Genomic DNA, 55,543 nt, shown 5'->3' with positions numbered 1-55,543 from the left:
AGAGCCGGCCGGCCTCGTCGCCCAGCAGGCTCGCCATCAGGAAGCCTTCCGGGTCGCGCACCGCCGCGTCGTCCACCAGTGTCTGGTAGCGGCGCACATAGACCTGCGCCTGGCGGCGGATCGCCTCGTTGGTGACGAGGCGCCGGCCGATGCGGCGGGTGGCGGCGGGCGCCAGGCGTTTGACCACCTCGCGGGCGCCATCGACATCGCCGGTCTGCACCGCCGCGGCGATCTCGTCGATGCGGGCCTTGGGCAGGAGCCGCGCCGGTTCGACGCCCATCTGGGTCAGCTCCGCGCCCAGGACGTCGGCCAGCCGCTCGCCCTCGGCGTCGGCGCCGTCGATGGAGGCCAGGAGATCCTTCCAGGTCCAGGACTCGCCCTCGTGCGCCGGTTCCGGCGGCTCGGCGGCGGCCCCGCCGGCGGCTTCGAACAGGGCCGAGAACTCCTCGTCCGTAGCGGTGGGCGTCAGCTTCAGGCGCGGCCGCAAGCCGGGATCCTCGACCGGCGCGGCGGGCTCCATCAGGTCCTCGAGCTCCAGGTCGTCCTCGTCGGCCGCCGTGAGGGCGAGCGGCGTGGGCTCGGGCTCAAGCGGCGGCGCGGGCCGGGCGCGGACGGGGCGCGGCGGCGCTGCCGGGCGCGGCAAAGGCGCGGTCGCCGCGGGCGCCGGCGGCAGGGTTGCCGAAACGCCCATCAGCCGCACCGCCTCGCTCATCATCTCGAAGTTGCGCCGGGCGCGGTCCTGGAAGGCCGCGTCGATCGCCTGCGCCTCCTCGGCGGTGCGCCGCGCCTGGAGGGTCAGCTCCTCTAGACCGCTGGCCACCGCCGCGCGGACCAGGTCGATCTGGTCCTGGGCGTTGGCCGGCAGCTGGGTGGCGCGGCGGTCGACCTCGGCCATCATCGCCTGCAAGGCGGCCAGCGAGGCGCGCGCCGCGGCGGCGCCCTCCTCCAGCCGCTGGGCGGTGGCCGCCCCGGCCTGATCGACCATCTCCGAGGACTGTTCGACGAGCGCGCGGGCCTCCGACAGCCTCGCTTCGAACACCTGGTTGGCCTTCTGGCCGGCGGCGAAAGCGGCTTCGGACAGCTGGTCGACCTGGTCGCGCGCCGCGGCGGCGTGGCTGGCGGCGGCGGCCCGGGTCTCCTCGGCGGCGGCGGCGAGCGCCTCGATGGCCGAGCGCGTCTGGGCCTCCAGCTGGGCGCGCTGCTGGGCGGCGGCCTCGGAGACGGTCTCCAGAGACTGCAGCGTCGACTGGCCGAACTCCTCGCGCTCGGCCCGGGCGGTCTCAGTCAGGTCGCGGAACTGGTCGGCGGCGTCGGCCATCAGGGCGCGCAGGCTCTCGCCGCCCTTCAGGGCCTGACCGCTGAGTTCGGCGGAGGAGACCCGCGCCGCGTCGATGAACTCCGAAAGCTTGGCCGCGTGCGCCTCGGCCTGGTCGGCGAAGCCTTCGTGATCGGCCCTAAGGGTCTGGGCCAGGGTGATCAACGCCGCGCGCTGCTCGGTGAGGCCGGTCTCCACGGCCCGCACCTGATCGGTGACGCCCGCGCCGGCGGTCTCCAGCCGGGCGATGTGGCGGGTGAGGTCCTCGCCGGCGGTGCGCGCCGCATCGCTGGCCTCGCCCGCCGCGGCCGCCAGGTCGGCGGCGCGGGCCGAAAGCACCGCCTCGGCCTCGCGAAGCTGGGTCTGAGCGAGCTCGGTGGCCTCGGCGACCATCTTGGCCTGCTGGGTGATGCTGTCGGTGACCCGGCTCGCCTGGGCGTCCAGGCTGTGGGCCAGCGCCCCCATCTCCGAGCGCTCGCGGCCCAGGGTGGTGGTGAGCTCGCGCGTGGTGCGCACCGAGTGGTCGGCGCTCTCCACCAGCCGCTCGCTTTCCAGCGCCAGGGCTTCGCGGAGCGCCATCAGGGTTTCGCGGGCCTCGTCGGCGGCGTGGGCGGCGCGGACGATCTCCTCGCGCACTTCCAGGACCACGTCGCGGGCCCCGCCGGCGGCGGCGATCGCCGGTCCCAGCATCTCCTCGGCGGCGGCCTTGGCGCGGCGCGCCTCGGCGCCCAGCTTCTGACCCTGGCGGATCATGTAGGCGCAGGCGAAGACAAAGACCGACGGCCCGATCGCCAGCAGGGCGAAGACCGCCAGGGCGAAGTCGTCGTTCCTAAGCGGAGCAACGGCGTTGCGGTAGCCGAGGGCGAAGGCGATCGGGGCCAGGGCCCACAGCGCGGCGACCGCGAAGGCCACGAGATAGATCGGCCAGGCGGACGGCGGACGGTAGGCGTCGACGGCGGGCGGACGCTCGGGGGCGGCCTCCTCCGGCCGCCGCGCCAGGCTCTGCGGCTGTCCAGCCGCCACCGCGGTCTGCCGCGACGGCGGCCGCAGGGACGCGTAAGGCGCGATCGGCGGCCCCGGGTCGGCGAGGTCGTGGCCGGGCGCGTCCCAATCGGCGGCGCCCTCAGGCTCGGCCAGGTCCGGGCGCGGCGAAGCGCCGAAGTCCGTGGGCCGGGTCCGCTTCTTGATCCTCATACGCCTCTTCCGTCGTAGCGGGCCGCCCATCGTCCCCGGAAAAGGACCAAGCCCGCCGCCGGCGAAGGATTACCCGCGAAGGCCCGCCGCGCAAACAGGCGCGCGCGTCGCGGATGACGAATGCGGTGGGTGAAGCGCTTCTAGACCTTCACCGCGTGGGGGCGATGGCGCCCCTGGGGGCAGGCGGTCAGCTTCATCACCTTGCGCGCCTGGGCGGTGGTGGGCGTGCGGGCGATCACCCGCTCAGCCGACGGCGGCGCCTTGTCGATCTGGACGGGCTCCTGCATCACGCCGAAATGCGACAGCGCGAAGGCCGAGGAATGCACGACCACCGTGGCGACAAGTTCGGTGAATGTCGTCATCGCGAACCCCGGCTGCGAAGCGATTCCGTCGAGCGACGTTATACGTTAAGCCAAGCCTTAGGGCGACGGCGGCCGAGGTGAATTTTGCGTAATGTTCCGCTTATAAGGGGCCAAAGATCCGGGCGGTTGGCCCTTTTAAGCCGCCCTGCCCCAACGGTGCGCCACATAGCCGAACACCTGACCCATGGGCGCGCACCAGACATCGAGGGCGGCGATGTGCTCGAGGATGCGGTTGTGGGTCGCGACGCTGACATCACCCTCGTGCAGCCATTGGGGCGCCACCTCGTGGAACACCAGGATCGCCCAGCCGCCGCGGGCGACGGTCTCGGTGAGGTAGCGCAGGGCGGGCGCGACGGTGTCGCCCTCGTAGGTCGGCTCGAAGGCGTGCAGGTGCAGCGGGTCGGCGGCGGCCATCTCAGGCCGGTTCGGCCCGCCGGCGGTGGTGCGCGCCGCCACCACGCCGTCGCGCTCCAGCACCCGCCGGTAGCGAGCGTAGCGGGCATGCCGCCGGCCGTGGCCGAGCCCTAGATAGCCGCACGGATAGGCGAAGGTCCGCTCGCGGTCGGAACCGAAGTGGGCGTCGAGATAGCCCTCCATGCGGTGGACCTCGGCGGCCGCGAAACGCGTGGTGCTGTAGCCCGACAGGGCGCAGGGGTGGCTCATGGTGTGGTTGGCGACCTCGTTGCCGTCCCGCGCCAGGGCCTCCCAGTCGCTGAGGCGCCAGTGGGCGTTGTCCTCGGTCAGGAAGAAGGTGGCCTTCAGACCCAGCCGCTTCAGCTCGGGGACCGCGTTGTCGAGCTGGCTGTTCAGCCCATCGTCGTAGGTCAGGCTGACCGCGCCGCGCGCGCCGTCCGGCCAGCCCTGGGGCTGAGCCGCCGCAGACCCCGCGCCGGCCAGGCCGGCCATGGCCGCGAACAACGTCCGTCTTGAAATGTGAGTCTCGCCCATCGACGCCCCAGGCCTACGCTGGCGGCGGTTACGCTGCAACGAACCTCGCGGCTCAGTTGATCTCGGCAGGCGTTTCCGCAAGGAGCTTGCGCCGGCGCAACAGATAGCGGACCGCCCAGATCACCAGCACGATCACCACCACCGCCCCGGCCGCCGCCAGGGTCCAGCGGCCGGCGTGACGGCCATGGCCCAGGAAGTTGTGCACCGCCTCGCCGAAGATGAAGCCGGAGAGGGTGAAGGCCGTCGCCCAGATCACCGCGCCCAGGATGTTCAACAGGGTGAAGCGCCAGGTCGGGATCTTGGAGACGCCGACGGCGATGGGGCTGGCGACCCGCAGGCCGAAGATGAAGCGGAAGGCCAGGATGTAGCTGATCGGATAGCGCTCGATGAAGCTCAGCGCCTTGGCGAAAGCCGCCTGCTGTGTCGCGCGCACCACCCAGCGGTGGTGCCGGAACCGGCGTCCCGCCACGAACAGCATATGGTCGACCAGGCCCGACCCCGCGGTGGCGCAGGCCAGCACGACCCACAGGTTCAGGATGTGCTGGCGCGCCAATAGGCCGCCGACGATCAACGCCGTTTGGCCTTCGAAGCCGGCGCCCAGGAAGATCCCGATCGGCCCGTACTGTCGCAGGAACTCTTCCATAGCCTCGCCGGCTGTCGCTGGGGAGTGCGCTCATAGCACGGCGCACGCCCAGGTCAGCCCCGCTGCGACGGAACGGCTCAGGCGGCGCGCTGGCCGCCGGCCTGCACGCCCTCGAGCTCCAGGAGCCAGCGCTTGCGCGGCAGGCTGCCGCCGTAGCCGGTCAGCGAGCCGTCGGTCCCGATCACCCGGTGGCAAGGCACGACCACGGCCACCGGATTGGCGCCGTTGGCGTGGCCCACCGCGCGCACCGCGGTCGGGCGGCCGATACGCGACGCCAGGCCGGCGTAGCTCAGGGTTTCGCCGGCCGGGATGGAGCAGAGCGCCTCCCAGACCTGCAGCTGGAAGGGCGTGCCCGAGGCCTTCCACGGCACGCTCTCCAACGCCCGGGCGTCGCCGCGGAAATAGGCCTCGAAAGCGCCCCGCACCGACGGCGGGACGCGGCCCTCCACGACCTGCGCCTTTGGATAGTGGCGGGCGAGCCAGGTCCGCATCGCCGGCTCGTAGTCGGTCCAGTTGAAGGCGCGCAGGACGCCCGCCTCGTCGGTGACCAGCAGGGCCACGCCGATTGGCGTCGGCAGGCGGTCGAGGGTCAGGGTCTCAGGCTGCGAATTGCTGCTCGGCATCGGTCCGGGCCTTTCCGTTTGAGGTCTTCTTGGAGGGTTGGATCTGTTCGGCGTCGGCGGCCCACAGGTGCTGGGCGGCGTAGGCGCGCCAGGGCCGCCAGGCCTCGGCGCGGGCCAGGAGCTCCGCGGGGGTCGGCCGCGCGCCGGTCTCGTCGGCCATGCCGCGCAAGAGGCCGATGTCGGCCTGCGGGAAGGCGTCCGGCTCGCGCAGTTCGCGTAGCGCGATGTATTGCGCGGTCCATTCGCCGACGCCCGGCAGGGCCTTGAGCGCGGCGATGGCGCTCTCCAGATCGCCACGCGGGGTGAAGATCGTCGGATCGGCGGCCACCGTTCGGGCCAGGGCCTCCAGCGCAGCGCCGCGCGCGCGGGGCATGCCCAGGGCGGCGATATCCTGGCCCACCAGCTGTTCCGGCGCCGGGAAGGCGCGGGTCAGGCCCAGCGAGGCGGCGAAGGGATCGTCGATCCGCGCGCCATGGGCCTCCGTCAGCTTGGCGGCCAGGCCGCGGGCGGCGGTGACGGTGATCTGCTGCCCCAGGATGGCGCGCACCGCCAGCTCGAAGCCGTCCCAGGCGCCGGGCGCGCGCAAGCCGGGCCTGGCGGCGACCAGGGGCGCTAGCGCGGCGTCCTGCGACAGATGCGCGCCGATCAGGCTGGGATCGGCGGTCAGGTCGAAGACCCGGCGGATGCGGGCGATCACCGCGGGCAGGGCCTGCACCTTCGGGAAGCGGATCTCCGCCACCAGGAAATTGCCGGCGCCCGGCGAGACCGTCACCACGCCCAGCTCGCCCTCGACCGCCAGGGTGCGGGCGTAGCGCTTTGGCGTCACGCTCTCGACGCCTGGGATGGCGCGGGCCGCCAGGAAGCCGATCATCGCGGTCCAGTCGTAGGGCGGCTTGTACGGCAGCTTGACGGTGATGCCGCCCGCCGCGGCGTTGGCCTCCTCGGCGCGGCTGCGGCGCAGCGCGCCCGGCGGGCGGCCGAACAGCTGCTGGAAGGTCTCGTTGAAGCGCCGCACGCTGCCGAAGCCCGACGCCAGGGCCACCTCGCCCATCGGCAACAGGGTCTCCTGGATCAGCTGCTTGGCCAGGAGGACACGCCGGGTCTGGGCCACCGCCACCGGCGATGCGCCGAGGTGCTGCTTGAACAGCCGGCGCAGTTGCCGCTCGCCGACGCCGAGCCGTCCGGCCAGGCCGTCGACGTCGCCGTTGTCCAAGGCGCCGGCCTCGATCAAGGCCAGGGCGCGGCTGACGGTGTTCGAGGTGCCGCGCCAGGCGCCCAGGTCCGGCGAGGACTCGGGCCGGCAGCGCAGGCAGGGGCGATAACCGGCCTCCTGACAGGCCGCCGCCGTCGGATAGAAGGTCATGTTCTCCGCCTTCGGCGTACGCGCCGGACAGATCGGGCGGCAGTAGATGCCGGTGGAGCTGACGGCGCCGAAGATGCGCCCGTCGAACCGCGGATCGCGGGTCAGGAAAGCACGGCGGCAGGCTTCGAAATCCATGTCCATGACCGGAAGATGGGGACACGAGTGGCCAATGTCTCGCGGTTTTCGGACATCGATAGGCATGACGTAGCGGTTTTCGGACACCGAAGACTGCGCGGCCCGAACGGCTCGCGCGAGACGCGCGCCGGCTTGCGCCGCCCGGATTCTCTTCGTACCACCGAGCCAGTGCGGCGTCGGGGGCGGTCGTGCTTGCGACTGGATTGACCTCCGAGGCAGTAAGCCAGATATGCGACCGCCGCGGTCCTCTTCAAACGCCTATGTCAGGCTCTATCTCCTGATCGCGGCCCCCTTGCTGCTCGCCTTCTGTTTCGTCACCGCGCCGTTCCAGGTGCCGGACGAGCCCGCGCACATGTTCCGCGCCACCCAGCTCTCGCACCTGAGCGTCCTGCCGCAGATGTCTGCGGCCGGTGACCAGGCCGGCGGGCCGGTGGAGCGCGGGGCGGTGACGCTCACCACCCGCTTCCGCACCCTGAACGTGCCGTTCACGCCCGATCAGAAGCGCTCACCGGGCGAGGTGGCGGCCATGACAAGCCAGCCGGCGGGGCCGGCCGGCTTCACCGACTTCAGCAATACGGTGATCTATTTCCCCCTCGCCCACGCCATACCGGCCCTGGTGGTGGGCGCCGCCCGGGCGCTGCATGCGCCGCCGCTGGACTGGCTCTACGCCGGACGGCTGGTCAACGCCCTCATCGCCCTGCTGGTCTCCGCCGTCGGCATCGCCCTCTTCCGCGAGAAGGGCCTGCTGCCGCTGGTCCTCGCCCTCCTGCCGATCACCCTCTTCGAAGAGGCTTCGCTGGCCGGCGACGCCCTGGTGATCCCGTTCTCCATCGTGCTCGCCGCCATCGTGAGCCGCATCGCCGCCGCGGGCCGCAGCGAACCGCGCCTGGACCTGCTGCTCTTCCTGGCGTTGCTCTATGTCTGCGTGAACAAGTTCGCCTACATCCCGCTGGTGGTGCTGCCGCCGGCCGCGGTGCTACTGGGCGGCGGCAAGCGGTCGGAGGCCATGCGGCTAGCCGCGATCAGCGCCGTCGCCGTGGCCCTGTGGTTCGGCTGGACGGCGATGGTGCGCCACGATGTGCTCAGCAACAGGCCAGGCGTGCCGGTGAGCTTCGAGGACCAGACCGCCTTCGTGCTGCACCACCCGCTGCTGACCGCCAAGGTCCTGCTGTCGTCCATCGCCCTCGACGCGCCGAAGATGGCCGGACAGTTCGTGGGATCGGCCCTGGGTTGGCTGGACCTGATGACGCCGCGGGTGATCGTGGTGGCGCTGCTGGGCGTGGTCGCGGCCGCGGTCGCGCTCACCCGGCCGACACCGGGCGTCCGCCCGATCTTCCGCATCCTGACGATCCTCTGCGTCGTGGCGAGCATCCTGGCGGTCTATGGCCTGCTCTACCTGCAATACACGCCCGTGGGCGCGGCGCGGGTGGACGGCGTGCAGGGGCGCTATTTCATCCCGCTCGCGCCCTTCATCCCGCTGATGTGGCCAGGCCTTGGCGGGCTGCAGAGCCTGCGCGCCCGCGGCGACGTCGTCCTGGCGGGCGCCGCCGGCCTCGGGGCGCTCGCCGTCCTGGTCGTCGCCCTGCTGTTCTACTGGCGGCTCTGAACCGGATCGCGGTGAGCGACCAGCAGGAGGTTGCTGGGCCACCCCGCCAGGTCGGCGGTGGCGATCTTGAAGCGGTAGCCGCGCGGGCCCAACGCCGCCGCGGCCGCCCGGCGCAGGTCAGCGGCGCCCATCAGGTTCAGGTTGGATTCCTCGGCGAAGAAGCCGCGGCCGGTCTTGCGCATCAGGCTGCGGAACGTGGACTTCGGCAGCCAGTGGACCAGCGGCAGGACGGTGTGGAATTCGATGGGGAACCAGCGGTTGGGCGTCGTCAGGTAGACTGACTTGGCCGCCACCCGCGCGCATTCGGCGATGAAGGTCACCTGCTGGTCGAAGGAGCCCACGTGCTCCAGCACAGCCGAGGAATGCACCACGTCAAACTCGCCGTCCTGGAAGGGCAGCTCGCGGCCGTCGCCCTTCACGAAGCGGACGCCGGGATATTCCTCCTCGAGGAACGAGGCGTCGTCGATGCCGAGCGCGGTGATCTTGGCCTTATGCGGATACCAGGCCTCGACGTAGTTCGACGCCTCATAGGTCCGCTCCGACGTGGCGCCCACGTCCAGCAGGGTGTCGTCCGGCGATATGCCGGTGGCCGACAGGAAATGGTCGAACATGCGCCGGCGCTGGTAGGCGGCGATCTTGACCGGCAGGCTGTCGCTCTTGGCGACGTTATACTGGGTGTTCGGCGTCGCCATCGGGAAAGACCCACAAGAGGGAGGCGACGTAGCTGGCGCCGCCGGCGATGATCGTCGCTACGAGCGACAGGGCTAGCTTCGGTATCTGCAGGTGAGGTGTTGCGATCTCGGTAACGCCGCTGGTCAGGAGCGCGCAACAGACCTGGACGATGGCGTAGCGCGGCAGCGCGCTCTGGTGGCGATGGCGCCCGCCGAACGTCCAGCTGCGCTGCAGGAGATAGCCGGCGGAGAACGCGAGCGCGTAAGCGATGAGGTTGGCGGCGAAGGGCCGCACGCCCAGCGAGACGCCGGCATAGTAGAGACAGAAGAACAGGAAGGCGCAGCCGCCGCCGGAGACCACAAAACGCACGAACTTCGCATGACGCCGGATCAGGTCAGCGGCGGTGCGGAGGGCGTTCATCGACAGTCATCCATACGCGATTTCCAAACTGAGCGAAGTTCGATAACCCGGGGCGGCGAAAGGTGCGAGCGGCTTGAGCCTACGCGCCCCAAGGCAAGAGGTTGTGAACGCGTCCCATGGCAAGGGTCTTGCTAGCGAGGGGCGCCCGGCGACGTCGGCGGCGGCCTGGGTTCGTCTTGCGGCCGGACCGTCCCGAAACGGGTCGGCCATTGAAGGATAGCGGGGGTTTTGGTTCATGTCCGGTGATGCAGGCTCGGCCCTTGAGCTGACGATCCTGATGCCCTGCCTCAACGAGGCGGAGACCCTGGCGGTCTGCATCGAAAAGGCCCAGGGCTTCCTGAAGCGCACCGGCATCTCCGGCGAGGTGCTGATCGCCGACAACGGCAGCACCGACGGCTCGCAGGCGATCGCGGCCGGCCTGGGCGCGCGGGTGGTGGCCATCCCGCGCCGCGGCTATGGCGCGGCCCTCATCGGCGGCATCGAGGCGGCGCTCGGCCGCTACGTGATCTTCGGCGACGCCGACGACTCCTACGACTTCGAACGCCTCGACCCCTTCGTCGAACGCCTGCGCGCGGGCAAGGACGTGGTCATGGGCAACCGCTTCAAGGGCGGCATCGCCCCCGGCGCCATGCCCTTCCTGCACAAGTACCTCGGCAACCCGGTGCTGACCGCGATCGGGCGCCTGTTGTTCAAGGTGCCGGCCGGTGACTTCCACTGCGGCCTGCGCGGCTTCAACACCGCGCGCATCCGCGAGCTGCACCTGAACGCCACCGGCATGGAGTTCGCCAGCGAGTTCGTGGTCCGCGCGGCGCTGGCCTCCTATTCTATCGACGAGGTGCCGACGACGCTGAAGCCGGATGGCCGCTCGCGCCCGCCGCACCTGCGCACCTGGCGCGACGGCTGGCGCCACCTGCGCTTCCTGCTGCTCTACAGTCCGAGCTGGCTGTTCCTGTTCCCGGGCCTGGTGCTGATCGCCATCGGCGTGCTGGGCGGCCTCGTCCTCCTGCCCGGGCCGGTTCGCGTGGCGCGGCACGTGACCCTCGACACCCACACCCTCTTGGCCACCAGCATCAGCGTGATCGTCGGCATCCAGTTCGTGACCGCCTCGGTCCTGGCCCGCCGTTACGGCATCCTGAACGGCCTGCTCCCCGACCAGACCCAGGGGCTGAAGCTCGGGGCGCGGGCCTCACTGGAGTCCCTGTTGCTGATCGGCGGCGCTCTCTTCGTGCTGGGCGGCATCGGCGTGCTCTACGGGGTGATCTCCTGGGCCCTGATCGGCTTCGGCCGGCTGGAGGGTGAGTTCCTGATGCGGGTGATGATCATTTCCATGACCCTGGCGGCGGCCGGCCTGCAGCTTGCCACCCTCGCCTTCCTCACCGGCTTGATCGAGATCCCGGTCGCCCGCCGGCCGGTGACGCCCGACGCCTGAGTATCCGAGGCTTCCTGGTGACATGATCTCACAAGCCCAGAGCGCCGGCGAGCCGCTTCCCGTCCCCTCGGCGCCTCATGGCTATGTGCCAGAGCTGGACGGCCTGCGGGCGCTGAGCGCCTTTGCGGTCCTGCTCTGCCACACCGACCTGTCGCCCAACGCCGGCCTCGGCGTCGATGTGTTCTTCGTTATCAGCGGCTATCTGATCACCTCGATCTTGGCCCGCGCCCGGGACGCTGGGCGTCCACTGCGCTATTGGACGTTTCAGGCCTCCCGGATTGTGCGCCTGGGGCCCGCACTCTTCACCGTGCTTGCGACCTATCTGGCCTTCGTCCTGGTCGTGAAGCACGGCGCCGCACGGTCCGTGGCCCTGCTGAACATCCTAGCCGCAGCGACCTACACAATGAACTGGGTGCGGGCGTTCAACCTGTTCCAGGACCAGGCCATGAGCCACACTTGGTCGCTGGGGATCGAGCTGCAGTTTTATCTGATCTGGCCGTTCGCTGTGGTGCTGCTGGGCGCCTTGAAGCCGCAACACCCCGAGCGGTGGCTGCTCGGCCTGGCGGCCGCGGACATGGCCTGGCGCCTCGCCCTCGCCGCCTCCGGCGCGAGCGTCTCACGCATCTATAACGGCCTCGACACCCATTTCGACGGCCTGCTTCTCGGCGCGGCCATCGCCGTCGCGCCGCGGCCGGCGGCCGGGGGATCGGTGGCGGCCCGCACCTGGTGGATCCCCGCGCTACTGCTGGGCGTGGAGATGCTGTTGCCGCCTGCGACCACCCCTGCACCCTACGCCGTCCAGATGACTGGCCAGAGCGTCCTGTCCGCCTGGCTCATTATTGGCGTGGTCCGGGCCCAGCCGGCCGCCCTGCGCGCCTCCTGGCTGGTCTGGCTAGGAACGATCTCTTACGAGATCTACCTTTGGCACTTTCCGCTGATCTACGAGATGCGCTGGCACGAACACCTCCCGCACATCGTCGAGTTTGCCGTGCTGTCCGTGGCATGTGTGGCCTTGGCGGCGGTCACCCACAAGTTCGTTGGCGAGCCCCTGAGGATCACCTTCAAGCGCAGGATCGCGCGTCTCGCCTTAAAACCCGCCTGACGCGACGCCGGCTACGGCTGCGACACGGCCTTCGCCCGCCCTGGACGCAGCGACGAGGCCAACCCGATGATCGTCCGGTACATGGCCCGGCCGCCCGGCAGCAGAAAAGCCACGGCGCCGAAGATCAGGTAGCAAAGCCCCAGGGCGATCGCCAAGCGCCAGGACTGCCAGAAACCCAGGCTCAGATAGAGCGCCCCGCCCGCCGCGGCGGCGGCCACGATCAGCGGCCAGACCGCGCCCGCCATGTCGGCGAACCGCACCGCGCAGTCCCGTGTGCTGCCCCAGACGACCAGCGGGGTCTGCAGGAAGGTGAACGACAGGGCCGACGCCTCCGCGACGCCGACCGCGCCCCAGTGCACGCCGATGGCGAAGGACGCGATGCTGAGCGCCGCCGTCACCAGGGTGACCCGCAGTTGCTGATCGGTGCGGCCCCGCGTGGCGAAGACCCAACCCGACGTCGTCGTCAGCGGCGCGACCAGGCCGCCGAATGAGATCCAGGCCAGGATCGGGCCCGCGGCCTGCCATTTCGGGCCCAGCAGGAAGTGGACCATGGGCGCGGCGAGCACCATGCAGGCCACCATCAGCGGCATGGTGAAGCTGAGCCCGATGCGCACCATGTTGAGGTAGGTGTCGCGGTAGAGCTGGGGATCCTCCCTCAGCCGCGAGAGCAGCGGCAGCGCGACCCGGCTCACCGGCGCCATGAGCTGGTTGATCGGTTGGACGACGAGGTTGAAGCTGCGGTCATAGAGGCCGAGGGGCGTCTTACCGGCCACCGCGCCGATGATCATGTTGTCGGCGGTGGAGCTGAAATAGCCGGCGATATTCACCCCGGTCAGGTTGGCCCCGAACCGGACCACGTGTCCGATCTCGACGCCGCGCCTCGGCCACTGCGGGCGCCAACGGGTCAGGATGGCCAGCAGGATCAGGTTGGTGACCGCGTTGGCGATCTGGCCGATCACGATGGACCAGTAGCTGAACCCCATCATCGCTGCGGCGATGGTCACGGCGATGCTGACGGTCACGCCGACCAGGTCGACGGAGACCTGCTGGTTGAACCGCATGTCGCGCAACAGCAGGGCCGAGGGGATCATCGAGAGCGTGCCCAGGATCACCAGGCTCGCCATGGTCAGCAGGAGCGGCGGAAGGCGCGGCTCGTGATAGATCCACCCCACGAGCGGCGAGGCGATCACCAGGACCGCCGCCAGGCCGACGCTCATCAAGAGGTTGATCCAGAACAGGCTGGAGATCTGCGCCTTGCTCAGGTCGCGGTGCTGGATGATGGCCTGGGTGTAGCCCAGGTCGTTGAGCGTTGTCACGAAGGCCAGGATCGGAGCGACCATGGCGACGATGCCGAATTCCGGCGGGCTGAGCAGCCGGGCCAGGACCAGGGTCGACCCGAATTTCAGCCCGAACTTGACGCCCTGGGAGGCGACCGTCGCGATCCCGCCCCTCAGGGACCGCCGTTTGAGATCCTGTTTGTCGAAGGTGGAGTGGATCTGAGGGGCTGGCTCGTCAGCCATGCGGACCGGTCTCGGACCGCGCCGCCTCGGCTGCAGCCGTCGCCGCGCCGGGCAGCACGGCCTTGCGGATGGCGTCGAGGAAGCCGTGGCCGTGGATCGCGTCGGGTTCGACGATGTTGCCCTCGGCCCATTCGTTCCAGGCCTTCAGGAAGACGATCCGCTGTTCCTTCGGATGGCCGGCCAGCCGCGCGACCGCCTTTTCCATATAACGCTCGAAGAGCTCCGGCGTGGAGTTCTCGTAGACCACGCCCCGCTGCGATGACCTCGGCGTATTGTCCCAGCCGGACAGCACCGCCGGCAGGAAGCGGTCGCCGTCGGGCATGTCCTCGAAGGCGTGGTCGACGACCTCGGCGAAGTCGATCCGCGTGGGATAGGCCCAGGTCTTCGGCCGGAGGCGGTTGAAGCGGCCCAGGTTGCGTTCCCGCAGACGCCGCTTCAGGCCCCACTTCTCGCGCGCCCCATGGGTGGCGATGTAGTCCTGCGGCCCCAGGATGGTCACCGCGTCGAAGGGATCCAGCATCGGCAGGCGATAGCGTTCGGTATTCTGGTCGTAGGCGTCGGAGACCCCCACGAAATACATGCCCGGATAACCCGCCTTGTGGGCGAGCTCCCGCCAGTGGTCCACGAACTCGGCCGTCGAGGGCATGTGGCTGGGCGAGAAGACGACGAAGATCGGCTTGCCGTCGACGCGGCTGTAGCGCGGGTCCTCGAAGGCGCGCCGCGCCCAGTTGAAGTGCGCCTCACGGTCGGCGGCGCCCGGGTAGGTCTGCTCGATCAGGGTCCGGCCGGCCGCGCCGTGCCAGATGCCGGTCCAGGTCTGGTTGGCCCAGGCCAGGCAGAACGGGAAATCGGGCTGGCCGCTGGCGACCACCTCCTCGAACGGGCGCTCCAGGATGCGCCGGCCGTCGCCGAACCAGTAGTGCCAGTAGCAGAAGGACTCGACGCCGGCCGCGCGGGCGAGCTCGGCCTGGCGCTCGCGCACCTCCGGCACCCGCAGGTCGTAGAAGCCCAGGTCGGCCGGCAGGCGCGGCTGGACGTGGCCGGGGTACAGCGGCTTGGCCTTGGCGACGTTGGTCCACTCGGTGAAGCCCTTGCCCCACCACAGGTCGTTCTCCGGCGTCGGATGGAACTGCGGCAGGTAGAAGGCCAGGACACGGGCGAGCGGAGATGTCATCGGCGCCGGGGGTTCCACGGGGCGGACCATCGCAAGTTCGGCCGAGCTGTTCAACGCTGCGCTCACTGGAGATTCCGTCCCGCCCAAGTATGCAGCCCCTTATGACGACCGTTTGTTGCTTCGCGCCTAACGGCCTGCGCGCGAAGGCCTTTTTCGAGGCGCCGGCGTCTCGCTTGGCCCGGCGGAAGATGCTAGGCCGGGCTCCGGGGCGCGGTGGAGAGGGTCTCCCGCGAGCATGAGGACGCTTCAGGATTGGCCGCCGAACAGCTTGATGTGACGGTCTGCGTCTGCACCCGCAACCGGGCTCCGGAGCTGGCCACGCTCCTGGGATCCTTCGCGCGCATGGACGTGCCCGCCGGCCTCGCCTGGGAGGTGCTGGTCGTCGACAACGGCAGCACCGACAACACCCGCGAGACCGCGATGGGCTTCGCCGATCGGCTGCCGATCCGCTATGTGGTCGAACCCCAGGCCGGCGTCGCCAACGCGCGCAACCGGGTGTTCGACGAAACGCGCGGCGTCTACACCTGCTGGGTCGACGACGATGTGGAGGTGAGCCCCGACTGGCTGACGGCCTATCTCGACGCCTTCAAGCGCCATCCCGAGGCTTCGCTGTTCGGCGGCGTGGTCGAGCCTCTGCTGGAGCCGCCGACCCCGGCCTGGTTCGCGCGCCTGGCGCCACTCTGGCCGTTAGCCGACGTGGTGGCGCGGCGCGACCTCGGCCCGGTGGAGATTCCGCTCTCGTTCGAGGGGGACCGCATGCCCTTCGGCGCCAACATGGCGATCCGCACCGCGGCGCAGAAGGCGGTCCGGTTCGACAACAACCTCGGCCCCTCGCCGAATTTCCGGCGCACCGGCGAAGAGACCGAGATGCTGTTCCACCTCATGAACACCGGGATCATCGGCTGGTGGGTCCCGGGCGCCAGGGTCCGGCACCACATCGTCTCGAAACGGCAGTCCCGGCAGTATGTGTTCAACTATTACTACGCCATCGGCGAGACCATGGCCTATTTGGACAGCGTGAAGAGCGTCCATTACATGAACCGCGATGGGAAGACCCCGTCCTTGGTGCGCGCGGGCCCCGCAGTTCTCAATCTCACGGCGGCCGTCCAGTGGCTGCTGTTCGTGGGCTTCACCGCCATCGGGCTCACCCGGCGCGGCCTCTATCATCTGCGGCGCCAGGCGATCGCCCGCGGCGCGGCGAAGTTCAAGGCGCAGGCCGCCTGAGCCCTACCGTCCGGCCAGCCGCTTGAGGCCGCTCCAGAGCCCCGGGTTCATCAGGCGCAGGCGAAGCTTCAGATAGTCGAGCCCCAGGCCGCGCACCGCCGGGAAGGCCTTCACCAGCCAGGCCGCCTTGTCCGCATCGCCTCGCGCCAGCTGCATGAAGGCCGTGCGCGCCGCCTGCTGGGCGAACCAAAGTTCGAGCACGCCGCGCAGGTCCGGCGGGCAGACCGCGCGGATCGGCCCCGGATCGGTGAGGGCCGGCTCCAGCGGCAGGTTCCGGCCCCGCGCGCCGATGCCCAGCTCGGAATCCTCCATGTGATAGCGCCCGAGCGGCGTCATGTGCCGGTAGATTGGGTCGTTCAGCAGGATCTGGATCCAGAGGTAGGAATCCTCGCCCAGGGTGCAGCGGTCCTTGGCGTAGAAGCCGCCGTAGCGGGCGACCGTCTCACGCCGGTACACCGCTGTGCAGGCATGGAAGGCGGCGACGCAATCCAGGAGTTCGGCCGGCGGGATCGCCGGCAGAAGCCGCCAGGGCCCTTCGGCGAACCCGCGGGCGTACAGCTCGGCCCAACGGTCCACGCCCTCGGGTTCGCGCAGGTAGGCGGCGGTGAAGACCGCGCACTCGGGGTGGGCGGCAAGTTCGGCCACGGCGGTCTCGAGCAGGACCGGCCGCCAGTCGTCGTCGGCGTCGAGGAAGGTGATGAAGGGTCCGCGGCTCAGGGTCAGACCGGCGTTGCGCGCCGCGCCGGGCCCGGCGTTGGCCTGCCGGTGCAGACGCACCCGCGGGTCGGCAAACTGCGCCGCGACGTAGTCCGCCCCGTCATCCTGCGAGCCATCGTCGACCACGATGACCTCGAAGTCGCCGAAGGTCTGGGCGAGCACGGAGGCCAGTGAACGCCCGATGGTGGATCGCTTGTTGTAGAGCGGGATCACGACCGACACCGTCGGAGGGTTCGCCACGTCGGAATGCTCGCTTTGGCTGGACGCGAGAGCGCACGCGACCGTGGCGTCCGCCGTCCCTGATGACCCGGGCTCTATACCGAGTTGCCGGCTCACGCCACCGGCGCAAACGTCGCGAGGTTAACCGGATACTCAGGCGCGGCTGCTAGAGGGTTGCGCCATGGCGATTGAACCCGAACCGGCCCCACAGAACCGCAGGGGCCCTCTTCGCCCTGAGCGGCTGGCGAGCGCCCGCTCGCGGTTGCGGGGCGGCGCCCTCGCCCGCCTTGTGCAGGCCTGCGACCTGCTGCTGCTGCTGGGCCTGTTCCAGATCAAATGCCGGGGCGACGCCCTGCTCGACCCGAACCTGCTGCTGATCGCCGCCTCCGTGCTGGTCGCCATCGGCCTGAAGGGCGTGGAGGCCTACCAGCTGACCGCCCGCGAACGCCTGGGGGCGCACCTCTACCGCGTGCTGGGCGCGGTGGGCGGATCGGGGCTGGCGATGCTGGCCTTCGTCGCCCTGACGTCCAGCGGGGCGGCCAAGGCCGAAAGCACCCTCGGCATCGTCGACTGGTGCCTGACGGCGACGCCGCTGCTCTGCGCCTCGCACGTCTTCTGGTTCGTCTATGTGGCGAGACTGCGCCGGCGCGGCGTGCTGACCCCGAACCTCCTGATCGTGGGCGCCACGGCGGCCGCCCAGCGGCTGGTGGCCCTGGCGCTGGCCAAGGGCGACGTCAACATCCTGGGCGTCTTCGACGACCGCGGCGAGCGCGCGCCCAAGCACATCTTCGGCGTGCCCGTGCTGGGCCGCACCGCCGATGTGAAGTCGCACCGCCTGCTGCCCTTTATCGACCGCATCGTGGTCGCCGTGCCGTCCAACGCCACGGCGCGCATCGCCGAGCTGATCGCCGAACTGGCGCCCTGCCCCAATGAGATCAGCCTCCTGATGGACGGTTTCGACCCCGCACGCGAACACGCCGCACAGGAGCGGCTGCTGGACATGCCGCTCGCGCACCTCTCCGCCGTGCGCCGGGGCGTGGTGCAGGGCGCGCTGAAGCGGGCGGTGGACATCGCCTTCAGCGTCGGCGCCCTGATCGTGCTGGCTCCCGCGCTGGTGGCGATCGCCGTCGCCATCCGCCTGGACAGCCCAGGACCGATCTTGTTCAAGCAGCGCCGTCACGGCTACATGAACGAAGAGGTGCTGGTCTGGAAGTTCCGCTCCATGCGCACCGAGGCGAGCGACTACGCCGCCGCCCGGCAGGTCACCGCCAACGATGACCGGGTCACCAAGGTGGGCGGTTTCCTGCGCCGCACAAGCCTCGACGAGTTGCCCCAACTGTGGAACGTGATCCGCGGCGAGATGTCCCTGGTCGGCCCGCGGCCCCACGCCATCGGCATGCTGACCGGGGGGGCGGAGGCCTCGAAGTTAGTGGAAAGCTATGCCCACCGCCATCGCATGAAGCCCGGCCTGACCGGCTGGGCCGCGGTGAACGGGTCGCGCGGGCCGGTGGATACGCCTGAGGCGGTGCGCCGGCGGGTGTCGCTGGACCTCGAATATGTCGAGCGTCAGTCCCTGTGGTTGGATCTGACGATCATGGCGCGCACCCTGCCTTGCGTCCTCGGCGACACCCAGGCGGTCCGCTAGGCGCGCGCTCGGGCCGCAGCGCCGGGCGCTTGCACGCTTCTTGCAACCTGCGTACGAGAACGTTGGGTGCTGACAGGATAAAGGGGGATCGTCCTTGGAAACCGTCTACGACTGGATCACCGTGGCGATCTTCGGCGGACTGGTTGTGCTGTTCCTGCAGCGGTCGGTGGCCGAGGGCGAGCCGCAGGACACCATCTTCCACTACCTGCCGCCGGCGATCGGCTGCGCCCTCGCCAACTATGTGGGCAATCATGGCCAGGGGCCGCTGTCCGCGGCCATCGTGGTCGCGGTGCTGATCTACATTGTGCTCGTGCTGAAGCCCTTCGGCTTCAAGCTCTAGCCCCATTCCCGCGACGGGCCGGGCGAAGGTCGGGCCGGCAAACGAAAACCGCCGCTCCTTTGGGGAACGGCGGCTTCCAGGATCAGGTCCGGGACGTTTGACTCAGACGGCCACGGCCGCCATGCGCCGGCGGTTGCGCAGCAGCGCGCCCGCGCCGCCGAAGCCCATGATCATCAGAGCCCAGGTCGCCGGCTCCGGAACCGCGTTGCCAAGCACGAAGCTGACGGTGCCGCCGAAGGTCGCCGCCGAACCGCCGTTGCCGGTGATCACCAGCTCCTGTTCGCCACCCTGGGTGATTTTCTGGAAGTCGACGTGCGCCGTAGCCTGGCCGCCGCCGGACGTCGTGCTGCCGGTGGCGCCGTTGAAGGTGATGTTGCTGAAGGTCAGGTCGTTGACCGCCTGGCCTGACAGGGTGGTGATCACCGAGGCTCCGGCCAATCCCGTCGGCAGGAAAAAGTCGAAGGTGTCGGTGAAGGCGCCGGTCGAGGCGTTGAAGGTATGCGCCGAGTTGCCGTTCACCGGGTCGGTGCTGCCGCCCATGACGCCCAGCCCGTTGTCGCCGATGGTCACCGAGATGCTGCCGGACGGCGAGACCGTCCAGGGTTGAATGAAGGTGGCGGCGCTCGCCGCGCCCGCCCCCGCAAGGGCCGCGGCCGCAACGGTTGCGGCGAGAAGTTTGTAACGAGGTGTCATTGGGCCCAGCCCTTTTTCTGAGGTCACGCGATCTGCACCGACACCACCTGGCGCGGTCAGCAGGCTCAAAACTCAGTTAAGTGGTCCCAGTTCCGCTCAAGTTGAAAAAACGATGTTACTACTTTGAACTTAGAATTCTCCCACCAGAACTTCGCTTTGGAACATCCAGAAATTTCAATTTGAAGAGCTTGGCCTTAAGCTCTGCCGAAGCTTGACCGTTGGGTTCAAGAAATCCGCGCGCACCGCCACTTCGCGGCCCGATTCTCCGGTCCTCTCCAAAGGAACTGCATAGCTTCAGGGTGGGGGTGATCTGGGCGGCGGATCGGCCGCAAGCCGCTCGGCTCTGAGTCCGCGCGCCAGCTGCGTCGGCAGGGCCCGGTCAAGATTGGCCCAAACGAAAACCGCCGCCCCTTTCGGGACGGCGGTATCGAAGACTGGACTTCTTCTTGTAGTTAGGCGGCCGCCACAGCCGTCCGGCGGCGATTGCGGAGTAGAGCGCCCGCACCACCGAAGCCCATGATCATCAGAGCCCAGGTCGCCGGCTCGGGCACGGCCACCGGGGTGAAGCTGGCGGTGCCGCTCCAACCCGCGGTCGAGACACCCGTCCCGGTGACGATCAGTTCTTGTTCCCCACCCAGGGTCACCAGAACTTCGCTGACGCTGCCGATGTGGAGACCCGGAGCATTCGACACGGTGCCGGCGACGCCGTTGAAGGAGATGCCGGTGAAATCCAGGGTCGACGTCGAGATCGCCGCGTTCAGCACTTCACCGGTCGGCAGGTGGAAGTCGAACGTGTCGGTGAAGCTGCCCGACGAAGAGCCGGGAGGAGCGTAGACGTGGCTGTAGTCCGTACCGTGGTCGCCCGCCGTACCCGTGGCGTTGGCGCTGCCCAGGGCGTCATCACCGAAAGTGACGGTGATCTGGCCGGTCGGCGAGATCGTCCAGTTGTTCACGAAGATCGCCGCACCCGCCGCATTGGCGAAGAGAGCGACGGAGGCAGCGGCGGCAGACGCCGCCAGAACCTTGGAAAGAGTGCGCATGATGTCCAGCCCTTGTTAATTCGCTGTTAGGTGTACTCGAGCCCGAAAGCCGGGTCAACCATTACATAACAAATTCTCTATGTGAGGCCCACGGCGAAGCTCAAAGACCGCCGGTATCCCACCCCACAGCAACGGTGGCGCCGCACAAAAGCGCAGACAAAGTTACGCAAAATCAATGGCATTTCGAATGCCGGGCGCCAGACGCACAATCCTTGCGAATTTTTCTTGACCCCCCAGGCGCGAATTCCCCTGTCAGGCGAACTCTTCGCGTTTTCGAGTATATCTGGTTCCGTCTTGGCCGAAACGCCCGATACCGCAGCGCACCCAACCATCGCCAGAATATCTCAGAGCAAACCCGATAAGATTCGAACGCCTTGCGCTTGCGCTCATCTGTTAACTACATTCGGCCGTCTGGCTGAGAAGCCTGCGGATGTGATTTGGGAGGGTTCACTTTTTCAGAAGCGCGGCCGTTTGGCTTTGGCCGCTGCGGCGGCGACCTCAGTAGGCTCGCGGGTCACCGAAGATGAGCGGGACGGTGCGAACCAGGATCGCGATGTCCAAGGCCGGCGACCAGGTCTCGATATAGCTGTTATCCGCCGCCACCCGGTCGCTCATATCCCGGCTATCGCGGATCTCGCCGCGCAATCCGTTCACCTGCGCATAGCCGGTCAGCCCGGGCCGGGCCCGGAACCGCGCCGCATAGGTGGCGATCAGCGCGCCGTAGTACTCGTCGTGCGCCAGCGCGTGCGGCCTGGGCCCCACGATCGACATGTCGCCCTTCAGGACGTTCCAAAGCTGCGGCAGCTCGTCGATGCTCAGCTTGCGGAGCAGGCCGCCGATCGGCGTCACCCGCTTGTCGTTCTTGGTCGCCTGCTGAACCTTCCCGCTGTCCTCCGTCACCGTCATCGTCCGGAACTTGTAGATCGTGAACACCCGGCCACGGTAGCCCGTCCGGCGCTGCCGGAAGATCGCCTGCCCCGGCGTCTCCAAGCGGATCGCCAGCATCACGACCAAAAGCAGCGGAAGGAACAGCAAAAGCGCGAAACCCGCCACCGTCACGTCCAGGAAACGCTTGAACGGATGCGTCGCCACAGGCAGGGCGGCGACGTCGGAAAACCGCCGACGAGGCCGAGCAGCCGCCTGGCGCGCCTGGTTCAAATCGCCCTGCTCCGTCAGCACGCTCACCTGGCTGCCCCTCCCGGCTTGCAGTGTGGGTACGGTCCAGCTCCGGGAAAAGACGCTTAACGGCGCGTTTTCCATCTATCCCCACCAACTCTTAAGCGCACTTGTGGTTCATGGCACAGGTGGCCCGAGATGCGGGCCCCGGAGCAAGACCGATGCCAGCAGACGTGTCCTTCCAAGACGTCAGCCCGCGCAGCGCCGTCATCGAGACCGCGCCGACGCGCCGTCTTCCGCTCGGCGTGGGCCTGGCCGTCGCCGCCGTCGCCTCGGCTGGCCTGTGGTTCGGCGTGGTGGCCGGCGTCCGGGCGCTGTTCTTCTAGGATCCCGCCAGGCCGACCCGGCCTTCGTCCCAATCCCAGCTATTCGGCCAAGTCCTCGGGGCCCACAGGCCGCTCGGACAACGCGCGCAGGTACTGGCCGTACTCGCTCTTGGCGAGGCCGTCGGCCAGCTTGCGCAGTTGCCCTGCGTCGATCCAACCGCGGCGGAAAGCGATCTCCTCCAGGCAGCCGATGCGCAGGCCCTGGCGCTGCTCCACCGTGCGGATGAACTCGCCGGCCTGGATCAGGCTGTCGTGGGTGCCGGTGTCGAGCCAGGCGAAGCCGCGGCCCAGGAGTTCGACGTTCAGCTCGCCCGCGTCCAGGTAGACTTGGTTCAGGCCGGTGATCTCCAGTTCGCCGCGATGCGAGGGCTTCAGCGTCTTGGCGAACTCGCTGGCGCGGCCGTCGTAGAAATAGAGGCCGGTCACCGCATAGTTGGACTTCGGCTTGGCGGGCTTCTCCTCGATGCCCAGGGCGCGGCCATCGGGGCCCAGCTCCACGACGCCATACCGCTCGGGATCCTGCACCAGATAGCCGAACACCGTCGCGCCTGCGGTGCGCGCGTCGGCCGCCTGCAGCGAGCGGGTGAAGTTCTGGCCGAAGAAGATGTTGTCGCCCAGCACCATGACGCTGGGTTCGCCGGCGATGAACGCCTCGCCCAGGATATAGGCCTGGGCCAGGCCGTCGGGCTTGGGCTGCACGACATATTCGAAGCGCACGCCCAGGTGCGAGCCGTCGCCCAGCAGCCGCTTGAAGCCGGCCTGATCCTCTGGCGTGGTGATGATCAGGATCTCGCGCACCCCGGCCAGCAGCAGCACCGACAGCGGATAGTAGATCATCGGCTTGTCGTAGACCGGCAGCAGCTGTTTGGAGACCGCCAGGGTCAGAGGATGCAGCCGGGTGCCCGCCCCGCCGGCCAGGATGACACCACGTCTCATGCCGCAGACCCCAATTCCGTTTTGGCTTCCGATTGAAGTTCGCTGACGATGTCGGCCACGGCCTCGCGCCAGGGCCTGGGCGTCACGCCGAAGGTATGCTCGAGCTTGGCCGTGTCCAGGGTGGCGCGCAGCGGCCGCTTGGCGGGCGCGGGCCAATCGGCGGTGGCGCTGGCGCCCACCGGCGGCGCATTGGCGCCCAGGGCCATGTCGAAGATCCCCTCGGCGAAGCCCTTCCAGCTCACCTCGCCGGCATTGGCGAAGTGATGCAGACCGAAGACCGGCTCGCCCGCCCGTGCGGCGGCCAGGCGCTCGGCCTGCGAGAGGATGAACCGGGCGAGGTCGCGCGCCGACGTCGGGCGTCCGAACTGGTCGGCCACCACCTTCAGCGGCTTCCCCTCGCCGGCCAGGCGCAACATGGTCTTGACGAAGTTCTTGCCGTGGCTGGAGACCACCCAGGAGGCGCGCAGGACCAGGGCCCGCGGACAGGCCGCCAGGATGCGGCGCTCGCCCTCCAGCTTGGAGGCGCCGTAGACGCTCAGCGGCGCGGGCGTATCGGTCTCGACGTAAGCGCCGCCCTTTTCGCCGTCGAACACATAGTCGGTGGAGATCTGCACCAAGGCCGGACCGCCGGCGCCCAGGGCCTCGGCTATCGCGCCCGGCGTCTCGGCGTTGACGCGGAAGGCCAGGTCCCGCTCGCGCTCCGCCTGGTCGACGGCGGTGTAGGCCGCGGCCAGCACCACCAGGTCGGCCTGGGCGGCCTTCAGCCTAGCCACGACCGCCGCCGGATCGGCGAAGTCGGCCTCGGCCCGCGACAACGCGGTGATCTCGACGTCGAAGTCCTTCGCCTGGGCCGAGAGCTCGCGGCCCAGCTGGCCGGTGGTCCCGAACTGCAGGATGCGGACGGTCATGCCTTGACCAGGCCCAGCCGCTCAGACTGGAATCCGCGCTGGCGGATGCCGTCGACCCAGCCGGGGTTCTCCACATACCAGCGCACGGTGTCCTCGAGGCCCGCCAGCAGCGGCATGCGCGGCGTCCAGCCCAGCTCGGCCTCCAGTTTCGAGGAGTCGATGGCGTAGCGGAAGTCGTGGCCCGGCCGGTCGGTGACGAAGGCGATCTTGTCGGCGTGCGGGGTGTTGGCCGGCGCCATCCCGTCGAGATGCTCGCACAGCATGCGGATGACCTCGATGTTGCGCTTCGAGGCGTCGCCGCCGATGCAGTAGGTCTCGCCCAGCCGGCCCTTCTGGACCACCAGCAGCAGGGCCTCGGCGTGGTCGTCCACGTGCAGCCAGTCGCGCACCTGGCGGCCGTCGCCATAGACCGGAATGGATTTCCCCTCCAGCGCCCGGGTGATCACCGTCGGGATCAGCTTCTCGGGGAATTGGAACGGGCCGTAGTTGTTCGAGCAGTTGGTCAGCACCACCGGCATCCCGTAGGTGCGGTGCCAGGCGCGGGCCAAGTGGTCGGCGCCGGCCTTGCTGGCCGAATAGGGCGAGTTGGGATCGTAGGGCGTGGCCTCGGTGAACTCACCGTCCTCGCCCAGCGCCCCGAACACCTCATCGGTGGAGACATGATGGAAGCGGAAGGCGTCCTTGGCCGCGCCCTCCAGGGCGTTCCAGTGGGCGCGGGCGGCTTCCAGCAGGACCGCCGTGCCCATGACGTTGGAGCGCACGAAGTCCAGCGGGCCTTCGATGGCGCGGTCATTGTGGCTCTCGGCGGCCAGGTGCATCACCGCGTCGGGCCTGTGCTTGGCGAAGATCGCCCGCACCGCGGCCTCATCGCAGATGTCGGCCTGTTCGAAGGCGTAGCCGGCATGGTCGGCGACGCTGGCGACGTTCTCAAGGTTCGCCGAATAGGTCAGCTTGTCGAGGTTGACCACCTGGTGGCCGTCGGCGATCGCGCGACGCACCACGGCCGATCCGATGAACCCGGCTCCGCCGGTGACGAGGATCTTCATGCGGTCTTTCTTCAGGCGGCTGGGCCCAAGGGCGGCTTGAGCGCCTCAGTACACTCGAAATATGAGTGTCCTCTTACAGCCGTGGCGGGCGCGCTCAACCCCCTGGCGCGTGGCCAAGGGGCGCGGGCGGCCCGTTCAGAGCGCCACGGCCAGGCGTTTGTCGCGCGCGATGGAGCCCGCGCAGATCAGGTGGGCGATGATCGCCAGCACGATCACCGGCGCCAGGGCCGCGTAGCCGACCAACAAGGAATGGTCGCCATAGTGCGGCTTGGCCCAGTCGCTGACCCGGCCCAGGAAGATCGGGCCGCCGCCCAGGCCGATCAGGTTCAGCACGAACAGCAGGATGGCGCCGGCCATGGTCCGCTGGCCGGGCGGCACGGCGTTCTGCACCACCGCGAGCGCGGGCGCTAAGTACATGTTGTTGAGCAGGGCGGGTACCGCGATGAACATCAGGGCGATCTTCCAGGTCGGCGCCCAGATCAGCCCGGCCAGCGCCGGCAGGCTGAGGGTGAAGGCGACCACGGGGATCCAGGCGTACCAGCGGCGGTCCTTGTGCCCCAGCTTGTCCGCCAGCCACCCCGCCATGAAGGTGCCGATCACGCCGGTGACCCCGATGACCCAGCCGTAGTAGGCCGAGACCTCCTTCAGCGACGCGCCCTTGACCCGCATCAGCATGGGCACGTTCCAGTTCAGCATGGCGTAGCCGGCGAAGGCCGACAGGCCGCAGGCGATGGCCACGCAGGCCAGGGTCCGGTTGGCGAAGAAGGCGGCGATCACCTCGCCCGCCGGCGGCGGCGGCGCATGGGCCTCGGCGCCCAGGGCCATCTCGTCCAGCCCGCCGCGCTTCGGCTCACGCACGATCAAGAGCATCAGCAGCGCCAGGATCACGCCCGGCAGGCCCACGGCGAAGAAGGCGACCCGCCAGCCGTGCGCGGCCGCCACGCCGCCGCCCAGGATCACCCCCAGCATCGAGCCCAGCGGCACGCCCAGGGAATAGATCGCCAGGCCAGTGCCGCGCTCCTTTGCCGGGAAATAGTCGGAGATCAGCGAATAGGAGGGCGGCGAACCGCCCGCCTCGCCGGCGCCCACCATGATCCGCGACAGGGCAAGCTGCAGGAAGTTGGTGGCCAGGCCGCAGCTCGCGGTGAACAGGCTCCAGATCCCGCAGGCCGCCGCCATGATCCAGACGCGCTTGAAGCGGTCCGACAGCCAGGCGACCGGAATGCCGAAGGTCGTATAGAAGAGCGCGAAGGTCAGGCCGCCCAGGGCCCCGATCGCCGTGTCGCTGAGGCCCAGGTCCTTGCGGATCGGCTCGGCCAGGGTCGACATGATCTGCCGATCCATGAAGTTGAAGGTGTAGACGACGGCCAGCAGCCCCACGACCAGATAACGATAGCCCGCGCCCGCTTTCGGCGCGGTTGTGGTCGCAACAGTCATGCAGCCCCCAGCTTTTTTGTCCGCTCGGCCCGCGCCCGGTATGCCCAGGTCGCCGGTTCCAAAGTTCGGTACGTTTCCCTTGCGGCCATGATGCACGCCGCCCCAGGCGCCGCCAAGGGCGGAGCTGTGACCGCGCGGAAACATCATCGGACTGGCCGAACCGCGTCTTTCGTCGGCAAACTACCGTCAGCAATGACTAGAGATCGGAGCGGACGATGCCGGGGCATGGACGGACGGACGGAGCCTCGCGCCGGGAGCTGATCGCGGGCGGCGCGGCGCTGGCGGGTGCGGGCGTGGCGCCCCTGCTGGCCCGTGCGGCGGCCAGCGGACGGCAGATCAAGGGCTTCGAGAACGAGCTCGTCCCCCAGCCGGAGACCCTGGGCCGTTGGCTGCGCCTACTGCACAGGATGGGGCCGATCCGCTTCACCGGCACGCCCCAGGCCCGGACCTTCGAGCAATTCCTGGCGCGCCAGTTCACCCGCCTGGAGTTCGAGGTGAAGATCGACACCTTCCGGCTGATGGCCTGGGAGTGCGACCTGCATCGCGACTGCGCGATCAGCGTCGCCGACGACGGCAAGGCCCCGAAATCGCTGGAGGTCGTCGCCTACTATCCCTTCGCCGCCACCACCCGCGGCACGGGTCCGGTGACCGGGCGGGTGCTCTACGCCGGCGTCGGCGACGCGGCGGTGAAGGCCCTGGCCGCCAGGGTCCCCGCCGACGAACTGGCGAAATCGGTGGTGGTGGTGGACATGCCGCTGGCGAACGGCGGCGCGCGCGGCTTCGCCAAGCTGTTCCCCGGCGCCTTCCCCGACCCGCTGCCGCCCGCCTACGACGGCCCCAACCCGGCCAGCCAGGGCGGCCGGCCGTCCATGGAGGCGGTGGAGGGCAAGTGCCGGGCCTTGGTGCTCTGCTACACCGATGTCTCCAACGAGGCGGCGCGCTACAACTGGCTGCCGTTCAGCGACAAACACCGCAAGACCCCGGCGCTATGGGTCGGCGCGGAGGCCAGCCGTCACCTGCGTGAGGTCTCCGGCAAGGCCAGCCTCACCCTGCGCTGCGACGCGACCCTGACGCCCGACGCCCGCGCCGACACCATCGTGGCCACCCTCCCCGGGCCCTCGGACGAGGTGGTGTTCCTGACCACCCAGACGGATGGTCCCAACGAGTGCAACGAGAACGGCGGCCTGGGCGTGCTGGCGCTCGCCACCTATGCCGCGCGCCGACCCCGTGCGCGGCGGCGGCGCACCCTGGTCTGCTCGCTGCCCACCGGCCACTACGCGGCCGGCGCCGTGGCCGACAAGGAGACCGGCTCGGGCCGGCCCGCCGGCACCCGAGGCGTCATGAACCAGCATCCGGAGATGGTGAAGAGGATCGTGGGCCATCTGTCGCTCGAGCAGATGGGTGCGATGGAATGGAGCGCCGCCGACATGAAGTGGGGCCCCACCGGCCTTGTCGCGCCGGAGATGTGGCTGCCGACCTCGACCGACGCCCCGGCCATGAACCGCATCTTCCACGCGGCCACGGAAGGCGAGAATCCGAAGTACTCCCGCTCGGCCCTGGTGGAGAGCGGCTTCGCCCCCGGCGAGGGCGGGGCGCCGCGGGCCGCCGGCATCCCGGGGCTCGGTCTCATGGGCGCGCCGCAGTACTTCTTCCGCGCCGACCCCATGGGGGTGATCAAGAAGCTAGACCAGCGGGTTATGGCCAACCAGGTCGACATCGCCACCAAGATGATGGTGCTGATGGACCGTCTGTCGGTGGATCAGTTATATGGCCGCGCCCCGATCAGCGACGCCGATCTCTTCGGCTAGCGGCCACATCCCCTGGCGCCGCCTGGAGAATTCCTGCGCGCGGTCCGCCTTGTCCGCGCCCGACGCGGGCTCTAAGTCCGCGTGACACGCTCTCAGGCCGGCCAAGGAATGGGGCGGCTCTTGTCATCCTTGTTGTAAGGTCCGCTGAATGGATGCTCGCGTCGCGACTGACTCGAAAGCCGCCGAAAGCCGCCTCTCCGCCCCCATGCTCACCCACCTGCAGCGCCTGGAGGCCGAGAGCATCCACATCTTCCGCGAGGTTGTGGCCGAATGCGAGCGCCCGGTGATGCTCTATTCCATCGGCAAGGACAGCGCGGTGATGCTGCGGCTGGCCCAGAAGGCCTTCTATCCCGCAAAGGCGCCCTTCCCGCTGCTGCATGTGGACACCACCTGGAAGTTCCGGGCGATGTACGAGATGCGCGAGCGGATGGCCCGCGAGAGCGGCATGGACCTGATCGTCCACCAGAATCCCGAGGCCAAGGCCCGGGGCATCAACCCCTTCGACCACGGCAGCCTGCACACCGACATGTGGAAGACCGAGGGTCTGAAGCAGGCCATCGACAAGTACGGCTTCGACGCGGCCTTTGGCGGCGGCCGGCGCGACGAGGAGAAGTCCCGCGCCAAGGAACGGATCCTGTCCTTCCGCTCGGCCCAGCACCGCTGGGACCCGAAGATCCAGCGGCCCGAACTCTGGAAGCTCTACAACACCCGCAAAGGGCCGGGCGAGACCTTCCGGGCCTTCCCGATCTCCAATTGGACCGAACTCGACATCTGGCAATACATCTACCTGGAGGACATTCCGATCGTGCCCCTCTACTTCGCCGCCGAGCGACCGGTGGTGGAGCGCGACGGCAACCTGATCATGGTCGACGACGAGCGGATGCGCCTGAACCCCGGCGAGGTCCCGCAGCTGCGCTCGATCCGCTTCCGCACCCAGGGCGACTATCCGCTGACCGGCGCCATCGAGAGCACGGCGGCGACCCTGCCTGAGATCATCCAGGAGATGCTGCTGGCCACCACCAGCGAACGCCAGGGCCGGGTCATCGACCACGACCAGGCCGCCTCGATGGAGAAGAAAAAGCAGGAGGGCTACTTCTGATGGCCCACCAGTCCGCCCTGATCGCCCAGGACATCGAGGCCTATCTCGACGCCCACCAGCACAAGAGCCTGCTGCGGTTCCTGACTTGCGGGTCGGTGGACGACGGCAAGTCGACCCTGATCGGCCGGCTGCTCTACGATTCCAAGATGATCTTCGAGGATCAGCTGGCGGCGCTGGAGGCGGATTCCAAGAAGGTCGGCACCCAGGGCGGCGAGATCGACTTCGCGCTCCTGGTCGACGGCCTCGCCGCCGAGCGCGAGCAGGGCATCACCATCGACGTCGCCTACCGCTTCTTCTCCACCGACAAGCGCAAGTTCATCGTCGCCGACACGCCCGGGCACGAGCAGTACACCCGCAACATGGTCACCGGCGCCTCGACCGCCGACGCCGCGGTGATCCTGATCGATGCGCGCAAGGGCGTGCTGACCCAGACGCGGCGGCACAGCTACCTCGTCAGCCTGCTGGGCATCCGCCACGTGGTACTGGCGGTGAACAAGATGGACCTGGTGGAGTGGAGCCAGGGCCGCTTCGACGAGATCGTCGCCGACTACCGCGCCTTCGCCCAGCAGATCGGCATCGAGGCCTTCGCGGCCATCCCCATGTCGGCCCTGCGCGGCGACAACATCACCGAGCCCAGCGCCAACGCGCCCTGGTACGACGGCCCGCCGCTGATGCGCTGGCTGGAGGATGCGCCCGTCGAGGACGACCTGCGGGAAAAGCCGTTCCGCATGCCGGTGCAGTGGGTCAACCGCCCGAACCTCGACTTCCGCGGCTTTTCCGGCCTGGTCGCCTCCGGCGTCGTGCGCCCCGGAGACAAGGTCAAGGCCCTGCCCTCCGGCCGCGAAAGCACGGTCCAGCGCATCGTCACCTTCACCGGCGACCTCGACGAGGCCGTGGCCGGCCAGTCGGTGACGCTGACCCTGGCCGACGAGATCGACGTCTCCCGCGGCGACGTCCTGGCCGCAGCCGGAAACCCGCCCGCTGTCGCCGACCAGTTCGAGGCCACCCTGGTCTGGTTCGATGAGGAGCCGATGCTGCCGGGCCGGCCCTACCTGCTGAAGCTCGGGACCCGCACGGTCGCCGCCCAGGTCGCCGAGCCCAAGTACAAGGTCAACGTCAACACCCTGGAGCACCTGGCCGCGCGGCGGCTGGAGCTGAACGAGATCGGGGTGTGCAACCTGTCCCTCGACGCGCCGATCGCCTTCGACCCCTATGCCGAGAACCGCGACCTGGGCGGCTTCATCCTGATCGACCGGCTGTCGAACCGCACGGTGGGCGCCGGCCTGCTGCACTTCGCGCTCCGCCGCAGCCAGAACATCCACTGGCAGGCGCTGGACGTGGACAAGGCGGCGCGGGCGCGGGCCTTGGGCCAGGCCGCGCGGGTCGTCTGGCTGACCGGCCTGTCCGGCGCCGGAAAGTCGACCATCGCCAACCTGGTGGAAAAGCGCCTCGCCGCCGACGGCCGCCACACCTACCTGCTGGACGGCGACAACGTCCGCCACGGCCTGAACAAGGACCTGGGCTTCACCGAGCAGGACCGGGTCGAGAATATCCGCCGGGTGGCCGAGGTGGCCAAGCTGATGGCCGACGCTGGCCTGATCGTCCTGGTCAGCTTCATCTCGCCCTTCCGCGCCGAGCGGCGGATGGCGCGCGAACTGATGGCCGAGGGCGAGTTCGTCGAGGTCTTCGTCGACACCCCCATCGCCGAGGCCGAGCGGCGCGACGTCAAGGGTCTCTACGCCAAGGCCCGCGCCGGCCAGCTCAAGAACTTCACCGGCGTGGATTCGCCCTACGAGGCGCCGGAAAGCCCCGAAATCCGCATCGACACCACCGCGCTCAGCCCCGAGCAGGCCGCCGAGGCGATCGTGGCCTGGCTGGAGAAGGACAGCGCGGCGCGGCGATGAGGCGCGCCGCCCGCGCTCCTCGGCTCCGGGACGCGGCAGGCGCGCTCGCCCTGCTGATTGCGGGCCTCGCCGCCGGCCTGGCGCTGCTGGCGCAAGGCGGCCGCTTCAGCGCACGGCTGGATGTGTTCAGCCATCCGGCGCCCCTCTACCTGGCGGCGGCCCTCGCCGCGGCCGCGCTCGCCCTGATCGGCGCGGCGAGATTGCGGCGGGTTGGGCTGGGCCTGGCCATCCTGGGCGCCATCCTCTCCGCCGCCCTGATCCTGCCGGAGTTCCTGCGCGACACCGGCCCCGTCGCAGCGCCCGGCGCGCCCGGCCAGATCAAGGTCATCGAGTTCAACGCGCGGCGCAGCAATCAGCGCTTCCAGGAGATCGCCGACTGGCTGGCCAGCGAGCATCCCGATGTCGTCGTCCTGGAGGAAGCCAACACCGTCCTGGCCGACACCGTGCTGTTCCGGATGGGCTGGCGCGGCGCGGCCGGGCGGATCCGTGACTCCCTGATCCTCACGCCGCGGCCCTATGAGGCGATGAACCGTCCCATTGTCGACCCGCGCTCGAAGCTCACCTTCGTCAACGCCACTTACCGGGACGCGCAAGGGCCGTTCGATGTGGTGGTGACCCACCTCGTCTGGCCCGGGCCGGCTCAGGCGCGGCAGCGGGCCACCCTGCACGCTGTCCTGGCGAGCCTTCCAACCGACCGGACCATCTTGGCCGGCGACTTCAACTCCACATCCTGGTCCTTCGCCCGCCGGCAGGACGACCGGACCTTTGGCCTGGTCCGGCGGGACCGGGCGTTCTGGTCCTGGCCCGCGGACGTCGGCCGCGCGGGAAACACCCTGTTCCCGTTCCCGCTACTGCCGATCGACCACCTCTACGCCGGCCCCGGCTGGGCGACGGTAAGCGTCCGGCGCGGCCCGCCGCTCGGTTCCGACCACTATCCGCTGGTGGTCACTCTGGCGCCGGTGGCGCGCGACGGCCCACGTCCAGGAAGTCCCGAGCGCTGAAGCCTTCCGGCGAGTCCACCTCAACGATGGGATCGTCGCGGTCGTCCCATTCGGTGCGCAGCGCCCGGCTCATCACCGCGTGCATGTCGTAGAGGCAGGCGATGTAGGTCAGCTCCAGGATCTCCTCGTCGGTGAGGAAGCCCTTCAGGGCGTCGAACACCGCGTCCGGCGTGCGCCCGGCTTGCAGCGCCAGGCAGTCGGCGTAGGCCAACACCGCGCGCTCCTTGGCGTCGAAGCAATCCGCAACGGCCCAGTGCGGCACGGCGGCGATCTTGGCTTCCGCGACCTTCAGGCCGCGCAGGGACTTGCAGTGCTGGGAGAAGACGAACTGGCTGGCTTTCACATACCCCACGCGGGTCTGCGCCAGCTCGCGCAGCACCGGGTCCAGCTTGCGCTTCGGGCTGCGGTAGAGGGCGAAGCCGCGGTTGGCGTGCTCCAGGACGTCCGGAACCAGGGCGAAGACGGTCCACCAGTCGCCGGGCGTGCCGGTGGAGGTGCCGGGCTCGGCCACCGGGTCGCGCTCGCCGAACAAGAGGTCGTAGGTCTTGACCACCACCTCGGCGGTGGCGTCAGCGCGGGGAACCTGGCGCAGGCGCGGCACGGCGCCTCAAGCCTCCGCCGGCTCGGCCGCGCGGGCCGGCGCGTGGGCGATATCCTCAGGCCGGAAGTCGCGCAGGGTCGCGGCGAACTCCAGCATCACTCCGTTCGGGTCGCGGAAGTAGACCGAGCGCACCCAGACGCCGTCGTGCATCTCGCGCGCCACGCCCATGGGGCTGTCGTCGTGATTGACCACGATCGGGACCGAGACGTGGACGCCGGCGGCTTTTAGACGGGCGATCGAGGCGTCGAGTTCGTCTTCGTCCAGGTGGAAGGCCACATGGTTCATCGAGCCCACCGCCGACTTGGGCTCGGCCGGGAAGTCCTTCACCGCGGCGATCCCCGGCGCCGCGGGCGGGACGTCCGGCCACCAGAAGAAGGCCAGCAGCGAGCCGCCGCCGCAGTCGAAGAAGAAGTGCTGACCGCCGTCCGGCAAGGCCACGGTCTTCACCAGCGGCATGCCGAGCGCACGGGTGTAGAAGTCCGCCGTCTCGGCCATGTCGCGGCACACCAGCGCCAGGTGATTGATGCCCTTGGTCTTCATGGCGTCCTCCTGCTTTGCCGGCAGACTAAGCCGCGATCAGAATTCCAGCACGATCTTCCCGAAATGCTCGCCGCCCTGCATGGCCTTGAAGGCGGCCTGCGCCTCCGTCCAGGGGAAGACCTTGTCGACCACCGGCGCGATCTTCTTGAGGTCGATGAAGCGGCACATGGCCTCGAACATATCGCGCGAACCGACGGACAGGCCCTGCAGCTTGGCGGAATTGCTGATCAGGATCGCGGGGTTGAACGCAGATCCGAAACCGCCGACGACGCCTACGATAGCGATGTGGCCGCCGATGCGGATCGCGCGGATGCTCTGCTCTATGGTCCCTCTGCCGCCGACCTCAATGATCATGTCGGCCCCAACGCCGCCGGTCGCCTCGCGGACCGGGCCCGACCACTCCGGCGTCTGGCGATAGTTGACGAGATGGTCCGCGCCCAGCGCGCGTGCCCGCTCGAGCTTATCGTCCGACGAGGAGGTGATCAGCGTCCGAAAGCCCGCGGCGTGCGCGAACTGCAGGCCGAAGACCGAGACCCCGCCGGTGCCCTGCAGCACCACCATGTCGCCGGGCCGCAGGTCCGCGTCCTCGAACAGCGCCCGCCAGGCCGTGAGCGCCGCGCACGGCAGGGTCGCGACCTGCTGGTCGCTCAGGAAATCGGGGACCTTGGAGACCCCATCAGCGCTGAACACCGCCAGTTCCCGCCCCGCGCCGGGGATCGGCGAGCCCAGGGACGAGTTCAGCTTGTCCAGGTTCGGCGGACCGGAAATCCAGCGCTGGAAGAACATCGTGGCCACCCGGTCGCCCGGCTTGACCCGGGTGACGCCCGCCCCGACCGCCTCGACGATCCCGCAGCCGTCGGAGAACGGTGTGATCGTCTCGGTCCCGCCCGGCAGGCGGCCATAGAGGCCCTGAGCCATCAGGAGGTCGCGGTAGTTGAGGGACACGGCGCGCATCCGCACCAGAACCTCGCCTGGACCGGGCGCCGGGTCGGGCGCCTCCACCACCTCGATGCGGTCCACGCCCCAGGGTTCGGCGACGTTCAGCGCGCGCATGTTGTTCCTCCGTCGGGCCATCATCCCCTGCGGCCCGGCCGACGCAAGGCTCACCCGAGGTCAGCCCCGGGGGCAACTAAGCGTCACGCCGGATCGAGCCGCCGCACGCCGTAGAGCCGCAGCGCGCCCGCGACGCCCAGGACGCACATGGCCGACATCAGGAAGTAGCCGTGCGCGCCGACCCGGTCGAACAGCCAACCCGACGCCATGGTGGCGAAGCCGGAGAGCACGCCGCCGGAGAGCGCCGAGTTCAGCGCCTGGGCGGCCGAGGCGTTGCGTGGCGTCGACAACCGCTCCACCAGGAGCAGGGAGGCGAAGAAGGTCGCGGCGTAGCTGAGCGCATGCAGGGCCTGCAGCGGGAACAGCATCCAGAGCGGCGGCGATAGCGCCAACGCGCTCCAGCGGACGATGGCGCCCAGCCCGCCCACCAATAGCAGGTTGCGCGGCCCCATCCGACGCCGCCACGGCTCCATGAACCAGAGGAAGCCGATCTCGGTCGCGACGCCGGCGCCCCAGAGCAGGCCGGTCATGCTCTCCGGTATGCCCTGGCGTTTCCAGGCGAGCGTCGAGAATGCGTAGTAGAAGGCGTGCGCCGACTGGATCAGCCCGATCGAGACCACAGCGGTCATGAACACCGGGTCGCGGACCAGCTCCGACAGGCCGGCCATCCGCTCTCTTAAGCCCGCGCCTTGGCCGCCGTCGTGCACCGGGTCCGGCGGCAGCAGCACCCGGGCGGCCAGGGTGGCGAGCGCGCCGGCGGCGACCATCCAGACCAGCACCAGCTCCGGCGAGCCCCAGGTCAGGATCGCGCCCATGCCGACGTTGCCGACGATGAAGGCCGCCGAGCCGATGCCCCTGGGCCAGCCGTAGTTGAACCCGTCGCGCCGGGCGCGGGACAGCACGATCACGTCGGTGAGCGGCGGCAGCGTGGTGAACATCGAAGAGGCCGCGAACCAGACCACCGCCCACCAGGCGAAGCCCCCGGGCAGGACCAGCAGGACGTAGAGCGCCGTCACCGCCGCCGCCAGCACGATCAGCGCCGTGCGCCGCAGCCGGAAGCTGTCCGCCCAGACCGCCAGCAGGGGCGCGGTGAACACCCGGGCCAGCATCGGCAGGGACAGGATCAGCCCGATCCGCCCGCCGCTCAGGCCATGGTGGGCGAACCACACCGGCATGTAGGGCGAGCTCACCCCGTTGCCGATGTAGATGGCGCCGTAGAACAGGCCAAGGCGCACGGGGAGCGGCATGGTCCCAGCGCCATACACGGAGTCGCCGCCCCTTAAGATGGACACCGCCGAGGTGGACGCCGCGGAAACCGCGCGTAATGTCTGATCAGCGATAAGGGAGGATACCCATGGCAGGCGCCAACAGCCGCGACCGGGAGCTGCGCGAGCGCGCGGCGGCGGTGATCCCCGGCGGGATGTACGGCCACCAGTCCACAGCCCTCCTGCCCGACGACTATCCGCAATTCTTCGAGCGCGGCGAAGGCGCCCATATCTGGGACGTGGACGGGCGGCGCTATCTCGACCTGATGTGCGCCTACGGCCCGAACCTGTTCGGCTACGCCAACCCGCAGATCGACGCGGCCTTCGTGCGCCAGCTGGGCCTGGGCGACACCCTGACCGGGCCGACGGCGCTGATGGTCGAGCTGGCCGAGGCCTTCGTGGCCATGGTCACCCACGCCGACTGGGCCATATTCTGCAAGAACGGCACGGACGCCACCACCATGGCGCTGACCACCGCCCGCGCCCACACCAAGCGCAAGACCGTCGTGCGGGCCAAGGGCGCCTATCACGGCGCGGCCCCCTGGTGCGTGCCCAGGCCCGCCGGCACCATCGACACCGACCGCGCCCACCAGATCTTCTACGACTACAACGACGTGGCGAGCCTGGAGGCCGCAGTGGCCGAGGCCGGCGACGACCTCGCCTGCATCTTCGCCGCCCCCTTCAAGCACGACGCCTTCATCGACCAGGCCGAGCCGGACCTCGCCTATGCGCGCCGCGCCCGCGAGCTCTGCGACAAGACCGGGGCGCTTCTGGTGGTGGACGACGTCCGCGCCGGCCTGCGGGTCGCCCGCGACTGCTCCTGGTCGAAGATCGGGGTGCAGCCGGACCTGTCGACCTTCGGCAAGTGCGTCGCCAACGGCCACGCCCTGTCGGTCTTCGTGGGCAGCAACAAGGCCCGCGACGCCGCGGCCAAGATCTACGTCACCGGCTCCTTCTGGTACCAGGCCGCGCCGATGGCCGCGGCGCTGGAGACGCTGAGCCTGGTGCGCGGCACCGACTACCTGGAGCGGATCACCGCCTTGGGTCAGCGGCTGCGCGACGGCCTGAACGCGCGCGCCGCGGCGGCCGGCTTCTCCCTGCGCCAGACCGGCCCGGTGACCATGCCGCTCTTCCTGTTCGACGACGACCCGGACCTGCGCAAGGGCTTCTGCTTCTCCAGCGCCATGCTGGAGCGCGGGGTCTACGTGCACCCCTGGCACAACATGTTCCTCTGCGCGGCCATGACCGAGGCCGACATCGACGACGCCCTGAACGCCGCCGAGGGCGCGTTCGGCGACCTGAAGCGCGACGCGCCCGGCCTGCAGCCGGTGCCGAAGCTCGCCTTCCTGACGGCCGGCGGGACGCGGTGAGCCCCATGAGCCTGGACAGCTATTCCGACTACGACGGCCTGGGCCTGGCCGAGCTGGTGGCCAAGGGCGAGGTGACGCCCTCGGAGCTCGCCGAAGCCGCCATCGACCGCATCGAGCGGCGCAACCCGACCCTGAACGCGGTGGTCTACAAGGGCTACGACGACGCGCGCCGCTGGGCGGCCGGGCCGCTGCCCGACGGGCCGTTCAAGGGCGTGCCCTTCCTGATCAAGGACCTCGGCATGCCCGTGGCCGGCTGGCCGCGCAGCCATGGCAGCAAGTTCGCCCGCGGCGTGGTGGACGCCCAGGATGGCGGCCTCACCGCCCGCTACAAGGCCGCCGGCGTCGTGCCGCTCGGCAAGACCAACACCCCGGAATACGGCATCACCGGCACGACGGAGAGCGCCGCGCTCGGCCCCTGCCGCAATCCCTGGAACCCGAACCACATCGCCGGCGGCTCGTCCGGCGGGGCTGCCTCGGCGGTGGCGGCGGGGATCGTGCCCCTGGCGCACGCGTCCGACGGCCTGGGCTCGATCCGCATCCCGGCGGCCTGCTGCGGCCTGGTGGGCCTGAAGGTCACCCGCGACCGCAATCCGAACCTGCCGGACGGCTTCGACTACGCGCTCGGCAACGTCGTCGACCACGTAGTGACCCGCACGGTGCGCGATAGCGCCGCCATGCTGGACGCCACCGGCTATCCGGAGCCCGGCTCGCCCTACCCGGCCCCGCCCAAGGACCGGCCCTACCTGGAGGAAGTCTGCCGCAGCCCCGGCAGGCTGCGCATCGCCTGGTCGTCGGAAACGGCGAACGGCCGGCCCATCGACCCGGAGATCCAGGCGGCCCTCGAACGCACCGCCGACCTGCTGAAGGGCCTGGGCCATGAGGTGATCGAGCGCGGCCTGGGCATCGACTACCGCGCCCTCTACGCCTCGCGCGGGCCTGCCGCCGCCGCCAATTTCGCCGCCGGCATGGCCCGGCTGATCGACCTGGTCGGCCGCGAGCCGGAACAGGACGAGCTGGAGCCTCTGACCTGGTCGATCCTCAAGGCCGGCCGCCGCCAGGAAGGCCCCGCCGTGATGCGCTCCCTGCAGGAGACGCGGATGCTGAACCGCCAGACGCTCGCGGCCTTCGAGGATATCGACGTCTACCTTTGCCCGGTGCTGGGGACGCCGGTTCCGGAGATCGGCTTCATCGATCCGGTGAACCTGGAGCCCAAGGAGGTGAACCGCCGCCAGGGCCGCACCTTCCCCTACACGCCGCCGTTCAACTATTCCGGCCAGCCGTCGATGTCCCTGCCGCTGGAGGTCGACGCCAACGGCCTGCCGATCGGCATGATGTTCACCGCCAAATACGCCGACGAGGCTGTGCTCTTCCGCCTGGCCGGCCAGCTGGAGAAGGAAGCCCCCTGGAAGGACCGTCGGCCGCAGGTCTGGGGCTGAGCGGCATGGGTTTCTGGAGCCGCCGGAACTGGCTGACCCTGGCGGCGCTCGGCGGCCTCGCGTCCGTGGCGGCCGGCGCCTTCGCGACCCACGGCATGGCGGGCGATCCGCGGGCGCAGGAACTCTTGAAGACCGGCGCCCTCTACGGCTTCATGCACTGCCTGGCGACCTTCGCCGCGGCGGGCGTCATGCAGTGGGGCGGCCGGCCTGCCCGCTTCGCCCCGGGCTTCTTCCTGGCGGGCGCCCTGCTGTTTTCCGGATCGCTGTTCGCCCTGGCCTTCGGCGCGCCGCGCTGGGTGGGGATCGCGACTCCCTTCGGAGGCCTGAGCTTCATGGCGGGCTGGGCCGTCCTGGCCTGGGCCGCGCGCGAGGTGGATCCTATCGCCTAAGCGGCTTACGGCTGCCGCTTCGGAAGCGCCAGCAGGTGCAGGCAGAGCGCCGAGCCCACCAGGGCGGCCAGCATCACCACCGCCATGGGCCTGGGCGTGCCGTCGTGCAGCCAGCCGGCCGCCGCCGAGGCCACCGCGCCGGCGCCGAACGACACCGCGCCCATCATCGCCGAGATCGCCCCGGCCCTGCGCGGATCGACGTTCAGCGCGCCGGCCATGGTGTTGCCCTGCATGAAGCCGTAGGTCGACAGCATCAGGAACAGCAGCGGCAGCACGCTCCACCGCTCGCCGATCCCGGTCAGCGCCGCGATCATCAGGAGAACCCCGAAGCCCACGGCGATCAGGCTCGACTTGGCCACGATCTGGTCGGGCGTGCGCCGGCGCAGGAAATAACGGTTCACCTGGTTGGAGCCGATGATCCCGACCGCGTTCAGCCCGAACACCCAGCCGAAGGCCGAGGCCGGGATGCCGTAGGTCTTGATCAGGAGATCCGGCGAGGAGGCGATGTAGGTGAAGAGCGTCGCCCCGTTCAGCGCGCCGGCCAGGGCGTAGCCCACCAGCCGGGGCTCGCGCAGCAGCGCCAGGTAGGCCTGCAGCGGCGTCTCGGTGGCCGCGTGCGCGGAGGTCTCCTCCGAACGGCTTTCCAGCATCCGCCAGGCCGCCACCAGGCCCACGATCACGCCGAAGCTCGTCATGAACCAGAAGTTCAGCCGCCAGCCGCCGAAGCTGAGCAGCGCCCCGCCCAGCAGCGGCGCCAGGATGGGCGCCAGGCCCATGATCAGCATCATCAGGCTGAGCATCCGCGCCGTCTCGGTATGGGTGAAGCGGTCGCGGATCACGGCGCGGGAGACCACCCCGCCGGCGCAGGCGCCGAGCGCCTGGACGAACCGCCCGCCGATCAGCATGGCCGGGCTGAGCGCGCAGGCGCACAGCGCCGAGGCAGCCACATAGACGATCACCCCGAAGAGCAGCGGGGCGCGCCGGCCGAGCCGGTCGGACGCCGGCCCGTAGGCGAGCTGGCCCAGCGCCATGCCCGCCAGGAAGGCCGAGACCGTCGCCTGGGCCTCGCCCGCCGAGGCGTGCAGGCTGGCGCCGATCGACGGCAGGCTGGGCAGGTACATGTCGATCGCCAACGGCCCCATGGCTGTCAGCGACCCCAGGAGGATCACCAATCCCCAGGGCGTGCGCTCGGTCTGGACCTCGGCCGTCGTCATCGGCCCCTGTTTAGCCTGTTCGCCGCCGCTGTCTTCCCCGTTCCAGCCGTGACGGTTTTGCGGCAAAGCTGGCGGTCAAAGAGGAAACCCAAGCCATGTCCGCGCTCGAGACCCTGATGCCGCCCGTCCAGCGCGCGGCCGTGAACGGCGTCGAGATGGCCTACTACGAGGCCGGGCCGCGCCACGGCGTGCCGATCGTCCTCTGCCACGGCTTCCCGGAACTGGCCTTCTCCTGGCGCCATCAGCTGAAGGCGCTGGGCGAGGCGGGCCGCTGGGTGATCGCCCCGGACCAGCGCGGCTATGGCCTGACCTCGCGGCCCCAGGCGGTCACCGACTACGACATGGAGCACCTGACCGGCGACCTCACCGGCCTGCTCGACCACCTGGGGGTCGAGAAGGCGGTCCTCTGCGGCCATGACTGGGGCGGCCTCGTCGTCTGGCAGACGCCGCTGATGCACCCGGACCGCGTGGCCGGCGTCATCGGCCTCAACACGCCCTTCCTGCCGCGCGGGCCCATGGACCCGATCGCCCTCTTCCGCGCCCACTATGGGCCGGACATGTACATCGTCTGGTTCCAGACGCCGGAAGAGCCGGAAGCCGTTCTGGGGGCCGACGTCGAGAAGACCATGCGCTTCTTCATGCGCCGGCCGCAGGGCCTGGCGGCGGTCGCCGCGGAACGCCCGGCGGGAGGCTCGACCTTCGCCTTCAAGGACTTGCTGCAGCAGTGGGACGCCACCGACGCCGGCGGCCAGCTCCTGACCCCCGAGGAGCTGGCGGTCTTTGTCGAGACCTTCCAGGCCAGCGGCTTCCGCGGCGGGGTCAACTGGTACCGCAACTTCACCCGCAACTGGGAGCGCGCGGAGGGCCAGGCCACGCGCCTCGACAACCTGCCCTGCCTGATGATCACCGCCGAGCTGGACGCGGTGCTGTCGCCGGCGATGGCCGAAGGCATGGTCGGCATGGTCAGCGATCTGGAGATGCATATGATCAAGGGCTCGGGCCACTGGACGCAGCAGGAAAAGCCGGATGAGGTGAACCGCCTCATCCTGGACTGGCTGGGACGGCGTTTCCCGCAGTAGATTGGCCCCATGGAACGCAGCACGCCGCCGCCCGCCGTCTCGGCCGCCGCCCACCGGCGCGGGCTATTCGCGGACAACGAGCCCTTCAACACCGGCTGGCTGGCGGCCGACAGCGGCCACGAGATCTATTTCGAGGAGTGCGGAAAGCCCAACGGCAAGCCCTGCGTCATCCTGCACGGCGGCCCGGGCGGGGCGATCAATCCGACCATGCGGCGGTTCTTCGACCCGGCGAAGTGGCGCATGGCGCTGTTCGACCAGCGCGGCTGCGGCAAGAGCCGCCCCAACGCCAGCCTGGAGAACAACACCACCTGGAGCCTCATCGAGGACATCGAGCGGCTGCGCGAGCACCTGGGCATCGAAAGGTGGTGCGTGTTCGGCGGCTCTTGGGGCTCGACGCTGGCGCTGGCCTACGCGATCAAACATCCGGAGCGGGTGGAGAGCCTGGTGCTGCGCGGGGTCTTCCTGCTGACCGAGCGCGAGCTCGCCTGGTTCTACCAGGACGGCGCCTGCATGCTGTTCCCCGACGCGTGGCAACGGTTCTGCGCGCCGATCCCGCAAGCCGAGCGCGGCGACATGATCGGCGCCTACCACAAGCGCCTGACCCATCCCGACCGGCGGGTGCAGGCCGAGGCGGCCGCGGCCTGGAGCCAGTGGGAGGGCGACACCATCTCGATCCGCGGCCCTGAGGCCCGGCCGTCGAAGTTCAACGAGATCGACTTCGCCATCGCCTTCGCCCGTATCGAGTGCCACTTCTTCGCCAACCACGGCTTCTTCCCCGAGGAAGGCTGGATCCTCAACAAGGCCGCCGCGCTGAAGGACATCCCCGGCTGGATCGTGCAGGGCCGCTTTGACGTGGTGACCCCGATGGAGGCCGCCTGGAAGCTGAAGTCGGCCTGGCCCGGCGCGCGCTTCGAGGTGGTCTGGGACGCCGGCCACGCCTCCACCGAGCCCGGTATCGTCGACGCCCTGGTGCGCGCCACCGACCAGGCGTTCAGCGTCTAGCTGACCCGCCTTGCGCGCACGCGCGCGGCGGCGCAACGTGCCGCCGCATTCCGGGCTTGGGCCCGTGAAGGAGGGAGACTTTCCATGCGTCATTCGCTGTTCGCCGCCGTCGCGGTCGCAGGTATCATGGTCGCCAGCGCGGCCTCGGCCCAGATGGTCCACTACACCGCCAAGCTGGCCGGTACGGGCAGTGGGAGCGGCGACGTCTTCGCCATGCTCGACGGCAAGACCTTCAGCTACACCGTCAACTACAAAGGCTTGACGGGTCCGGCGGTCGCCGCCCACTTCCACGACGCCGCGACGCCCGGCGGCAACGGTCCGCCGATCGTTCCGGCCTCGAACGTCGGCACGAGCCCCATCAAGGGCACGGCGACGCTCACCGATTCTCAGATCGCCGACCTGAACGCCGGCAAGGTCTATTTCAACATCCACACCGCGGCCAACCCCGGCGGCGAAATCCGCGGGACCCTGGCCAAGCAATAGGATCGACGACGAGAAACTGAACACCTCCAAGGGTCAGGCGCGAGCCAGCGCCGCGCCGGACTCTTGGAGTTTTCAGACCCTCGGGCCGGATGGCGGCGGTTGTGCGGTCGAGGGCGCGGAGGCCGGGTGGACCGACGAATGGGCCGCCGCCTCGCGCTGCGTCTCGATTTTGGCCGCCAGCGAGAACCGCTTGCGCAGCTTCAGCGTGGGCTTCTCAACGACATGCCACGAAAACATGGCGAGCAAGGTGACTGGAATGAAGGTTAGGGCGAAATTCGCCCAGGCGATGTGTATCCCCGTCAGCTCGATGACGGTCTGCTGAACAGGGAAGCCGTAGAGGTAAACGCCGTAGCTGTAGTCGCCACGGTCGAAGATCGGCAGGCGCGGCAGCACCTGAAGACCCAACCAAACAATGAGATAGGTCAGCACCGGCGCGGCGGCCAGCAGGTACCATTTGCTGCCAACCAGCACGGCCCCGGATCCAAAAGCGGTCGAGGTGACGATAAAGGCTAGGGCGATCAGGGCCAGCCATCGACTGCTGGGGATCCTATGTCTCAGCAGATAGGCAAGGGAGCCCATCAGGAAGAAGACCACCAGCCGCGAATTGTCGACGATCTGATGTTTGCCGATAAACTCCATGTGGGATTCCTGTCCCACAAGGGACGCGAGCCAGACGAAGAACGCGCTCAGCGCCACGACCTGCCACCGCCGAGCGAGGCCCGTCGCGATCAAGACGGTCATGACCACGTAACAACCCAGCTCCGGCCGGATCGTCCACAGTGAACCGTTGACTGCCGTGATCGGGTGATCCTCGAACACGCCGGGCAGGAAGAAATGAATCTCGCCGACGATATTTAGCCAGTACTTCAGGGTTGCCGGGTTTGTCAGATAGTCCAGGACCGGCAAGGTGGTGAAGATTGTGCCGAAGATCAGTATGGACACCGCCGTATCCACGAACAGCGCCGGGACGATACGCAGCACGCGGCTCAACACGAATTGCCCCACCGGCAGGCGGAGCGCGCTGCCGGTTACCAGGAATCCGCTAAGAGCAAAGAAGGTGGGCACGATAGCATAAACAAACGCCCAGTATGGCTTATCCGCCGCCGATTCAGCGCTGCCCGAGGTGAGCGCGATCGAATGCCACGCGATCACGCTGAATGCGAGAAAAACGCGAAGAAAATCGAATCCGGGCCCAATGCCCTTATTGGCGTCGAGCTTCTGGCCAATTGTCAGCATGGAAAGCTCCGTTGCGGCGTAGCAGCCGATTCCTAATAGATCACCCCTTTACGGAACGCGAGCGCAGGGGATGAGCCGCGCGCTCACGAACCTTCGACCCAACGCGCGGGCCGTCTGGGATCGGCTGGAATTCTACAGCAGCGAGCCTTTACCGCTGGTGACTTCGGAATAGCGGTGGACGCGCACGGCCATGACCAAGCCGAAGCCCACCATCACCGTCAGCATCACCGTGCCGCCATAGCTGAGCAGCGGCATGGGCACGCCCACCACCGGCGCCAGGCCCATGACCATCGAGCCGTTGATCAGCACATAGAGGGCGAAGGTGGCCGTGACGCCCGCCGCCGCCAGCCGGCCGAAGTGGCTGTGGCTGAGGTAGGCGGTGCGCAGAGCCATGAAGATCACCGCCGCATAGAGCACCAGGATCGAGATGCAGCCCACGAAGCCGAACTCCTCGGCCAGGGTGGCGAAGATGAAGTCGGTCTGCTTCTCCGGCAGGAAGTTGAGCTGGCTTTGCGAGCCCAGGCCATAGCCCTTGCCCAGCAGGCCGCCGGACCCCAACGCGATCTGCGACTGCAGGATGTGATAGCCCGACCCGGACGGGTCGGCCTCCGGATTGAGGAAGGTGGTCAGGCGCTGCTTCTGGTAGCCGTGCAGGCCGAACATCACCACCACCGGGACCAGGAGGCCAGCGCCCAACACGCCCGCGGAAATGATCTTCCAGGAAAGGCCCGCCAGGATCACCACGATCGCGCCGGTCAAGAGCATCAGGATCGCCGTGCCCAGGTCCGGCTGCTTGGCCACCAGGGCCACGGGCGCCAGGATCAGGACCGCCGGAACCAGCAGCCACCAGGAGAGCTGGGCGCTCTTGCTCGATAGGCCGTGGTAGAAGCGCGCCAGCGCCAGCACCAAGCCGATCTTCATGATCTCCGACGGCTGGATGGTGATCGGTCCGGCCTGCAGCCACCGCTGGGCGCCCAGCGCATGGTGGCCCATCACCATCACCGCCAGCAGCAAGAGGAAGCCGATCCCGTAGATCGGATAGGCCAGCGCGAACCAGACCCTGAGGTCGATGAGGCTGAGCACGATCATGATGGCGAAGAACAGGGCGTAGCGCGCCAGGTGCGCCGCCGCCCAGGGGGTCCAGGACGAGCCCGCGATGGAGAACAGCATCACCGCCCCGGCGCCGGCGATCAGGCTGATGGTGACGCAGAAGATCCAGTCGATCTCGCCCAGCTTGACGATCAACCGGTCGCGCTCGCCGGGGCGTGTGAGGGCCGAGACGGTCATTCGGTGGTCTGCTGCGCGGCTTGCACCGCCGCGGCGGCGGGCGTCGGCGGATCGACCACGTCAGGATCGGTGTCGGGCGGCTTCACGTCCGGCAGCGGCAGGGGTTTTTCGATCTTCGCCCGGATCTCGGGATCCTTCAGCAGCGCGGTCCGCATGATCTCCCGGGCCCGCGGCGCCGCCGAGGTCGCGCCGAAGCCGCCGTGCTCCACCAAAACACTCATGGCGTAGCGGGGCTGATCCGTGGGGGCGAAGGCGATGAACCAGGAATGGTCGCGCAGCGCCCAGGCCCCGTTGCGGTCATGGACGCCGGTGCCTCCAGCGTAGCCGCGCGCCTGGGCGGTGCCGGTCTTGCCCGCCATGCGGATGCCGCCCAGGCCCAGGTCGCCGAAGGCGTGCCCGGTTCCGGTCGTGGTCACGGCGACCATGGCGTTGCGGATGAAGTCGATGTGCTCGCTGGCGAACGGCAGGTCGCCGAAGGCCGCGCCGGAGGGCTGCACGACGCCGCCCACCGAATGCACCAGCCGTGGGTGCAGCATCTTGCGCCCGTTGGCCAGGCGCGCGGCCTGCACGCACAGCTGCAGTGGGTTGAGGTGGGTGTAGCCCTGGCCGATGCCCATGCTGGGCGTCTCGCCGGCGTGCCACGTCGGGTCCTTGGGGAAGGCGCGGCGCTTGTAGGCGCTGTCGGGCACCAAGCCCGGCTTCTGGCCCGGGATGCCGATGTCGAAGACGTCTCCCAGGCCGAATTTGCGGGCGACGGCGGCGATCTTGTCCGGCCCGACGGCCAGCGCGCACTGGTAGAAATAGATGTCGCAGGAGGTGGCGATCCCACCCTTCAGGTCCTGGGCGCCGTGCGCCTCGTCGCAATGCCAAGGCCGACCGCCCCAGAACCAGACCTTGTTGCAGACGTGGACCGTGCGTGGGTCGTAGCCGTTCTCCAGCGCCGCCAGCGCCACCATGGTCTTGAAGGTCGAGCCCGGCGGATAGGTCGCCGTGAGCGCCTTGTTGAACAGCGGCTTGTGGTCGTACTGCGCCAGCTCCTTGTACTCGATCGCCGTCAGGCCGCGGACGAAGCGGTTGGCGTCGAAGCTGGGCCCCGAATACATGCACAGGATGTCGCCGGTCCGGCAGTCCATCATCACCGCCGCGCCGCTTTCGTCGCCGAACACCTCCATGGCGCGGTTCTGGACGTCGGCGTCGAGGGTGAGCACGATCTCCTTGCCGGGGACCGCCTTGATGTCCCCGGCGGGATCGGTGGCCACCTCGTGGCCGTTGGCGTCGACCTCCACCTTCTGCGCGCCCGGCTTGCCGCGCAGGTCGAGGTCGAAGGCCTGCTCGACACCCTGGCGGCCGATGCGGAAGCCGGGGTTCAGGAGGATCGGGTCGGCGTTCGGCCCGGTGTCGGTGAGGTCGGACTTGTTGACCTTGGCCACGTAGCCGATCACGTGGGCGAAAGACCCGCCGTAAGGATATACACGCACCTCGCCCATGTCGGCGGTGACGCCGGGCAGCTCGGGGGCGCGGATGTTGATCGCGCTGAACTGCTCCCAGCTCATGTCCTCCATGATCTGCACCGGCGACTTGCGGGGCGCGTTGGAGATCTCGCGCAGCAGCCGCGCCTGGCGGCCGTCGTCCATGGGTACGAACTCGGCCAGGGTCTTCAGCGTCTCGGCGGGGTCGATGCCCTTATCCTTGGCCACCATCAGCCGGAAGTTCGGGCGGTTGGAGGCCAGCACCACGCCGTTGCGGTCGACGATCAGGCCGCGCGGCGGCGGGGTCAGCTTGAAGTTGAACTGGTTGTTGGCCGAGAGCTTCGTGTAGCGCTGGGTCTCGATCAGCTGCAGGTGGGCGAGCTGACCGCCCAGCGCCAGCAGGCCCACGCCCGCGAAGCCGCCCAGCAGGAAGGCGCGCCGGTGGAACGTGCCCTGCCGCTCATTGACCTCGGCGAAGAAGATGGACGGCTCAGCCATCCGACAGCCCCTTAGCGGAATCGCACATCGGCGTCCTCGAAGAGGTCGATGAGCCGCTGTGCGAACGGATAAAGCACGATTGTGGCGAGGAATTGCCAGGCCATCGGGACCAGTCCCGGCGAGGCGCGCGAGTCAAGCATCACGAAGAGGTAGCCCGCGCCCATGGCGATGGCCGTGGCCAGGGCGTACCAGGCCCACAGGATCAGCCGGTTCTGGCCGGCCATCATGCTGCGCCCGGTGAAGGCGACGCCATAGGCGATCAGCAGGCAGAGCGCCCACAGCCCCAGCGGCCCGCCCCAGAAGATGTCGAGCAAGAGGCCCAGGACCAGAATCGCGAAGGGCGCCAGGATCGAAGGCCGGATCACCGCCCAGGCGAAGGCCAGCACCATGGGGAAAACAGGCTCCGGCAGCTGCAGGCCGAAGGCGCGCAAGGGGATGCCGAACAGCACCGTGGCCGCGAGCGCCTGCAGCATGGGCACGCCCAGCCAGCGCCAGGGCTCCAGCCCGCGCATGCCGCGCGAGCCGCTCATGGGGTGGCTCCGGCGGCGGGCGGCGGCGCCTTGGGCTTCGGCTTGGCCTGCGGAGCGGCGGGTTTCCCATCAGGCTTGGCCGTGGCGGGCTTGGCGGGGGAAGCGGCCGCCGGCTTGGGCGTGGGCGCGATCGATTTGGCGATGGCCGCGCCGATGACGTCGGGCTTGGGCGTAGCTGACGCCGGCGTTGTGGGCGGCTGAACGGGCTTGGCGGGCGCGGTCTCCACCGCCGCCCCGCCCGGCGTTGGCGGCGGGGTTGGCGTCTCGGCCAGCTCCTTGGTGTTCACCAGCTGGGTGAAGTCCTGGAACAGCAGGATGCGCACGAAGTCGATCGGCGCGCGGTCCGAGGCCAGCACCACCCGCCAGCGGCCGTCCAGGCCCTTCACCGCCACGCCCACCGGCAGCCCGCGCGGCACCACGCCGCCGTCGCCGGAGGTCAAGAGCTGGTCGCCCTCGCGGATCGGATCGTGGCCGCGCAGGTAGTCGAGCCTGGGGTTCGGCCCGCCGTCGCCGGTCAGGATGGCCCGCGCATTGGTGCGCACGATCATCACCGGGGTGCGCGAGGCGATGTCGGTCAGCAGCAGCACGCGGCTCGCGCCGTCGGTGACGCCGATCACCCGGCCGACCAGGCCGTTCTCGCTCATCACCGGATTGCCGACCTTCACCCCATGCTCGCGGCCGGTGTTGGCGAGGCGCGTGTCGGCGAAGGGACCGCGGCTGTCGGTGACGATACGCGCCGCCACCATCGGGATCGGCGGGTCGGTCTTCAGGCCCAGGAGGGTGCGGTAGCGGGCGTTCTCGGTGCGCAGCGCGATGGCCACGTCGCGCCACTGGCGCATTTCCTTGAGCTCGGCCTTCAGCTCGCGGTTCTCGGACGCCGCGCCGAAGTAGTCGCGGACCGAGTCGACGCCGGCGCCGGTCCAGCGGCCTGGCGCGGCCAGCACGTCGCCCACCGGCGCCAGGACCGTGTCGCTGGCCCTGCGGGTCGCGCCATAGGCCTCGGCCTTGAAGGTCTCGCGCCGGTCGGACAGCAGGATGGCGCTGGCCGCCACCACGGCGACGATCAGCGCGATTGCGGCCCCCCAGGCGAGAGGGACCTTCAGTTCACCAAGCGGATTGTCCCTTAAGGACACTCAGGGCCTCGTTCCAGCGGCGCCCCCGCGCCCGCACCACGCGCAGCGACTCAAGCCGCCTTAAGCTAGCGTGGATTCGAGAACGCCCTTCATCCATTTCGGATGTTCGAGCACCTTGCCGCAGCCCAGGGCCACGCAGCTCAGCGGATCGTCGGCCACGGTGACCGGCAGGCCGGTGTGGTCGCGGATCTCGGCGTCCAGGCCGCGCAGCAGGGCGCCGCCGCCGGTCAGCATGATGCCCTTGTCGGCGATGTCGGAGGCGAGCTCCGGCGGGGTGGCTTCCAGGGCCATCTTCACCGCGTCGACGATCTGGCCGACCGGCTCCGACAGAGCGTCGGAGGCCTGCTTTTCCGAGATACGGACTTCCCGCGGCACGCCCTGCATCAGGTCACGGCCCTTGACCTCGATGGAGAGGCCCTCGCCGTCGGCGGGAGCCCGGGCGGTGCCGATCTCCTTCTTGATCCGCTCGGCGGTGGTCTCGCCGATCAGCAGGTTATGGTTGCGGCGCATGTAAGAGATGATCGCTTCGTCCATCTTGTCGCCGCCGACCCGCACCGAGCGCGAATAGACGATGCCCGACAGCGACAGCACGGCAACCTCGGTGGTGCCGCCGCCGATGTCGACGACCATCGAGCCGGTGGGCTCGTGGATCGGCAGGCCCGCCCCGATGGCCGCGGCCATGGGCTCGTCGATCAGGCCGACGCGGCGTCCGCCGGCGTTCAGGCAGCTGTCGTTGATCGCCCGGCGCTCCACGGCGGTGGCGCCCGACGGCACGCAGACGATGACCTTGGGGTTCACGAAGCCCTTGCGGTTGTGAACCTTGCGGATGAAGTACTTGATCATCTCCTCGGCGACTTCGAAGTCGGCGATGACCCCGTCGCGCATCGGGCGGATGGCTTCCATGTGGCCGGGCGTGCGGCCCAGCATCTGCTTGGCCTCTATGCCGACGGCGTGGACGACCTTGCGGCCGCCGACGTTGCGCAGCGCCACCACGGAGGGTTCGTTCAGCACGATGCCCTTGCCCTTCATGTAGATCAGGGTGTTGGCGGTGCCGAGGTCGATGGCGATGTCGTTGGATATGGCGCCGAAGAGCGAGGAAATCATCGAGAGGCCGTGGGGACTGGGAGGCGAAAGGGGCGGCCCGGCGATCCAAACGGTCCGTCTACGCCCTAGATGGCGCGGACTCGTCACGATCTACCGGAAGATCAAGCACCTCTGCCCTGCCCCATGCTCGAATTCAAGGCATAAAGAGCGTCACGCGCCGCAGAGCCGCGCGGGAGTTGCGGTGAGGCTTGCGCCGCGCGAGCCGAGACATCTGTCCTGGCGGCGGCCCATCGCCGTGCCTATCTGCCGGTCTCCCCAAGTCGCCGACTTCGATGGAGCTCCACCATGACCGCCAGTCCTTCCGCCGCCGGGTCCGGCACGTTCAAGATCGGCGGCGACTTAGCCGTCCACCGCCTGGGCTTCGGCGCCATGCGCATCACCGGCAAGGGCATCTGGGGCGAGCCCGAGGACCGCGACGAGGCGATCCGCACGCTCAAGCGCCTGCCCGACCTGGGCGTCACCTTCATCGACACCGCCGACAGCTACGGCCCCTTCGTCAGCGAGGACCTGATCGCCGAGGCGCTGCACCCCTACGGCGACATCCTGGTGGCGACCAAGGGCGGCCTCACCCGCCACGGGCCGAACATCTGGATGCCGGTCGGTCGGCCGGAATACTTGCGCCAGTGTGTGCTGATGAGCCTGCGCCGCCTGAAGGTGGAGCAGATCGGCCTGTGGCAACTGCACCGCATCGACCCGAAGGTGCCGCGCGAGGAGCAGTTCGGCGTCATCGCCGACATGCTGAAGGAAGGTCTGATCAAGCACGCGGGCCTCAGCGAGGTCAGCGTCGAGGAGATCGAAGCAGCGCAGAAGGTGTTCCCGGTCGCCACCGTGCAGAACCGCTACAACCTGATCGACCGCGGCAGCGAGGCGGTGCTCGACCACTGCACGGCCAAGAACATCGGCTTCATCCCCTGGTTCCCGTTGGCGGCGGGCGACCTGGCCAAGCCCGGCACCACCCTCGACAAGATCGTCCACAAGGCCAACGCCACGCCTAGCCAGGTGGCGCTTGCCTGGGTGCTGAAGCGCAGCCCGGTGATGCTGCCGATCCCCGGCACCGGCAAGGTCGACCACCTGGAAGACAACGTCGCCGCCGCCGGCATCGAGCTCACCGACGAGGACTTCCGCGCCCTGGACGCCCAAGCTCGCGAGACAGTCTAGCCCGCGAAAACGCCTAGCTCGCGGCCCGCAGCGCCTGGGCGACCTGGGCGTCGCTGCGGCTGAGCAGCAGGACGCCCACCAGGGCCAGGACGGCCGGGATCAGCGCCCAGCCGAACTGGCCCGCGGCGATCATGCCGGTCGCGACGGCGATGACGATGCCGAGCAAGAGCTCCATCAGGGTGACGAACCAGGACGCCTGGCGCGCCCGGCGGAAGTCGCTGCGCTTGGCTGGCCGCTGCCACCAGACGTTCAGGGCTGCGGTCATGCCCATGGAGCCCGCGCACCCGAGGGCCGCGGCGACGCCCGGCAAAGGCGCCATGACGGTCAGCGGAACCAGCAGCGGGACCAGCAGGATGGCGACCGGCAGGATGGCGGCGAGGAGCTTGGCCTGCCGCAGGGTCCGTGTGGGCGTCGGCGCGCAGCTCAGGAGGTCCGGCGCGTCCTCGGCCGAGATGGTGATCCAGGCCAGGCTGCCGGTGATCTGGCCGGCGATCAGGCTGAGCGCGCCGGCCCCGCCCGGCAGGGCGAGCGCCTGGGCGGTCCCGGCCTGGCGGAGGATCACGATGCCCAGGGGGATGATGTAGAGCACCCGCAGCAGCACCTGGGAGATCAGCGCCGGGTCGCGGGCGATCAGCCGCATCTCCTTGGTGAAGGTGGCGCGGAAGGCGCTGGCGGAGAACCGCGCCCGGCCGGCCGCCCGCGCGCGTCCGCCGCCAGTTCCAACCCCGGCCGCCGCGGCGGCATCCGCGGCGAAGCGCGCGCCCAGGAGTTGGTTGGCGAGCAGGAAAACGCCCACGCCTACAGCGATCACGCCCAGCAACGGCAAGGGCTGGCCCAGCATGGCCCGCAGCGGCCAGTCGAGGCCGGGCGGCGCGTGGAAGCTCGGGTCGGCGATCCGCTTGGCGATTACCGCCCAGATGCTGCCGGCCTGCTGGCGGCCCAGGATGTTGTAGGCTTGACCCAGCAGGAAGGCCGCCGCCCCGGTGACCGCCGCCAGGACCTGGCCGAGCGTGCGCGTGCGGCGCGGCCCGATCAGGCGGAAGAGGCCGGACGCGATCATCAGGCCCGCGCCCGTGGCGGCGAGCGAGACGGAGAACAGCACCGGCTCGAGCGCCAGCCAGGCGGGGTGGCCGGTCACCGCGATGGGCAGGAGGACCGGCGTGGTGATCAGGCCGACCAGGGTGAAGACGTTCACGGCCACCGCCAGGAACCGCACGGTCAGCACCCGCCGGGGCTTGAGCGGCGAGGAGAACAAGAGGTCGAGGTCGGCCCGCTCATAGAGGGCGTCCACCGCGGCGCTGAGGGTCTGGGACAGCATCAGCGTGAAGAGCGCGACGGCGATCACCGCGGCGATGGCCACCGAGATCGGACTGACCGAGATCTGCACGCGCCGCAGGGCGAAGCTCAGCGGCAGGCCGGCGGTGACCAGCAGGATCAGCGGCAGGATGGCCGACAGCCAGAGGGTCCGGAACCGCCCGCGCCCGCGGCCGCGCCGCTCGGTCAGGCCGCGCCAGGACAGGCGCAGCTCATGGCGCATCAGCCAGAGCGTCGAACCGGGTGCGAACATCAGGCCTCGGCGCCCGTGAGTTCCAGGAACAGGTCCTCCAGCGTGGCCTGGCCCTCGCCGGTGCGGGCGCGCAGCTCGTCCATGGTGCCCTCGGCGGCCAGCCGGCCGTTCTGGATGATGCCGATGCGGTCGGCCATCCGCTCGGCCACTTCCAGGATGTGGGTAGTGAGGATCACCGTCGCCCCAGCCTTCACCCGGGCCTGCAGCAGGTCCTTGACCTGGCGCGCCACGGCGGCGTCGAGGCCGGTCAGCGGCTCGTCGAGGATCAGGAGCTGCGGGTCATGGATCAGGGCGCCGGCCAGCGCCGTCTTCTGCTTCATGCCGCGGGAGAAGCCCTCGCAGCGTTCGCCGCGGTTCTCCCAGAGGCCGAGCCACTTCAGCAACTCCTCGGCCTTGGCCTGGGCCTGGGCCGGCGCGACGCCCCAGAGGCCCGCGACGAACTCCAGATACTCCAGCGGCGTCAGGCGGTCGTAGAGCATCGGCTCGTCCGGCGCCCAGGCGATGATCTGCTTGGCCGCGGCGGGATCGGCCAGGACGTCGCGGCCGAAGACGCCGATCTGGCCGGCGTTGGGCTTCAGGAGGCCCGCCACTATGCGCAGGGTCGTGGTCTTACCCGCCCCGTTGGGGCCCAGGAGCGCGTAGAGCTCACCGGCGCGGACAGTGAGCGAAAGGTCGTCCACGGCGACCTTGCCGCCGAAGGTCTTGGACAGGCCCCGGATCGAAAGCGCGTCGGTCACTGGAACTCCCCCAACCGGAGCGTCCGACTATGTCCGAACCGCCCCACGCCGGATAGTCGCCGCCGGCCGCGCGGGCGGATGCGTCAGCCGAGCGCGGTCACAACGACGCCGACCGCCGCCAGGGCGCCGCCGGCCAGCTGGCGGGGCGACAGCCGCTCGCGGAACAGCCGCCGCCCCGCCACCGCGGCGATTGGCGCCTCGATCACCCCCACCGCGCGGACCGGCCCCGCCGGCGCCAGCGCCAGGGCCCCGAACCAGCAGGCCGAGGCCGCCGCGCCGAAGAACCCCGCGCCCAGGGACGGCCGCCAGGACCGCGCCACGGCCAGGAGGGACGCCGGCCGCAACACGGCGAGCGCGGCCAGCAGGATCGCCGTCTGGATCGCCTGGGCGACGCAGACCGAGGCGGTGGCGGAATAGATCGGATGGTGCGGCTCCAGCGCCCGGCCCGCCTGGCGAACGGCGTTCAGCGCCACCGCGAAGGCCGCGCCCGAGGCCAGACCCAGGAGGCTGCCGAAGCCCGCGCCCTCAAGCTGGTCGCGGCGCGGCCAGGAGAGTATCCCCAGGCCGACGGTGGTGGCCGCGATGCCGGCCCAGGCGTGGGTCCCGATCCGGTCGCCCAGCGCCAGCCAGCCGAACACCGCCGACAGCGGCAGGGACGACTGCTGCATCACCGTCGCCACCGCGAACCCTGCCCGGCGCATGGCCACCAGCAGGGCCGCGGTCGCGCCGACCTGCGACAGCGCGCCGATCACCACCGCCACGAGGTAGCCGGCGCTGAAATGCGGGGCCGCGCCGGGCGTCGCCAGCGCCACCGCCGCGAAGATCGCCAGCGAGAACGGCAGGCCGAACAGGAAGCGCACCAGGGTCGCGCCCCACGGCCCCGCATCGCCCACCAGCCCCCGCTGCAGGGCGTTGCGCGCGACCTGCAGCGGCGCGGCCGCGGCGGTCAGGAGGATCCAGAGCATTCCGCAAAATCCGTCATCCCGGCCAACGGAGCGGCGAAGCCGCGCAGGCCGAGCCGGGACCCAGCCGCATCCCCGATCGAGGACGCGCGCCAGGCGCCGAGCCTATGGGCCCCGGTCTTCGCCCGCGGCGAAACCGGGATGACACTGCTTATTGGAGCTAGAACCCTGACGCGATCGCCCCGGGGTCGGTCTTCTCCTTGCGCGCGGCGAGGTTGTTGAGCGCGTTGATGTAGGCCTTGGCCGAGGCGGTGAGCGTGTCGGTGTCGGCGGCCTGGCCGGTGGCGATGCGGCCGTCTTCCTCGAGCCTCACCGAGACCTGGGCCTGGGCGTCGGTGCCCTCGGTCACCGCATGCACCTGGAAGAGGCGCAGGATCGCCTCGTGCGGCGCGACCTTGTGGATCGCGTTGAAAACCGCGTCGACCGGCCCGTCGCCGGTGGCGTTGGCCGAGGTCTCCGCGCCGTCGATGGTGACGGTCAGGAAGGCCTCCTGCGGCCCCTCGGTGCCGGCGATCACCCGCAGGGTCTTCACCTGGATGCGGTCCGCGCCCGAGGCCAGGGCGTCGTCGACCAGGGCCACGATGTCGTCGTCAAAGACGTGCTTCTTCTTGTCGGCTAGGTCCTTGAAGCGTTGGAAGGCCTCGTTCAGCGCGTTCTGGCCCAGCTCGTAGCCCAGGGTGCGCAGCTTCTCGCGGAAGCCCGCGCGGCCGGCGTGCTTGCCCATGACCAGGTTGGACGCGCCCTGCCCGACCGTCTCGGGGCTCATGATCTCGTAGGTGCCGCGGTCCTTCAGCATCCCGTCCTGGTGGATGCCGCTCTCGTGGGCGAAGGCGTTCTTGCCGACGATGGCCTTGTTGAACTGCACCGGGAAGCCGGTGATCGCCGAGACATAGCGGCTGGCGCGGGTGATGTGCTGGGTCTCGACGCCAGTGAAGTAGGGCAGCTGGTCGCCGCGCACCTTCAGCGCCATGACGATCTCTTCGAGCGCCGCGTTGCCGGCGCGCTCGCCGATGCCGTTGATGGCCACCTCGACCTGCCGCGCGCCGCCCTGGACGCCGGCCAGCGAGTTGGCCACGGCCAGGCCCAGGTCGTTGTGGCAGTGGGTCGACAGGATGACCTTATCGGCGCCGTCGACGTTCTCGAGTATGTCGCGGAACATCTCGGCGTATTCGCTGGGGTAGCTGTAGCCCACGGTGTCCGGCAGGTTGATCGTCCCGGCGCCGGCCTTGATCGCCGCCTCGACGCAGCGCCGCAGGAAATCCTGCTCGGTCCGCGTCGCATCCTGGGCCGACCATTCGACATCGCCGCAGAGGTTGCGCGCATGGCTCACCGACTTGGTGATCATCTCCAGGATGTCCTCCTGCGAGGCGTGCAGAATGTGATCGCGGTGGCTGGGGCTGGTGGA

51 protein-coding genes (1 of these 51 cut by a window edge) are annotated in these 55,543 nt (G+C 69.5%); 18 read left to right on the top strand and 33 right to left on the bottom strand.

The features are described 5' to 3' along the window. The 6 genes from E8A49_RS05755 to E8A49_RS05730 all read right to left on the bottom strand — a co-directional run. A protein-coding gene (locus tag E8A49_RS05755; RefSeq protein WP_293377453.1) for a polar localization protein TipN crosses the window boundary here: on the bottom strand, window positions 1–2,509 show its 5' portion. 38 nt of this gene lie to the left of the window's left edge; the window shows 2,509 of its 2,547 coding nt (coding positions 1–2,509); its start codon is at window positions 2,507–2,509; the stop codon falls past the left edge of the window. A 140-nt stretch (window positions 2,510–2,649) separates the two neighbouring features. Further along, window positions 2,650–2,871: a hypothetical protein gene (locus E8A49_RS05750; protein ID WP_293377450.1), complete on the bottom strand. Its 222-nt coding sequence runs from the start codon at window positions 2,869–2,871 to the stop codon at window positions 2,650–2,652. A 135-nt stretch (window positions 2,872–3,006) separates the two neighbouring features. Then, the gene (locus tag E8A49_RS05745; protein WP_293377447.1) at window positions 3,007–3,819 is read right to left on the bottom strand and encodes a polysaccharide deacetylase family protein; all 813 of its coding nucleotides are present in this window, start codon (window positions 3,817–3,819) and stop codon (window positions 3,007–3,009) included. A gap of 52 nt (window positions 3,820–3,871) precedes the next feature. Continuing rightward, the gene (locus E8A49_RS05740) at window positions 3,872–4,462 is read right to left on the bottom strand and encodes a DedA family protein (protein ID WP_293377444.1); all 591 of its coding nucleotides are present in this window, start codon (window positions 4,460–4,462) and stop codon (window positions 3,872–3,874) included. Window positions 4,463–4,539: 77 nt separating this feature from the next. Next, on the bottom strand, window positions 4,540–5,085 hold the full coding sequence (locus E8A49_RS05735; RefSeq protein WP_293377441.1) for a methylated-DNA--[protein]-cysteine S-methyltransferase: 546 nt from the start codon (window positions 5,083–5,085) through the stop codon (window positions 4,540–4,542). After that, entirely contained in the window at window positions 5,060–6,583 is a 1,524-nt protein-coding gene (locus tag E8A49_RS05730; protein WP_293377438.1) for an AlkA N-terminal domain-containing protein, read from the bottom strand. Before E8A49_RS05730 ends, E8A49_RS05735 begins: the two co-directional genes overlap by 26 nt. Before the next feature lie 229 nt (window positions 6,584–6,812). Between E8A49_RS05730 and E8A49_RS05725 the strand changes: the two genes are divergently transcribed. Next, window positions 6,813–8,189 (top strand): DUF2142 domain-containing protein, encoded by a 1,377-nt coding sequence (locus E8A49_RS05725; protein WP_293377435.1) that lies wholly within the window; start codon window positions 6,813–6,815, stop codon window positions 8,187–8,189. Here the strand turns inward: E8A49_RS05725 and E8A49_RS05720 are convergent. Together E8A49_RS05720 and E8A49_RS05715 are read right to left on the bottom strand one after the other, a co-directional pair. After that, window positions 8,174–8,881, bottom strand: a complete 708-nt coding sequence (locus E8A49_RS05720; protein WP_293377432.1) for a class I SAM-dependent methyltransferase — start codon at window positions 8,879–8,881, stop codon at window positions 8,174–8,176. The two genes, E8A49_RS05725 and E8A49_RS05720, sit on opposite strands and share 16 nt — an antisense overlap. Next, window positions 8,856–9,281, bottom strand: a complete 426-nt coding sequence (locus tag E8A49_RS05715; RefSeq protein ID WP_293377429.1) for a GtrA family protein — start codon at window positions 9,279–9,281, stop codon at window positions 8,856–8,858. Before E8A49_RS05715 ends, E8A49_RS05720 begins: the two co-directional genes overlap by 26 nt. A gap of 235 nt (window positions 9,282–9,516) precedes the next feature. On the opposite strand from E8A49_RS05715, the gene E8A49_RS05710 reads away from it, so the two are divergent. Together E8A49_RS05710 and E8A49_RS05705 are read left to right on the top strand one after the other, a co-directional pair. After that, window positions 9,517–10,710: a glycosyltransferase family 2 protein gene (locus E8A49_RS05710; protein ID WP_293377426.1), complete on the top strand. Its 1,194-nt coding sequence runs from the start codon at window positions 9,517–9,519 to the stop codon at window positions 10,708–10,710. Window positions 10,711–10,732: 22 nt separating this feature from the next. Beyond that, entirely contained in the window at window positions 10,733–11,812 is a 1,080-nt protein-coding gene (locus E8A49_RS05705; RefSeq protein WP_293377423.1) for an acyltransferase, read from the top strand. Window positions 11,813–11,823: 11 nt separating this feature from the next. Here the strand turns inward: E8A49_RS05705 and E8A49_RS05700 are convergent, their stop codons facing one another. Both E8A49_RS05700 and E8A49_RS05695 read right to left on the bottom strand, forming a co-directional pair. After that, window positions 11,824–13,332 (bottom strand): lipopolysaccharide biosynthesis protein, encoded by a 1,509-nt coding sequence (locus E8A49_RS05700; RefSeq protein WP_293377420.1) that lies wholly within the window; start codon window positions 13,330–13,332, stop codon window positions 11,824–11,826. Continuing rightward, window positions 13,325–14,506: a glycoside hydrolase family 99-like domain-containing protein gene (locus E8A49_RS05695; protein ID WP_293377417.1), complete on the bottom strand. Its 1,182-nt coding sequence runs from the start codon at window positions 14,504–14,506 to the stop codon at window positions 13,325–13,327. The genes E8A49_RS05700 and E8A49_RS05695 overlap by 8 nt, the downstream gene beginning before the upstream one ends. Before the next feature lie 213 nt (window positions 14,507–14,719). On the opposite strand from E8A49_RS05695, the gene E8A49_RS05690 reads away from it, so the two are divergent. Beyond that, entirely contained in the window at window positions 14,720–15,730 is a 1,011-nt protein-coding gene (locus E8A49_RS05690; protein ID WP_293377414.1) for a glycosyltransferase, read from the top strand. A 3-nt stretch (window positions 15,731–15,733) separates the two neighbouring features. On the opposite strand, the gene E8A49_RS05685 is transcribed toward E8A49_RS05690, so the two are convergent. Beyond that, entirely contained in the window at window positions 15,734–16,687 is a 954-nt protein-coding gene (locus E8A49_RS05685; protein WP_293377411.1) for a glycosyltransferase family A protein, read from the bottom strand. A 160-nt stretch (window positions 16,688–16,847) separates the two neighbouring features. On the opposite strand from E8A49_RS05685, the gene E8A49_RS05680 reads away from it, so the two are divergent. After that, on the top strand, window positions 16,848–18,311 hold the full coding sequence (locus E8A49_RS05680) for an exopolysaccharide biosynthesis polyprenyl glycosylphosphotransferase (RefSeq protein WP_293377408.1): 1,464 nt from the start codon (window positions 16,848–16,850) through the stop codon (window positions 18,309–18,311). A gap of 94 nt (window positions 18,312–18,405) precedes the next feature. Further along, entirely contained in the window at window positions 18,406–18,651 is a 246-nt protein-coding gene (locus E8A49_RS05675) for an XrtV sorting system accessory protein (RefSeq protein ID WP_293377405.1), read from the top strand. Between the two features lie 102 nt (window positions 18,652–18,753). Here the strand turns inward: E8A49_RS05675 and E8A49_RS05670 are convergent, their stop codons facing one another. The 3 genes from E8A49_RS05670 to E8A49_RS05660 form a co-directional block, all read right to left on the bottom strand. Further along, window positions 18,754–19,413, bottom strand: coding sequence for an FxDxF family PEP-CTERM protein (locus E8A49_RS05670; protein ID WP_293377402.1), 660 nt, complete (start codon window positions 19,411–19,413; stop codon window positions 18,754–18,756). 383 nt (window positions 19,414–19,796) lie between these two features. Then, complete coding sequence (locus tag E8A49_RS05665; RefSeq protein WP_293377399.1) at window positions 19,797–20,384, bottom strand: FxDxF family PEP-CTERM protein; 588 nt, start codon at window positions 20,382–20,384, stop codon at window positions 19,797–19,799. 498 nt (window positions 20,385–20,882) lie between these two features. Further along, complete coding sequence (locus tag E8A49_RS05660; RefSeq protein ID WP_293377396.1) at window positions 20,883–21,569, bottom strand: sugar transferase; 687 nt, start codon at window positions 21,567–21,569, stop codon at window positions 20,883–20,885. Between the two features lie 152 nt (window positions 21,570–21,721). Here E8A49_RS05660 and E8A49_RS05655 point away from each other — a divergent pair, with 152 nt between their 5' ends. Then, window positions 21,722–21,886, top strand: a complete 165-nt coding sequence (locus tag E8A49_RS05655) for a hypothetical protein (protein ID WP_293377393.1) — start codon at window positions 21,722–21,724, stop codon at window positions 21,884–21,886. Window positions 21,887–21,925: 39 nt separating this feature from the next. On the opposite strand, the gene rfbA is transcribed toward E8A49_RS05655, so the two are convergent. The 4 genes from rfbA to E8A49_RS05635 form a co-directional block, all read right to left on the bottom strand. Further along, the gene (gene rfbA, locus E8A49_RS05650) at window positions 21,926–22,822 is read right to left on the bottom strand and encodes a glucose-1-phosphate thymidylyltransferase RfbA (RefSeq protein WP_293377390.1); all 897 of its coding nucleotides are present in this window, start codon (window positions 22,820–22,822) and stop codon (window positions 21,926–21,928) included. Continuing rightward, window positions 22,819–23,730 carry a dTDP-4-dehydrorhamnose reductase gene (gene rfbD / locus E8A49_RS05645; RefSeq protein WP_293377387.1) on the bottom strand — a complete coding sequence of 304 codons (912 nt, stop codon included), beginning with the start codon at window positions 23,728–23,730 and terminating at the stop codon, window positions 22,819–22,821. The genes rfbA and rfbD overlap by 4 nt, the downstream gene beginning before the upstream one ends. Beyond that, on the bottom strand, window positions 23,727–24,776 hold the full coding sequence (gene rfbB, locus E8A49_RS05640) for a dTDP-glucose 4,6-dehydratase (RefSeq protein WP_293377384.1): 1,050 nt from the start codon (window positions 24,774–24,776) through the stop codon (window positions 23,727–23,729). The genes rfbD and rfbB overlap by 4 nt, the downstream gene beginning before the upstream one ends. A 135-nt stretch (window positions 24,777–24,911) precedes the next feature. After that, window positions 24,912–26,213, bottom strand: coding sequence for an MFS transporter (locus tag E8A49_RS05635; protein ID WP_293377381.1), 1,302 nt, complete (start codon window positions 26,211–26,213; stop codon window positions 24,912–24,914). 215 nt (window positions 26,214–26,428) lie between these two features. On the opposite strand from E8A49_RS05635, the gene E8A49_RS05630 reads away from it, so the two are divergent. From E8A49_RS05630 to E8A49_RS05615, 4 genes are all read left to right on the top strand, one after another. Further along, window positions 26,429–28,021, top strand: coding sequence for a hypothetical protein (locus tag E8A49_RS05630; protein WP_293377378.1), 1,593 nt, complete (start codon window positions 26,429–26,431; stop codon window positions 28,019–28,021). A 148-nt stretch (window positions 28,022–28,169) separates the two neighbouring features. Further along, window positions 28,170–29,120 carry a sulfate adenylyltransferase subunit CysD gene (gene cysD, locus E8A49_RS05625; RefSeq protein ID WP_293377375.1) on the top strand — a complete coding sequence of 317 codons (951 nt, stop codon included), beginning with the start codon at window positions 28,170–28,172 and terminating at the stop codon, window positions 29,118–29,120. Then, entirely contained in the window at window positions 29,120–31,024 is a 1,905-nt protein-coding gene (cysN, locus tag E8A49_RS05620; RefSeq protein ID WP_293377373.1) for a sulfate adenylyltransferase subunit CysN, read from the top strand. The genes cysD and cysN overlap by 1 nt, the downstream gene beginning before the upstream one ends. Continuing rightward, window positions 31,021–32,025: an endonuclease/exonuclease/phosphatase family protein gene (locus tag E8A49_RS05615; protein WP_293377370.1), complete on the top strand. Its 1,005-nt coding sequence runs from the start codon at window positions 31,021–31,023 to the stop codon at window positions 32,023–32,025. Before cysN ends, E8A49_RS05615 begins: the two co-directional genes overlap by 4 nt. Here E8A49_RS05615 and E8A49_RS05610 read toward each other — a convergent pair. The 4 genes from E8A49_RS05610 to E8A49_RS05595 form a co-directional block, all read right to left on the bottom strand. Continuing rightward, the gene (locus E8A49_RS05610) at window positions 31,970–32,626 is read right to left on the bottom strand and encodes a carboxymuconolactone decarboxylase family protein (protein WP_293377367.1); all 657 of its coding nucleotides are present in this window, start codon (window positions 32,624–32,626) and stop codon (window positions 31,970–31,972) included. The two genes, E8A49_RS05615 and E8A49_RS05610, sit on opposite strands and share 56 nt — an antisense overlap. A 6-nt stretch (window positions 32,627–32,632) precedes the next feature. Further along, entirely contained in the window at window positions 32,633–33,166 is a 534-nt protein-coding gene (locus tag E8A49_RS05605; protein ID WP_293377364.1) for a VOC family protein, read from the bottom strand. A gap of 36 nt (window positions 33,167–33,202) precedes the next feature. After that, window positions 33,203–34,219 (bottom strand): NAD(P)-dependent alcohol dehydrogenase, encoded by a 1,017-nt coding sequence (locus E8A49_RS05600; RefSeq protein WP_293377361.1) that lies wholly within the window; start codon window positions 34,217–34,219, stop codon window positions 33,203–33,205. An 83-nt stretch (window positions 34,220–34,302) separates the two neighbouring features. Beyond that, the gene (locus tag E8A49_RS05595) at window positions 34,303–35,466 is read right to left on the bottom strand and encodes an MFS transporter (RefSeq protein ID WP_293377358.1); all 1,164 of its coding nucleotides are present in this window, start codon (window positions 35,464–35,466) and stop codon (window positions 34,303–34,305) included. A gap of 107 nt (window positions 35,467–35,573) precedes the next feature. Here E8A49_RS05595 and E8A49_RS05590 point away from each other — a divergent pair, with 107 nt between their 5' ends. The 3 genes from E8A49_RS05590 to E8A49_RS05580 are packed head-to-tail and all read left to right on the top strand — an operon-like array spanning window position 35,574 to window position 38,679. After that, window positions 35,574–36,854 carry an aminotransferase class III-fold pyridoxal phosphate-dependent enzyme gene (locus tag E8A49_RS05590; RefSeq protein WP_293377355.1) on the top strand — a complete coding sequence of 427 codons (1,281 nt, stop codon included), beginning with the start codon at window positions 35,574–35,576 and terminating at the stop codon, window positions 36,852–36,854. Window positions 36,855–36,859: 5 nt separating this feature from the next. Then, complete coding sequence (locus E8A49_RS05585) at window positions 36,860–38,290, top strand: amidase (protein WP_293377352.1); 1,431 nt, start codon at window positions 36,860–36,862, stop codon at window positions 38,288–38,290. Between the two features lie 5 nt (window positions 38,291–38,295). Further along, complete coding sequence (locus E8A49_RS05580; RefSeq protein ID WP_293377349.1) at window positions 38,296–38,679, top strand: DUF423 domain-containing protein; 384 nt, start codon at window positions 38,296–38,298, stop codon at window positions 38,677–38,679. Window positions 38,680–38,684: 5 nt separating this feature from the next. Here the strand turns inward: E8A49_RS05580 and E8A49_RS05575 are convergent, their stop codons facing one another. Further along, a complete protein-coding gene (locus tag E8A49_RS05575; RefSeq protein WP_293377346.1) occupies window positions 38,685–39,893 on the bottom strand; it encodes a multidrug effflux MFS transporter in 1,209 nt (402 codons plus the stop codon). A gap of 95 nt (window positions 39,894–39,988) precedes the next feature. Between E8A49_RS05575 and E8A49_RS05570 the strand changes: the two genes are divergently transcribed. From E8A49_RS05570 to E8A49_RS05560, 3 genes are all read left to right on the top strand, one after another. After that, window positions 39,989–40,972 (top strand): alpha/beta hydrolase, encoded by a 984-nt coding sequence (locus E8A49_RS05570; protein WP_293377343.1) that lies wholly within the window; start codon window positions 39,989–39,991, stop codon window positions 40,970–40,972. Window positions 40,973–40,981: 9 nt separating this feature from the next. Then, on the top strand, window positions 40,982–41,974 hold the full coding sequence (gene pip / locus E8A49_RS05565; RefSeq protein ID WP_293377340.1) for a prolyl aminopeptidase: 993 nt from the start codon (window positions 40,982–40,984) through the stop codon (window positions 41,972–41,974). Between the two features lie 84 nt (window positions 41,975–42,058). Next, the gene (locus tag E8A49_RS05560) at window positions 42,059–42,457 is read left to right on the top strand and encodes a CHRD domain-containing protein (RefSeq protein WP_293377337.1); all 399 of its coding nucleotides are present in this window, start codon (window positions 42,059–42,061) and stop codon (window positions 42,455–42,457) included. A 72-nt stretch (window positions 42,458–42,529) separates the two neighbouring features. Here E8A49_RS05560 and E8A49_RS05555 read toward each other — a convergent pair whose 3' ends face one another. The 6 genes from E8A49_RS05555 to E8A49_RS05530 form a co-directional block, all read right to left on the bottom strand. Next, window positions 42,530–43,693 carry an acyltransferase gene (locus E8A49_RS05555; protein ID WP_293377334.1) on the bottom strand — a complete coding sequence of 388 codons (1,164 nt, stop codon included), beginning with the start codon at window positions 43,691–43,693 and terminating at the stop codon, window positions 42,530–42,532. 132 nt (window positions 43,694–43,825) lie between these two features. After that, window positions 43,826–44,980 (bottom strand): rod shape-determining protein RodA, encoded by a 1,155-nt coding sequence (rodA, locus tag E8A49_RS05550; protein WP_293377331.1) that lies wholly within the window; start codon window positions 44,978–44,980, stop codon window positions 43,826–43,828. After that, window positions 44,977–46,947 carry a penicillin-binding protein 2 gene (gene mrdA / locus E8A49_RS05545; RefSeq protein ID WP_293377328.1) on the bottom strand — a complete coding sequence of 657 codons (1,971 nt, stop codon included), beginning with the start codon at window positions 46,945–46,947 and terminating at the stop codon, window positions 44,977–44,979. Before mrdA ends, rodA begins: the two co-directional genes overlap by 4 nt. Window positions 46,948–46,958: 11 nt before the next feature. Beyond that, window positions 46,959–47,477: a hypothetical protein gene (locus tag E8A49_RS05540; RefSeq protein ID WP_293377325.1), complete on the bottom strand. Its 519-nt coding sequence runs from the start codon at window positions 47,475–47,477 to the stop codon at window positions 46,959–46,961. After that, entirely contained in the window at window positions 47,474–48,610 is a 1,137-nt protein-coding gene (gene mreC / locus E8A49_RS05535; protein WP_293377322.1) for a rod shape-determining protein MreC, read from the bottom strand. The genes E8A49_RS05540 and mreC overlap by 4 nt, the downstream gene beginning before the upstream one ends. Window positions 48,611–48,670: 60 nt before the next feature. Further along, window positions 48,671–49,714: a rod shape-determining protein gene (locus E8A49_RS05530; RefSeq protein WP_012522835.1), complete on the bottom strand. Its 1,044-nt coding sequence runs from the start codon at window positions 49,712–49,714 to the stop codon at window positions 48,671–48,673. A 285-nt stretch (window positions 49,715–49,999) separates the two neighbouring features. Here E8A49_RS05530 and E8A49_RS05525 point away from each other — a divergent pair, with 285 nt between their 5' ends. After that, window positions 50,000–50,872, top strand: coding sequence for an aldo/keto reductase (locus E8A49_RS05525; protein ID WP_293377319.1), 873 nt, complete (start codon window positions 50,000–50,002; stop codon window positions 50,870–50,872). A 13-nt stretch (window positions 50,873–50,885) separates the two neighbouring features. Here the strand turns inward: E8A49_RS05525 and E8A49_RS05520 are convergent, their stop codons facing one another. The 4 genes from E8A49_RS05520 to E8A49_RS05505 all read right to left on the bottom strand — a co-directional run. Next, the gene (locus E8A49_RS05520; RefSeq protein WP_293377316.1) at window positions 50,886–52,439 is read right to left on the bottom strand and encodes a hypothetical protein; all 1,554 of its coding nucleotides are present in this window, start codon (window positions 52,437–52,439) and stop codon (window positions 50,886–50,888) included. After that, a complete protein-coding gene (locus E8A49_RS05515) occupies window positions 52,439–53,176 on the bottom strand; it encodes an ABC transporter ATP-binding protein (protein ID WP_293377313.1) in 738 nt (245 codons plus the stop codon). Before E8A49_RS05515 ends, E8A49_RS05520 begins: the two co-directional genes overlap by 1 nt. Before the next feature lie 83 nt (window positions 53,177–53,259). Beyond that, window positions 53,260–54,141 (bottom strand): DMT family transporter, encoded by an 882-nt coding sequence (locus E8A49_RS05510; RefSeq protein WP_293377310.1) that lies wholly within the window; start codon window positions 54,139–54,141, stop codon window positions 53,260–53,262. A gap of 157 nt (window positions 54,142–54,298) precedes the next feature. Next, a partial coding sequence (locus E8A49_RS05505) for a 2-isopropylmalate synthase (RefSeq protein WP_293377307.1) occupies window positions 54,299–55,543 on the bottom strand: 1,245 nt, incomplete at its 5' end.

The sequence above is a fragment of the Phenylobacterium sp. genome (assembly GCF_004799515.1).
GTDB lineage: Bacteria > Pseudomonadota > Alphaproteobacteria > Caulobacterales > Caulobacteraceae > Phenylobacterium.
The sequence above is the reverse complement of the archived record's forward strand: the minus strand, read 5'-3'. Positions and strand labels throughout refer to the sequence as shown.

What these genes read in the sequence shown, in the direction of transcription:
- E8A49_RS05750 (WP_293377450.1), bottom strand. Translation starts at nt 2,871, where the DNA reads ATGACGACATTCACCGAACTTGTCGCCACGGTGGTCGTGCATTCCTCG.
- E8A49_RS05745 (WP_293377447.1), bottom strand. Translation starts at nt 3,819, where the DNA reads ATGGGCGAGACTCACATTTCAAGACGGACGTTGTTCGCGGCCATGGCC.
- E8A49_RS05740 (WP_293377444.1), bottom strand. Translation starts at nt 4,462, where the DNA reads ATGGAAGAGTTCCTGCGACAGTACGGGCCGATCGGGATCTTCCTGGGC.
- E8A49_RS05735 (WP_293377441.1), bottom strand. Translation starts at nt 5,085, where the DNA reads ATGCCGAGCAGCAATTCGCAGCCTGAGACCCTGACCCTCGACCGCCTG.
- E8A49_RS05730 (WP_293377438.1), bottom strand. Translation starts at nt 6,583, where the DNA reads ATGGATTTCGAAGCCTGCCGCCGTGCTTTCCTGACCCGCGATCCGCGG.
- E8A49_RS05725 (WP_293377435.1), top strand. Translation starts at nt 6,813, where the DNA reads ATGCGACCGCCGCGGTCCTCTTCAAACGCCTATGTCAGGCTCTATCTC.
- E8A49_RS05720 (WP_293377432.1), bottom strand. Translation starts at nt 8,881, where the DNA reads ATGGCGACGCCGAACACCCAGTATAACGTCGCCAAGAGCGACAGCCTG.
- E8A49_RS05715 (WP_293377429.1), bottom strand. Translation starts at nt 9,281, where the DNA reads ATGAACGCCCTCCGCACCGCCGCTGACCTGATCCGGCGTCATGCGAAG.
- E8A49_RS05710 (WP_293377426.1), top strand. Translation starts at nt 9,517, where the DNA reads ATGTCCGGTGATGCAGGCTCGGCCCTTGAGCTGACGATCCTGATGCCC.
- E8A49_RS05705 (WP_293377423.1), top strand. Translation starts at nt 10,733, where the DNA reads ATGATCTCACAAGCCCAGAGCGCCGGCGAGCCGCTTCCCGTCCCCTCG.
- E8A49_RS05700 (WP_293377420.1), bottom strand. Translation starts at nt 13,332, where the DNA reads ATGGCTGACGAGCCAGCCCCTCAGATCCACTCCACCTTCGACAAACAG.
- E8A49_RS05695 (WP_293377417.1), bottom strand. Translation starts at nt 14,506, where the DNA reads ATGACATCTCCGCTCGCCCGTGTCCTGGCCTTCTACCTGCCGCAGTTC.
- E8A49_RS05680 (WP_293377408.1), top strand. Translation starts at nt 16,848, where the DNA reads ATGGCGATTGAACCCGAACCGGCCCCACAGAACCGCAGGGGCCCTCTT.
- E8A49_RS05665 (WP_293377399.1), bottom strand. Translation starts at nt 20,384, where the DNA reads ATGCGCACTCTTTCCAAGGTTCTGGCGGCGTCTGCCGCCGCTGCCTCC.
- E8A49_RS05655 (WP_293377393.1), top strand. Translation starts at nt 21,722, where the DNA reads ATGCCAGCAGACGTGTCCTTCCAAGACGTCAGCCCGCGCAGCGCCGTC.
- rfbA (WP_293377390.1), bottom strand. Translation starts at nt 22,822, where the DNA reads ATGAGACGTGGTGTCATCCTGGCCGGCGGGGCGGGCACCCGGCTGCAT.
- rfbD (WP_293377387.1), bottom strand. Translation starts at nt 23,730, where the DNA reads ATGACCGTCCGCATCCTGCAGTTCGGGACCACCGGCCAGCTGGGCCGC.
- rfbB (WP_293377384.1), bottom strand. Translation starts at nt 24,776, where the DNA reads ATGAAGATCCTCGTCACCGGCGGAGCCGGGTTCATCGGATCGGCCGTG.
- E8A49_RS05635 (WP_293377381.1), bottom strand. Translation starts at nt 26,213, where the DNA reads ATGACTGTTGCGACCACAACCGCGCCGAAAGCGGGCGCGGGCTATCGT.
- E8A49_RS05630 (WP_293377378.1), top strand. Translation starts at nt 26,429, where the DNA reads ATGCCGGGGCATGGACGGACGGACGGAGCCTCGCGCCGGGAGCTGATC.
- cysD (WP_293377375.1), top strand. Translation starts at nt 28,170, where the DNA reads ATGGATGCTCGCGTCGCGACTGACTCGAAAGCCGCCGAAAGCCGCCTC.
- cysN (WP_293377373.1), top strand. Translation starts at nt 29,120, where the DNA reads ATGGCCCACCAGTCCGCCCTGATCGCCCAGGACATCGAGGCCTATCTC.
- E8A49_RS05615 (WP_293377370.1), top strand. Translation starts at nt 31,021, where the DNA reads ATGAGGCGCGCCGCCCGCGCTCCTCGGCTCCGGGACGCGGCAGGCGCG.
- E8A49_RS05605 (WP_293377364.1), bottom strand. Translation starts at nt 33,166, where the DNA reads ATGAAGACCAAGGGCATCAATCACCTGGCGCTGGTGTGCCGCGACATG.
- E8A49_RS05600 (WP_293377361.1), bottom strand. Translation starts at nt 34,219, where the DNA reads ATGCGCGCGCTGAACGTCGCCGAACCCTGGGGCGTGGACCGCATCGAG.
- E8A49_RS05595 (WP_293377358.1), bottom strand. Translation starts at nt 35,466, where the DNA reads ATGCCGCTCCCCGTGCGCCTTGGCCTGTTCTACGGCGCCATCTACATC.
- E8A49_RS05590 (WP_293377355.1), top strand. Translation starts at nt 35,574, where the DNA reads ATGGCAGGCGCCAACAGCCGCGACCGGGAGCTGCGCGAGCGCGCGGCG.
- E8A49_RS05585 (WP_293377352.1), top strand. Translation starts at nt 36,860, where the DNA reads ATGAGCCTGGACAGCTATTCCGACTACGACGGCCTGGGCCTGGCCGAG.
- E8A49_RS05580 (WP_293377349.1), top strand. Translation starts at nt 38,296, where the DNA reads ATGGGTTTCTGGAGCCGCCGGAACTGGCTGACCCTGGCGGCGCTCGGC.
- E8A49_RS05575 (WP_293377346.1), bottom strand. Translation starts at nt 39,893, where the DNA reads ATGACGACGGCCGAGGTCCAGACCGAGCGCACGCCCTGGGGATTGGTG.
- E8A49_RS05570 (WP_293377343.1), top strand. Translation starts at nt 39,989, where the DNA reads ATGTCCGCGCTCGAGACCCTGATGCCGCCCGTCCAGCGCGCGGCCGTG.
- pip (WP_293377340.1), top strand. Translation starts at nt 40,982, where the DNA reads ATGGAACGCAGCACGCCGCCGCCCGCCGTCTCGGCCGCCGCCCACCGG.
- E8A49_RS05560 (WP_293377337.1), top strand. Translation starts at nt 42,059, where the DNA reads ATGCGTCATTCGCTGTTCGCCGCCGTCGCGGTCGCAGGTATCATGGTC.
- E8A49_RS05555 (WP_293377334.1), bottom strand. Translation starts at nt 43,693, where the DNA reads ATGCTGACAATTGGCCAGAAGCTCGACGCCAATAAGGGCATTGGGCCC.
- rodA (WP_293377331.1), bottom strand. Translation starts at nt 44,980, where the DNA reads ATGACCGTCTCGGCCCTCACACGCCCCGGCGAGCGCGACCGGTTGATC.
- mrdA (WP_293377328.1), bottom strand. Translation starts at nt 46,947, where the DNA reads ATGGCTGAGCCGTCCATCTTCTTCGCCGAGGTCAATGAGCGGCAGGGC.
- E8A49_RS05540 (WP_293377325.1), bottom strand. Translation starts at nt 47,477, where the DNA reads ATGAGCGGCTCGCGCGGCATGCGCGGGCTGGAGCCCTGGCGCTGGCTG.
- E8A49_RS05530 (WP_012522835.1), bottom strand. Translation starts at nt 49,714, where the DNA reads ATGATTTCCTCGCTCTTCGGCGCCATATCCAACGACATCGCCATCGAC.
- E8A49_RS05525 (WP_293377319.1), top strand. Translation starts at nt 50,000, where the DNA reads ATGACCGCCAGTCCTTCCGCCGCCGGGTCCGGCACGTTCAAGATCGGC.
- E8A49_RS05520 (WP_293377316.1), bottom strand. Translation starts at nt 52,439, where the DNA reads ATGTTCGCACCCGGTTCGACGCTCTGGCTGATGCGCCATGAGCTGCGC.
- E8A49_RS05510 (WP_293377310.1), bottom strand. Translation starts at nt 54,141, where the DNA reads ATGCTCTGGATCCTCCTGACCGCCGCGGCCGCGCCGCTGCAGGTCGCG.